This window comes from Metabacillus fastidiosus NBRC 101226 (assembly GCF_001591625.1).
Classification (GTDB): domain Bacteria; phylum Bacillota; class Bacilli; order Bacillales; family Bacillaceae; genus Metabacillus; species Metabacillus fastidiosus.
In genome coordinates, this window is record NZ_BCVG01000013.1 from 1 (window position 1) to 57,671 (window position 57,671).

Annotated in this window: 50 protein-coding genes (1 of these 50 running past the window's edge); 37 read left to right on the forward strand and 13 right to left on the reverse strand. The window is 34.7% G+C overall.

The genetic code is table 11. The features are described from left to right. The first annotated feature begins 307 nt into the window (after nt 1–307). The 3 genes from BFA01S_RS05470 (at nt 308) to rsiV (ending at nt 3,138) form a co-directional block, all read left to right on the forward strand. A complete protein-coding gene (locus BFA01S_RS05470; protein WP_066226701.1) occupies nt 308–1,612 on the forward strand; it encodes a globin-coupled sensor protein in 1,305 nt (434 codons plus the stop codon). A gap of 158 nt (nt 1,613–1,770) precedes the next feature. Continuing rightward, on the forward strand, nt 1,771–2,247 hold the full coding sequence (sigV, locus tag BFA01S_RS05475) for an RNA polymerase sigma factor SigV (RefSeq protein ID WP_066226702.1): 477 nt from the start codon (nt 1,771–1,773) through the stop codon (nt 2,245–2,247). A 12-nt stretch (nt 2,248–2,259) separates the two neighbouring features. After that, the gene (rsiV, locus tag BFA01S_RS05480; RefSeq protein WP_066226704.1) at nt 2,260–3,138 is read left to right on the forward strand and encodes an anti-sigma-V factor RsiV; all 879 of its coding nucleotides are present in this window, start codon (nt 2,260–2,262) and stop codon (nt 3,136–3,138) included. A 47-nt stretch (nt 3,139–3,185) separates the two neighbouring features. Here the strand turns inward: rsiV and BFA01S_RS05485 are convergent, their stop codons facing one another. Then, nucleotides 3,186–4,085 (reverse strand): aldo/keto reductase, encoded by a 900-nt coding sequence (locus BFA01S_RS05485; protein ID WP_066226706.1) that lies wholly within the window; start codon nt 4,083–4,085, stop codon nt 3,186–3,188. Nucleotides 4,086–4,153: 68 nt separating this feature from the next. Continuing rightward, the gene (locus tag BFA01S_RS05490) at nt 4,154–5,647 is read right to left on the reverse strand and encodes an NlpC/P60 family protein (protein ID WP_082799869.1); all 1,494 of its coding nucleotides are present in this window, start codon (nt 5,645–5,647) and stop codon (nt 4,154–4,156) included. A 505-nt stretch (nt 5,648–6,152) separates the two neighbouring features. Here BFA01S_RS05490 and BFA01S_RS05495 point away from each other — a divergent pair. From BFA01S_RS05495 to BFA01S_RS05510, 4 genes are all read left to right on the forward strand, one after another. Then, nucleotides 6,153–8,084, forward strand: a complete 1,932-nt coding sequence (locus BFA01S_RS05495) for an endonuclease MutS2 (RefSeq protein WP_066226707.1) — start codon at nt 6,153–6,155, stop codon at nt 8,082–8,084. Nucleotides 8,085–8,365: 281 nt separating this feature from the next. Further along, nucleotides 8,366–9,247 (forward strand): LysR family transcriptional regulator, encoded by an 882-nt coding sequence (locus tag BFA01S_RS05500; RefSeq protein ID WP_066226709.1) that lies wholly within the window; start codon nt 8,366–8,368, stop codon nt 9,245–9,247. A gap of 126 nt (nt 9,248–9,373) precedes the next feature. Continuing rightward, nucleotides 9,374–10,444 carry a branched-chain amino acid aminotransferase gene (locus BFA01S_RS05505; RefSeq protein WP_066226711.1) on the forward strand — a complete coding sequence of 357 codons (1,071 nt, stop codon included), beginning with the start codon at nt 9,374–9,376 and terminating at the stop codon, nt 10,442–10,444. Between the two features lie 156 nt (nt 10,445–10,600). Beyond that, entirely contained in the window at nt 10,601–10,834 is a 234-nt protein-coding gene (locus BFA01S_RS05510; protein ID WP_066226713.1) for an excisionase family DNA-binding protein, read from the forward strand. A gap of 83 nt (nt 10,835–10,917) precedes the next feature. On the opposite strand, the gene BFA01S_RS05515 is transcribed toward BFA01S_RS05510, so the two are convergent. Next, nucleotides 10,918–12,591 (reverse strand): choice-of-anchor I family protein, encoded by a 1,674-nt coding sequence (locus tag BFA01S_RS05515; RefSeq protein ID WP_066226715.1) that lies wholly within the window; start codon nt 12,589–12,591, stop codon nt 10,918–10,920. Between the two features lie 298 nt (nt 12,592–12,889). Beyond that, nucleotides 12,890–14,539 carry a glutamine--tRNA ligase/YqeY domain fusion protein gene (locus tag BFA01S_RS05520; protein ID WP_066226717.1) on the reverse strand — a complete coding sequence of 550 codons (1,650 nt, stop codon included), beginning with the start codon at nt 14,537–14,539 and terminating at the stop codon, nt 12,890–12,892. Between the two features lie 485 nt (nt 14,540–15,024). Between BFA01S_RS05520 and BFA01S_RS05525 the strand changes: the two genes are divergently transcribed. Both BFA01S_RS05525 and BFA01S_RS05530 read left to right on the forward strand, forming a co-directional pair. Then, on the forward strand, nt 15,025–17,766 hold the full coding sequence (locus BFA01S_RS05525) for a hypothetical protein (RefSeq protein WP_066226719.1): 2,742 nt from the start codon (nt 15,025–15,027) through the stop codon (nt 17,764–17,766). Nucleotides 17,767–17,901: 135 nt separating this feature from the next. Beyond that, nucleotides 17,902–19,263: an aspartate kinase gene (locus BFA01S_RS05530; protein ID WP_066226720.1), complete on the forward strand. Its 1,362-nt coding sequence runs from the start codon at nt 17,902–17,904 to the stop codon at nt 19,261–19,263. Between the two features lie 15 nt (nt 19,264–19,278). Here BFA01S_RS05530 and BFA01S_RS22275 read toward each other — a convergent pair whose 3' ends face one another. Both BFA01S_RS22275 and BFA01S_RS05535 read right to left on the reverse strand, forming a co-directional pair. Then, the gene (locus BFA01S_RS22275; RefSeq protein WP_156483540.1) at nt 19,279–19,425 is read right to left on the reverse strand and encodes a hypothetical protein; all 147 of its coding nucleotides are present in this window, start codon (nt 19,423–19,425) and stop codon (nt 19,279–19,281) included. Further along, nucleotides 19,409–19,639, reverse strand: a complete 231-nt coding sequence (locus tag BFA01S_RS05535; RefSeq protein WP_066226722.1) for a hypothetical protein — start codon at nt 19,637–19,639, stop codon at nt 19,409–19,411. Before BFA01S_RS05535 ends, BFA01S_RS22275 begins: the two co-directional genes overlap by 17 nt. A 221-nt stretch (nt 19,640–19,860) precedes the next feature. Between BFA01S_RS05535 and BFA01S_RS05540 the strand changes: the two genes are divergently transcribed. From BFA01S_RS05540 to BFA01S_RS05555, 4 genes are read left to right on the forward strand one after another with little or no spacing between them, the layout of a single operon-like run. After that, nucleotides 19,861–20,166 carry an antibiotic biosynthesis monooxygenase family protein gene (locus tag BFA01S_RS05540; protein ID WP_066226723.1) on the forward strand — a complete coding sequence of 102 codons (306 nt, stop codon included), beginning with the start codon at nt 19,861–19,863 and terminating at the stop codon, nt 20,164–20,166. Beyond that, the gene (locus BFA01S_RS05545) at nt 20,163–20,531 is read left to right on the forward strand and encodes a hypothetical protein (RefSeq protein WP_066226725.1); all 369 of its coding nucleotides are present in this window, start codon (nt 20,163–20,165) and stop codon (nt 20,529–20,531) included. Before BFA01S_RS05540 ends, BFA01S_RS05545 begins: the two co-directional genes overlap by 4 nt. A 1-nt stretch (nt 20,532) precedes the next feature. Next, nucleotides 20,533–21,177: a cobalamin B12-binding domain-containing protein gene (locus BFA01S_RS05550; protein WP_066226727.1), complete on the forward strand. Its 645-nt coding sequence runs from the start codon at nt 20,533–20,535 to the stop codon at nt 21,175–21,177. Then, on the forward strand, nt 21,164–21,946 hold the full coding sequence (locus BFA01S_RS05555; protein ID WP_066226728.1) for an STAS domain-containing protein: 783 nt from the start codon (nt 21,164–21,166) through the stop codon (nt 21,944–21,946). Before BFA01S_RS05550 ends, BFA01S_RS05555 begins: the two co-directional genes overlap by 14 nt. Before the next feature lie 72 nt (nt 21,947–22,018). Here BFA01S_RS05555 and BFA01S_RS23575 read toward each other — a convergent pair whose 3' ends face one another. Continuing rightward, nucleotides 22,019–23,266: a 3D domain-containing protein gene (locus tag BFA01S_RS23575; RefSeq protein ID WP_066226730.1), complete on the reverse strand. Its 1,248-nt coding sequence runs from the start codon at nt 23,264–23,266 to the stop codon at nt 22,019–22,021. A 330-nt stretch (nt 23,267–23,596) separates the two neighbouring features. Here BFA01S_RS23575 and BFA01S_RS05565 point away from each other — a divergent pair, with 330 nt between their 5' ends. Then, nucleotides 23,597–24,349, forward strand: coding sequence for a MerR family transcriptional regulator (locus BFA01S_RS05565; RefSeq protein ID WP_066226731.1), 753 nt, complete (start codon nt 23,597–23,599; stop codon nt 24,347–24,349). Then, complete coding sequence (locus tag BFA01S_RS05570) at nt 24,346–26,106, forward strand: ABC transporter ATP-binding protein (protein ID WP_066226733.1); 1,761 nt, start codon at nt 24,346–24,348, stop codon at nt 26,104–26,106. The genes BFA01S_RS05565 and BFA01S_RS05570 overlap by 4 nt, the downstream gene beginning before the upstream one ends. A gap of 156 nt (nt 26,107–26,262) precedes the next feature. Here the strand turns inward: BFA01S_RS05570 and BFA01S_RS05575 are convergent, their stop codons facing one another. From BFA01S_RS05575 to BFA01S_RS05585, 3 genes are all read right to left on the reverse strand, one after another. Beyond that, nucleotides 26,263–27,399, reverse strand: a complete 1,137-nt coding sequence (locus tag BFA01S_RS05575; protein WP_066226735.1) for a glycerate kinase — start codon at nt 27,397–27,399, stop codon at nt 26,263–26,265. Nucleotides 27,400–27,495: 96 nt separating this feature from the next. After that, on the reverse strand, nt 27,496–28,155 hold the full coding sequence (locus BFA01S_RS05580) for a hypothetical protein (RefSeq protein ID WP_066226737.1): 660 nt from the start codon (nt 28,153–28,155) through the stop codon (nt 27,496–27,498). A gap of 102 nt (nt 28,156–28,257) precedes the next feature. Continuing rightward, nucleotides 28,258–29,679 carry an alkaline phosphatase gene (locus BFA01S_RS05585; protein ID WP_066226739.1) on the reverse strand — a complete coding sequence of 474 codons (1,422 nt, stop codon included), beginning with the start codon at nt 29,677–29,679 and terminating at the stop codon, nt 28,258–28,260. Between the two features lie 176 nt (nt 29,680–29,855). Here BFA01S_RS05585 and BFA01S_RS05590 point away from each other — a divergent pair, with 176 nt between their 5' ends. From BFA01S_RS05590 to BFA01S_RS05680, 19 genes are all read left to right on the forward strand, one after another. Beyond that, nucleotides 29,856–31,055 (forward strand): class I SAM-dependent rRNA methyltransferase, encoded by a 1,200-nt coding sequence (locus BFA01S_RS05590; RefSeq protein WP_169800436.1) that lies wholly within the window; start codon nt 29,856–29,858, stop codon nt 31,053–31,055. 281 nt (nt 31,056–31,336) lie between these two features. Continuing rightward, nucleotides 31,337–31,615: a DUF4176 domain-containing protein gene (locus BFA01S_RS05595; protein WP_066226740.1), complete on the forward strand. Its 279-nt coding sequence runs from the start codon at nt 31,337–31,339 to the stop codon at nt 31,613–31,615. A 16-nt stretch (nt 31,616–31,631) separates the two neighbouring features. Further along, the gene (locus BFA01S_RS05600) at nt 31,632–32,267 is read left to right on the forward strand and encodes a hypothetical protein (protein ID WP_066226742.1); all 636 of its coding nucleotides are present in this window, start codon (nt 31,632–31,634) and stop codon (nt 32,265–32,267) included. A gap of 13 nt (nt 32,268–32,280) precedes the next feature. Further along, nucleotides 32,281–32,490, forward strand: a complete 210-nt coding sequence (locus BFA01S_RS23175) for a hypothetical protein (RefSeq protein ID WP_066226744.1) — start codon at nt 32,281–32,283, stop codon at nt 32,488–32,490. A 93-nt stretch (nt 32,491–32,583) separates the two neighbouring features. Next, a complete protein-coding gene (locus BFA01S_RS05610) occupies nt 32,584–33,702 on the forward strand; it encodes an alpha/beta fold hydrolase (RefSeq protein WP_066226746.1) in 1,119 nt (372 codons plus the stop codon). Further along, nucleotides 33,702–34,886, forward strand: a complete 1,185-nt coding sequence (locus BFA01S_RS05615) for a hypothetical protein (RefSeq protein ID WP_066226754.1) — start codon at nt 33,702–33,704, stop codon at nt 34,884–34,886. The genes BFA01S_RS05610 and BFA01S_RS05615 overlap by 1 nt, the downstream gene beginning before the upstream one ends. Nucleotides 34,887–35,011: 125 nt before the next feature. Continuing rightward, complete coding sequence (locus BFA01S_RS05620) at nt 35,012–36,208, forward strand: hypothetical protein (protein WP_066226756.1); 1,197 nt, start codon at nt 35,012–35,014, stop codon at nt 36,206–36,208. A gap of 42 nt (nt 36,209–36,250) precedes the next feature. Then, a complete protein-coding gene (locus BFA01S_RS05625) occupies nt 36,251–37,447 on the forward strand; it encodes a hypothetical protein (RefSeq protein ID WP_066226759.1) in 1,197 nt (398 codons plus the stop codon). A 56-nt stretch (nt 37,448–37,503) separates the two neighbouring features. Then, nucleotides 37,504–38,694 carry a hypothetical protein gene (locus tag BFA01S_RS05630; protein WP_066226764.1) on the forward strand — a complete coding sequence of 397 codons (1,191 nt, stop codon included), beginning with the start codon at nt 37,504–37,506 and terminating at the stop codon, nt 38,692–38,694. Between the two features lie 233 nt (nt 38,695–38,927). Then, nucleotides 38,928–39,206, forward strand: a complete 279-nt coding sequence (locus tag BFA01S_RS05635) for a DUF4176 domain-containing protein (RefSeq protein ID WP_066226767.1) — start codon at nt 38,928–38,930, stop codon at nt 39,204–39,206. 15 nt (nt 39,207–39,221) lie between these two features. After that, nucleotides 39,222–40,646, forward strand: coding sequence for an alpha/beta fold hydrolase (locus BFA01S_RS05640; RefSeq protein ID WP_066226769.1), 1,425 nt, complete (start codon nt 39,222–39,224; stop codon nt 40,644–40,646). Nucleotides 40,647–40,648: 2 nt separating this feature from the next. Continuing rightward, nucleotides 40,649–41,839, forward strand: coding sequence for a hypothetical protein (locus tag BFA01S_RS05645; protein WP_066226772.1), 1,191 nt, complete (start codon nt 40,649–40,651; stop codon nt 41,837–41,839). A 342-nt stretch (nt 41,840–42,181) separates the two neighbouring features. After that, nucleotides 42,182–43,924: an ABC transporter ATP-binding protein gene (locus BFA01S_RS05650; protein WP_066226775.1), complete on the forward strand. Its 1,743-nt coding sequence runs from the start codon at nt 42,182–42,184 to the stop codon at nt 43,922–43,924. Next, on the forward strand, nt 43,905–45,704 hold the full coding sequence (locus BFA01S_RS05655) for an ABC transporter ATP-binding protein (protein ID WP_066226778.1): 1,800 nt from the start codon (nt 43,905–43,907) through the stop codon (nt 45,702–45,704). The genes BFA01S_RS05650 and BFA01S_RS05655 overlap by 20 nt, the downstream gene beginning before the upstream one ends. Before the next feature lie 165 nt (nt 45,705–45,869). Then, nucleotides 45,870–46,946, forward strand: coding sequence for an ABC transporter ATP-binding protein (locus tag BFA01S_RS05660; protein WP_066226781.1), 1,077 nt, complete (start codon nt 45,870–45,872; stop codon nt 46,944–46,946). Further along, on the forward strand, nt 46,943–47,875 hold the full coding sequence (locus tag BFA01S_RS05665) for a carbohydrate ABC transporter permease (protein ID WP_066226784.1): 933 nt from the start codon (nt 46,943–46,945) through the stop codon (nt 47,873–47,875). Before BFA01S_RS05660 ends, BFA01S_RS05665 begins: the two co-directional genes overlap by 4 nt. Further along, entirely contained in the window at nt 47,872–48,684 is an 813-nt protein-coding gene (locus BFA01S_RS05670) for a carbohydrate ABC transporter permease (RefSeq protein WP_066226787.1), read from the forward strand. The genes BFA01S_RS05665 and BFA01S_RS05670 overlap by 4 nt, the downstream gene beginning before the upstream one ends. 17 nt (nt 48,685–48,701) lie before the next feature. Beyond that, nucleotides 48,702–50,060, forward strand: coding sequence for an ABC transporter substrate-binding protein (locus BFA01S_RS05675; RefSeq protein ID WP_066226789.1), 1,359 nt, complete (start codon nt 48,702–48,704; stop codon nt 50,058–50,060). A gap of 218 nt (nt 50,061–50,278) precedes the next feature. Then, complete coding sequence (locus BFA01S_RS05680; RefSeq protein WP_066226792.1) at nt 50,279–51,007, forward strand: glycerophosphodiester phosphodiesterase; 729 nt, start codon at nt 50,279–50,281, stop codon at nt 51,005–51,007. A 45-nt stretch (nt 51,008–51,052) separates the two neighbouring features. On the opposite strand, the gene BFA01S_RS05685 is transcribed toward BFA01S_RS05680, so the two are convergent. The 3 genes from BFA01S_RS05685 to BFA01S_RS05695 are packed head-to-tail and all read right to left on the reverse strand — an operon-like array spanning nt 51,053 to nt 54,303. After that, the gene (locus BFA01S_RS05685; protein ID WP_066226795.1) at nt 51,053–53,044 is read right to left on the reverse strand and encodes a hypothetical protein; all 1,992 of its coding nucleotides are present in this window, start codon (nt 53,042–53,044) and stop codon (nt 51,053–51,055) included. Next, entirely contained in the window at nt 53,019–53,921 is a 903-nt protein-coding gene (locus BFA01S_RS05690; RefSeq protein ID WP_066226798.1) for an ABC transporter ATP-binding protein, read from the reverse strand. The genes BFA01S_RS05685 and BFA01S_RS05690 overlap by 26 nt, the downstream gene beginning before the upstream one ends. After that, nucleotides 53,887–54,303, reverse strand: a complete 417-nt coding sequence (locus BFA01S_RS05695; protein ID WP_066226804.1) for a GntR family transcriptional regulator — start codon at nt 54,301–54,303, stop codon at nt 53,887–53,889. Before BFA01S_RS05695 ends, BFA01S_RS05690 begins: the two co-directional genes overlap by 35 nt. A gap of 242 nt (nt 54,304–54,545) precedes the next feature. Between BFA01S_RS05695 and BFA01S_RS05700 the strand changes: the two genes are divergently transcribed. The 3 genes from BFA01S_RS05700 to BFA01S_RS05710 form a co-directional block, all read left to right on the forward strand. Then, nucleotides 54,546–56,441 carry an ABC-F family ATP-binding cassette domain-containing protein gene (locus tag BFA01S_RS05700; protein ID WP_066226807.1) on the forward strand — a complete coding sequence of 632 codons (1,896 nt, stop codon included), beginning with the start codon at nt 54,546–54,548 and terminating at the stop codon, nt 56,439–56,441. Between the two features lie 8 nt (nt 56,442–56,449). Beyond that, on the forward strand, nt 56,450–57,166 hold the full coding sequence (locus tag BFA01S_RS05705; protein ID WP_326174665.1) for a 5-formyltetrahydrofolate cyclo-ligase: 717 nt from the start codon (nt 56,450–56,452) through the stop codon (nt 57,164–57,166). An 89-nt stretch (nt 57,167–57,255) separates the two neighbouring features. Further along, nucleotides 57,256–57,671, forward strand: partial view of an alkaline phosphatase gene (locus tag BFA01S_RS05710; RefSeq protein ID WP_066226810.1) — the beginning only. 1,264 nt of this gene lie beyond the right edge of the window; the window shows 416 of its 1,680 coding nt (coding positions 1–416); the start codon lies at nt 57,256–57,258; its stop codon lies off the right edge, out of view.

Consider the following 57,671-nt stretch of genomic DNA (forward strand, 5'->3'; position numbering starts at 1 on the left):
CTGATAGAAGTTTCACTTTATTATAGTTAATTATTTTTTTTCTATCAATTAATGTCCTTTCTCTGTTGGTGATTTTTTACATGATTTTAGAAGCTGAGCATGGAGTTTCTCTGCCTTGTAAGTATGTAATAAAAGAGAATTATTTTCCAGTTAGGTAAATAGACTTAAATTTCAGAAAAATATAGTTAATATGAACTAAATTATATTATAATTAATATGGTAAATTATTTAAAAAGTGTGATCGTTTAACTATTAATGGAAAAAAGATACTATTCATAAGCTCAGCTAAATTGGAGGAAAAAATAAAATGAGTTTATTTCAGTTAATAAGAGGAAGCAAGGAAGAGAAAAAATGGCTACAGTATGCAGGTGAAATGGATGTAATAATAGATATTGAAGATGATTCTATTCAAACAAAAATGGATATGATGAATTTTACCGAAAATGATTTAAAAGTAATTAAAAGCATCCAGCCGATCGTTCGAGAGCATATTGATCAGCTCGTGGAAGAATTTTATTCTACTATTTTACGTGTCGAGCATTTAAAAGAGATGATTGAGAAATATAGTACTGTAGATCGTCTGCGTGAAACGCTTAAAGTTCATTTTATAGAATTGTTTAGCGGGAAGATCGATCAATCATTTGTTGGAAAGCGCTTTCGTGTAGCGAAAACACATTATCGAATTGGACTGGAGCCTGCTTGGTATATGGGTGCCTTTCAAAATGTGCAAAATTCTCTTCTTTCCATTGTATGTAACAAAGTAAGTAATAAAGAAGAAATACAAACAATCTTATCAGTAGTTAATAAAATACTAAGTTTCGAGCAGCAAATTGTACTAGAGGCATATGAACAGGAAAATATGGAGAAATTACAGTTGGAATTTGAAAAGGGAAAAGCAGATCTGAAAAATAAAATGACATCTGTGAGCATTGGGCTGGTAGCGCTTACGGAACAGACTCAAGCAGCTGTTGAAGCGCTTAGTATGAATATTAGAGAGGCGAATAAGACGACAACGGAAAGCAATGAACAGGCTACAATGGCAAAAATGTATGCAGATGAAGGAAAGAATAAGCTGAATGAACTTTTTACGAAAGTAAATTTAATTGAAACATTTACTAGAGATATGATTGATATTATTAATAAATTAGGGGAATCGTCAAATGAGATTTCAAATGTTATTCATATCGTGCAAGAGATTGCTGACCAGACGAATTTGCTTTCTTTAAATTCTGCAATTGAGGCGGCAAGAGCAGGGGAGCATGGAAAAGGCTTTGCGGTCGTTTCTCAGGAAGTAAGGAAACTAGCAGAACAAACGAAAAATTCTATTTCTCAAATAAATGAATTAATTTCCACATCAAATAAATATAAAATACAAGTGGAACAATCTCTAAATCAAGTAAGAAATACGGTACAGCTAGGAATGTCCGCTTCAGAGCATACGAATAACTCATTCCAAAATATTGTTCAATCTATCCAGCAAAGCGGCAGTACGGTTCTTCGGGTACAAGAGCATATGGAAGAATTGATCCACGTTGTCACTGAAATTGAAAAAGCAACTGCAGATGTCGCTTTATCTGCCGAACAGTTAAATGAAGCGGCATTAATAGGATAAGATAAATGATGAAAACCTTCTTAAATATGTGGAAGGTTTTTTTAGTTATGTGAAAAAACTTTGGGCTTTCTATATAGTGAAAACTTTTTATTTCATATTGACGTCTTATTATTGAAAGATAAAATGGTTGCGCGTACCAGATAGGAGACGGAGATGTTATGTTTCGAAATAAAGCAAAGGAAATCTTTTCCGAGTTTGTAATAGAGCATAAAGAAAATGTTTACAGACTGGCATATAGCTATGTCAAAAATGAACAGGATGCATTAGACATTGTTCAAGATTCCATTGTAAAAGGATTAAAATCCTTGCATTCACTTAAAGACGACAAAGTAGTAAAAAGCTGGTTTTATCGAATTGTCGTTAATACTGCTTTGGATTTTCTTAGAAAGCATAAAAGAGTGCAGATTGTTGATGATATAGAGATTCATGCGTCAATTGAAGAAACAAAGTACCATGATATTGATTTAGAACGGGCATTAGAAATATTGCCGCTTCCCTACTATGAAATCATTACTTTAAGATTTTTTGAAGACTTAAAACTTGAAGATATTGCATTCATTTTAAAATTACCTGTTAATACAGTAAAAACGAGATTATATCGTGCTTTAAAACTATTACGTATGAATATGGAATAAGGAGAAATCAATATGGATAATAAATTAGATGAATTAAAAGAAGAATATATGAATATACCGATTCCTAAGGAATTAGATGATGTTGTGAACAAAGCATTATTAAGGAAGGAAAAGCGAAAGGTTAGGAAGAGCTGGATTATAGTAATTGCAGCAGCAGTAATATTGTTTATTTCAAGTATTAATGCAAATCCATCCTTTGCTCAAACGATGGAAAAGATACCGATAGTTGGAGATTTAATTAAGCTTCTAACATTCGTTGAGTATAAAGTAGAAGAAGAGAACTTTCATGCTGATATCAAAGTTCCTGAGATCAAAAACTTAGAAAATAAATCATTACAATCAGCACTTAATGAGAAATATTTAAAAGAAAATGAACAGCTTTATAAAAGTTTTATGGATGAAATGGATAAAATCAAGGAAAAAAATGGCGGAAATATTGGAGTAGATAGCGATTATGAAGTAATAGAAGAAAATGAACAGATTCTTACTATTCGCAGAACTGTTGTGAAAACAGCAGCATCTGCTGAACAAACAGTACAATATGATACAGTCGATAAAAAGCATGAAGTATTAATAACCCTTCCAAGTTTGTTTAAAAATAATGATTATGTAAAAGTGATCAGTGAAAATATTCAAGAGCAAATGAGAAATCAAATGAAAAAAGATCAAAATAAAATATATTGGGTGGAAGGTACAGAATTAGAAATAATAGCTGATGAAGCATTTAAAACAATCTCAAAAGATCAGAATTTCTATATTAATAAAAACGGAAAACTCGTGATTTCATTTAATGAATATGATGTTGCACCAGGTTATATGGGTGTAGTTGAGTTTGAAATACCGACAAAAGTAATGGAAGATCAATTAGTAAGTAATGAATATGTAAAATAGATTTAGAGAAAAAGAAGCAGACACTGATCTGCTTCTTTTTCTTAGTATTAAACAATATCCAAATATGTTTTTCTCGTTGGCGGTGGAAATGCCTGATCGAGTCTTTTTAAATCTTCTGATGTCAATTCAATTGCAGCAACACTTGCATTTTGAATAACATGTTCTTCTTGAGACGCTTTTGGAATCGCAATTACATCGTTAGAACGAATGCACCAAGCAAGAACAATTTGTAATGGCTGTACGCCGTGTTTCTCTGCAATATCCTGAATGATCGGGTTATTTAATAACTGTCTTCTTAATGAACCGCCTTGTGCAATCGGACAGTAAGCCATAATCGGCATACGGCGTTCACGCTGCCATGGCAGAAGATCAAAGTCAATTCCTCTTGAACCTAAATGGTAAAGGACTTGGTTTGTCATACAATTTTGTCCATTAGGAGCATTGTACAGCTCATCCATATCCTCTGTATCTAAGTTAGAAACACCCCATCTTAGGATTTTGCCTTCTTTTTTAAGCTTTTCCAGTCCTTCAATTGTTTCTTCAAAAGGAACACTGCCTCTCCAGTGTAGAAGATATAAATCTAAATGATCCGTACCTAATCTTTTTAAGCTGTTTTCGCAAGCTGCAGCAACTTTACTGATACTTGCATTGCTTGGATAAAATTTCGATACGAGGAAAACATCATCTCTGCGTCCTTTAATTGCCTCACCGACTACACGTTCAGAGCCGCCGCCGCCGTACATTTCAGCAGTATCAATTAATGTCATACCAAGCTCAATACCAAGCTGTAATGCTTTTACTTCCTGGTCTTTTGTACGTGCATTTTCTCCCATATACCAAGTACCTTGTCCTAAAACTGGTACAGTTGTACCATCAGGCAATGTAATAACACGCTTTTCAAGAGAACTTCTAATGTCTGCTATTTTTGCATCATTTAATAAACTCATTTATTCATAACCTCCGTTTAGAAAGTATGTATTTTATTTTAATTTTATCATATTTTCAGAAGAAAACGTTAATTGATACCGTCTATTGCGGGAAGTTTTATTAGTTTCAGGTCAGCTATTAAATCGCGCAATTGAGCCTCTATTTGAGGAGGGAGGGGTTCGTATCCTCCATCTTTCTTTATTTGAACAGCTCTCTTTTGCAAACGTTCCAATTTAGCCATCTCTTTTTTCATGTTCTCCATGTCGTCTGTCGCAATGAAATCATTAATTATCTTTAATAGGCGGTATTGAGAGATTTCGTATATTACTCTTTCTCTTGCAATCTTTGCCGGTCTTACATATTTATTATTTAAATTGTCCCGATTCGCTTTTCCGGACACTTTTCCGATAGCTTTTTCAACAGCTTTTATTTTGTTAGAGAAAGAATCATACTGTTCATTTATTTCAGCAAGATTTCCAGAATTAATTTTTCTTTCAAAACTGGATAATGAATTTAATAGAGATTCTCCCAGTTTTTTTGCATCATTTACTTTTTGATTTACGTCAACATATCTGCGCCCGCCTGCATATTCCTCTTTATAAGGGGATGTATTAATGGAAATAATCTCAACATTTTTACCTGCTTGAGGGGAGTGAATCATTTTTCCATTTCCTGCATACATAGCGACGTGATGGACTTTACCTTTGCTCTTCCCGGATTTATAAGCGAAGAACATTAAGTCACCAGGCTCTAATTGATCTTTTGAAACAGCTTTCCCTTTTGTGAATTGTTCAGAAGCATCCCGCGGTATTAATATTCCATAATATTTATAGACAGAATACGTAAATCCAGAACAGTCAAAGCCATACGCAGAAACCCCTCCCCATAAATAAGACAACCCTAGAAATTGCTTCCCAGTATTTAATAGATCGGTCCCGCTAGGTTCTGTTATATCAGATAAAGAAGAGTATATATGAATATCACTTCTTTTAATCCACTTTGCTTCATTTGAAGGAGTCATTACCTGTACCCAGTCATTTTCTACAGCTAAAACAGGTAATCTCGTATTGAAGCTGACTTCTAAAAACTTTTTCTTTTTATCGTCATACAGAGAGGCTGTTTTCGCTTTTACACTAGCTATCTCACATTGACCATATGCTGCTTCCTGAGTAGTAAGCTGTGATTTTGGCATCCAGCCAGGGTAGCCATCTTTATTTTTTGATGTAGCCTGATCAACTATAGCGACTTGTACCCAGTTTCCATTTGTCTTCAATACTTTTACTTCCTGACCGTATAAACCTTGTGTTTCAGTTTTTCCAGTTAACCATCTCCGGGAATCGGCAGTCCCCATTTTAGCTGTCCAAGTCTTCATATCAACAGGATTTGATAAAGAATACTGATCGATATTCCGCTTTGTGCCAGGTTCTTTCCATAAAGTAGCCACTGATACGTTTATATAAGTTTTGTTTGGCTGATTCGGCGTATAACAGGTTGTACCTGCAGCATCCGATACTTTTGGAAAAAACGGTACTAACAGAGAGAGAAGAAGGGTGAAAATAAAAAACTTTTTCCAATAGTTCATTTTAAAAAACCTCCGATTATTTATATGGATATTATAGCAAAATTTGGTGTTCGGTTTATAAAATTCGGAAAAATTGTCGAAATAATTATATTAAATCGATTAGAAATTTTTGTAGGATAAAATTCCAGTTAGTCTTTACTCTTTATGGGAATTTTGTTAAGATGAAATTGTATTTTAAAATTAAGGAGTGTGTTTTATGGAGGTTGCAGTTCTTAACTAAACGTAATTTTATACGTGCGTGTCCAAAATCAGCATTTAAGTAATGCTTATTTGGTATACGAAATGTTAAGAACATAAGTTTGCGCCTGCTCCTAATGATAGTGTGAAGTGTCTATTCTTATTTAAGTACGCTTCATATATAACAACTACCATTCACCGCAAAAGAACTCATGTATGTTCTTTTGCGGTTTTTTATTTTAAATTAAATAGATTATTTTGCATTCTTTGTTCTTTCATTTCCTCGCACGTAAGTTGTGAAAAAACAATAACGAAGGAGGAAATAATGATGAATAAGCAAACAATTGAGGTATTGCAATTTACAGATGTTAAAGAGGAAATTGCTTCTTATACTGTTTCAGAAATGGCGAAAAAAGAAATTCTTTCTCTTCATCCGACAACGAATAAGAAACAAATAGAAGCTTGGATGAATGAAGTAGATGAGGCTGGGGAAATATTAGAAATCACTTCGAGTGTACCGATTCATGGGTTAAAAGGAATCGAGCGATTGTTAAAGAGCTTTAATAAAGGGGTTGTTTTAAACGCGGCTCAATTAATAGAGCTTTATGATTTATTAGTATGTATGGATAAGATAAAACGATTTATGAAGGATAAGGAATATGCTGCGCCAGTTATTACGACATATGCCGCATCTTTTCATAACTTGGATAAATTAGCTGAAGAAATCATCCGGTCTATTCGCAATGGGAAAATAGATGATTATGCGAGTAAAGAGTTACTAAAAATTCGTAAGCAAATAACGATTTTAGAAGAACGTATAAAAAGTAAAGTAGATCATCTTCTGAAATCATCAAAATACAGCAAGTATATTCAGGAAAATATCGTAAGTATGAGAAGTAACCGTTATGTCATTCCGGTGAAAAAGGAGTATCGAAAAAATGTAAAAGGAACTGTACTCGATACTTCGGCATCAGGTTCTACCGTTTATATAGAACCTGAAGAAATTGGAATGATTCAAGATGAAATTTATATATTAAAGATGCAGGAGGAAGCGGAAGAACAAATGATTCTTTCCGTACTGACTGGACTTGTAGAACAGCATGAATATGAAATTAAATTAGCGGCAGATATAATGATACGATATGATGTCATTTTTGCTAAAGCAAAGTACAGCAAGAAAATAAACGGAGTATCACCAAAAATCAATGAGCATCATACGATTAAATTAAAAAATGCGAGACATCCTTTCGTAGGAGAAAATGCTGTACCTTTGAATTTTACGATCGGTGAAAACTTCGATGCGCTTCTTATAACAGGACCGAATACGGGTGGGAAAACTGTAACAATTAAGACGGTTGGGCTGCTTACGATGATGGCTCAGACAGGATTTCATATTCCAGCAGAACAGGGAAGTGAGATTGCCATATTTCATAATATCCTTGTTGATATCGGTGACGGTCAAAGCATTCAACAGTCACTTAGTACCTTTTCCTCACGAATAAAAAATATTATCGGAATTTTAGGGGAAACAACACCGCAAACGCTCGTATTAATAGATGAATTAGGATCAGGTACAGATCCTGCTGAAGGAATGGGGTTAGCTATTTCGATTTTAGAAGAGCTTTTTAATAAAGGAGCAACACTTCTGGCAACAACTCATTATAGTGAGATTAAAACGTATGCAAATGAACGCGATGGGTTCGAAAATGGATCGATGGAATTTGATATAGCTACTTTACAGCCGACTTACCGTCTTCTCATTGGTAAAGGAGGAGAGAGTCAGGCTTTCGAAATTGCATTGAGACTTGGTATGAATCCAAAGTTAATTGAACGTGCACATGAAGTAACGTACAAAGAAAAGAAGAGCTATGAGCCGTCACCTTCATTTAGTAAATATGAGTTAGATCGGCAATTAGCGATGAATGAGAAGTATATTTACAAGCAAAAACACCATCAGAAAGAGGAAGTAGAAATAGCACAAATCAATTTTAAAAAGGGAGATAATGTGAAAATCCCATCTTTAAATGAATTTGGAATTGTGTATAAAGAAGCAAATGAAAAAGGAGAGATAGAAGTATTTGTAAAAGGAAAGAAAATGGTATTTAATCATAAACGTTTAACTTTATATATTAAAGCTGAAGAGCTTTATCCAGCTGAATATGATATGGATATTATTTTTCAGTCAAAGGAATATCGAAAAGCGAAAAATCTGATGACAAAGCGGCATGTAGAAGGAAATTCGATTGAAGAGTTAGATTAAAGTAAGCATAAGGGAAGCAGGGATCTCTACCGATTCCTGCTTTCTTTATATAGAAAATGGAATGAAAGTCACTTTGTATGTACTTACAATATAAAAGCTGTGGAGTATTAATCTTTCTAACAACTATTAAGTACATTGGTATTTATAGTTTTAGGGGGATCTTTTTTTGTCTTTTTAGCTGTAAAATATAAAATGTATTTTAAAGCTAAGTTGAGAACGTATTTCTCAGTATTCTCTACTGTCATGATAAATTCAATTAATTAATTGAAGGGGTTTATAAAATGGATCTTCAGCAGCTCAAATATTTTGTAGAAGTGGCTAAACAAGAGAGTTTTACAAAAGCATCTCAAGTTCTGCTTGTCTCCCAGCCATCCATCAGTAAGATGATTAAAAATCTTGAAGATGAATTGAAGGCAACTTTATTAGATCGTTCAGAGAGAAAAATAAAACTTACTGACGTAGGAGCCATCGTGTATGAACAGGCTTTGAAAATCTTACAGTCGGTAGAAGATGTCTATTCTTCTGTTAATGAACTTGTTCATATAGAAAAAGGAACGATCAAAATGGGATTAATGCCTACAATAGGTGTATTGCTTTTTCCTAATATACTTGCTGGATTTAAAGGGGAATATCCTCAAATTGATATAGATATGGTTCAATGTAGTGCAAAACAATTAACACTGAAGGTAAAGCAGGGAGATATTGATTTAGGGGTAACGGTAATGCCGGTTGACTATGATATTTTTGAAACGATCCCTTTATTATCTGAGGAATTAGTTGTCATCGTAGACAGTGAACATTGGCTTGTTGAAAAAGAATCAGTACACTTATCTGATTTAAAAAATGAATCATTTATTCTTTTAACAGAAGATTATGTCCTTCATGATGTAGTTACAAAATCGTGTGTGCAGTCGGGCTTTGAACCGAAAGTTGCTTATAAAAGTTCTCTATGGGATATCATGGGTGAGATGGTGGCAACACAGGTAGGGATTTCGATTATTCCGAGATCGATGGTGAGCCGGTTTAATAATGAGAAAGTACATGCCATTTCAATCTCTTATCCTATTATTGATTGGGAATTAGTGCTTATTTACAAGAAAAATAAATATCTTTCTTTTGCAGCAAGAGAGTTTATTAAATACATTCAATCGAATAAACTTTAAGTTTTATAACTTTTTCGCATAGTTTTGATAGTTTATATATATTTTACGAATTGAAAAACTCTGAGTAGAATGATGTATAATTCTTTATTTTCGGAATATTTATTTAGCTATTATGGATTGGAGACTATGACGATGACAGAAATAAAAATAGAATTAACAACAAATAAAAAAGATAAACCTGATATTAATAATCTCGGTTTTGGCCGATTTTTTACAGACCATATGTTTGTCGTAGATTATACAGAAGGCAAGGGCTGGCATGAGCCGCGTATTATACCGTATCAGCCGATTTCTCTAGATCCGGCATCAAAAGTTTTTCACTACGCTCAAACGGTATTTGAGGGATTGAAAGCATATTTAACAGTAGATAACAAAGTCTTACTATTTCGCCCGGAAAGCAACTTTAAGCGATTAAATGCATCTAATGAACGTTTATGTATCCCTGTTATTGATGAGGAGCTTGCATTAGAAGCATTAAAGCAATTGGTAGAAGTGGATCGTGAGTGGATTCCAAATGCGCCAGGTACATCTCTATATATCCGTCCATTTATTATTGCAACAGAACCTTGTTTAGGTGTAGCTTCTTCACAAAATTTCCAATTTATTATTATTCTGTCTCCAGTAGGCTCTTACTACAAAGAAGGCATTAAACCGGTAAAAATTCTAGTCGAACAGCAATATGTGCGTGCTGTTGCCGGAGGAACAGGTGAGGCGAAAACAGGCGGTAATTATGCAAGCAGCTTAAAAGGGCAGGAACTCGCGAACAAAGATGGTTATTCTCAGACACTGTGGTTAGATGGAAGAGAAAAACAATATATAGAAGAAGTAGGAAGTATGAATATCTTCTTCAAAATTAACGGTACAGTTGTAACACCTGCGCTAAATGGCAGCATACTGCATGGGATTACACGTGATTCAATGATTCAGTTATTAAAAGCGAAAAACATTCCAGTCGAAGAGCGTCAAATTTCAATTCATGACATTACAGAAGCATATCATAATGGAACATTAGAAGAGGCTTTTGGTACGGGAACAGCGGCTGTTATTTCTCCGATCGGTGAATTGAAATGGCTGGACGAAAGAATCATTATTAACAATGGTGAGATTGGGGAAGTAACACAAATGCTTTATGATACATTAACGGGCATCCAAAACGGCTCAATTCCAGATCAGTTTAACTGGACAATCAAATTGTAATAAAGTATAGATCAATTGTGCATAAGATTCGCTATGTTAATAAGTAGGTGTTCTTGCTTGTCTAAGATAGAGAATGGGGAAGAAAGAAACCGAGTAACTCTTGCTGAAATACGTTATAATAGAACCTATAAATATAGTAGTGGAGTGACGGAATAAGTGTATTTAACAGTAGAGGAAACGGCTGAGTATTTATCGGTATCTGTACCGTATGTGGAGAATTTAATTTTACAAGGGAAAATAAGAGCTTTGCATGATAGTGATGGTGCAGTATTGATCTATAAAGATCAGTTCAAGACGCATTTTGAACAGCTTGAAAAATATAAAAAGTTAGTAGAAGAAGTATTAAATGAACCAATTCCGGAAGATTTAGATGTGAAGGATGAGGATTGAATTTCTTAGATAAGAAGGCTGTTCCGTAGCGGTTGTACGGGACAGCCTTTTGTATAAATGCAGTATAGATAATCAAACTTAAATTATTTGTCAGTCTTTCCACCTAGTGAATAAACAGCGATTGTTCCTGTTACTTCATGGGCAGCAAGGAGGAGATCTTGTCCTGTTGGACTGTCACTTGCCGGGATAAATGTTAATCCTTCAGGTGCAACATCATTACTTGAAGCTGTTACCTTTCCCCCATTAAAAGTACGGCTTGAAATATACGTATTAAATCTAGGTTTCTCAGGGTTAGTTACATCATATACCATAATGCCGCCTGTTCTTTCTAAACCGATAAATGCATAGTTTTTCCCTTTAACATTGCCTACAATAACGGATTCTGGCTCTGGACCTTTATCGTCACTGCGTGAATCAAGTTCATCTTCTGTATTATTGGCATTGAAGTGATTTGGAACAGCCTCTGCAGTAATTTTTTCGAAATCTGAACCGCTGTCATATGTCAGCTTTAATGAATTAGCATCCCAGATTGAGAATGAACGAGCGCCGTATCCGTAAATTGCTTCATATTTGCCATCTTTGTTTTTTGGTGCAGCTGTTGTTGTTTTCAATCTTCCGAGCTGTTCTTTTTTGAAAAGTCCATCTTTCACCATTTTATCAAGTTGTTCTTGTGAAAATCCTTTGTAGAGCTTCGCATTTAATTTATACGAATTAACTAAGTCTTCCACACGAGCTTCTTCTGAAAAACCTTTGTAATCCTGGGCATCTCCTTCATTAGCAGTTAGAATATATGTTTTTCCCTTTACTTCATATGAAGCCATTCCATCTGGCATGTACATGGAAAGAATAGGCCAGTTCTGAATGTTAATTTTCCCGTCTTTATCCGAAGCATCTAATTGATTGTCATTTACCGAAAAATCTTTATAGCCAAGACTCTTCACTGTTGTAAATTTCTTTTTCTCAATATCTAATTTAGCTATAGCATTATTTTCTTGTAAAGCTACATATGCGTACTTCCCGCCTTTATCTGTCACGATATACTCGGGCTCCAATTCAACTGCGTAAGAGTTTTTCGGCTGAATCTTTCTTACATCTTTATCGACAGCTTTCTCATCAAAACGAACTGTTGTAACCGAGTTGTTTTTAATGTTTTTTACTCCTTTTGATATATCAATAATACTCACTGATCCTTCGGGATTTACTTTATAATCATCAGATGGCTCACCTTCATTTGCAACTAGAACTTTTTTGCCGTCAGGTGTGAATGTAAGCATATCAGGGAGAGCACCTGCTTTTACATGGGCAATATATTCCCCGCCTGTTGTCATAAATACGACATGGCCATCATTTGTTTTATTTTTTGCCGGTGCGGCAATAGCAATATAGCCGCCATCAGGATGAATAGCTACACTTGTTACATCTGATGCTTCTACACCAAATGATGATAATGGAATTTGTTTTACCTTAGGAACAACTTTTTCACCCTTTTTTAATACAGAAAGATCGATAATATCAATTGATTTCTGGTCTCCATTCACAGAAAACGCATGCTTTGTTTTTTTGTCATAAGCAACAATTTCTGTTCCGCCAGCACTAATAGGAGCACCGCTTGTATAGCGTCCAACTAATTCGATTGGAAGGCTTGCATCATATTTTAATAGTGATTCTGAGGCAGAGGTCTTCATTGGCGTCATTAATAAACTGACGGAAGCTGCTGTGATGAGACTTTTTGAGATGATGTTTTTCATTGATTTCATAGTTTCCTCCATTGATAAATGTTATTAGTAACGTATCAAGTCTATTGGAGGAATTTTAAAGGAAGGTATCATATGTGTAAAAATATTGTAAATTTTCGGTTAATTTTGTCGAATGAAGATGTTAATGATAGAGGGATTCATATTAAAATTTCACTAGAGACTATCCAATAGTCCCTAATAAGTTTTAAAAACTGAAAGACCCCGTCACGAAATCCTTGATTTTATTGGATTCTCATAAAGGGGTCTTTGAGGAAGCTGTCTAAAAAGGGTTGTTTTGCCCTTTTTAGACAGCTTCAGCTTATAATTTAAATGAACTTTTTAAAGAAACGATTCGGTTAAATACAGCTTTTTCGCTCGTTGAATGTTTCGGATCGACGTTAAAATATCCATGGCGGAAAAATTGGAACTTATCATGTGCTTGGACATCTTTCATATTCGGTTCGATGAAACCTTGGACAATTTCCAATGAATTTTCATTTACATTATCAAGGAATGTTTTATTTGTATTTTCATCTTCAGAATCTAAAATAAGCGGTTCATATAAACGGAATTCAGCTGGGACCGCATGCTTTGCATCAACCCAGTGAATAGTTCCTTTTACTTTTCGTCCTGTAAAACCTGAGCCGCTCTTCGTTTCTTTATCATACGTACAGTGCAGCTCAATAACATTGCCTTCTGCATCTTTAATTACTTCCTCACATTTAATGAAGTAAGCATGTTTTAAACGAACCTCATTGCCAGGAAAGAGACGGAAATATTTCTTTGGCGGGTCTTCCATGAAATCATCTTGTTCCACATAAATTTCTCTTGAAAATGGAATTTGGCGCATTCCCATTTCAGGATTTTCAGGATTGATTTCAGCATCCAGCATTTCTACTTCATTTTCAGGATAATTTGTAATGATCACTTTCAAAGGCTTTAATACACCCATTGTACGTGGAGCTTTTAGTTTTAAATCTTCTCTGACAAAGTGCTCAAGCATAGCAGAATCAACTATTCCGGAGCCTTTTGATACACCCGTTTCCTTAACGAATTGACGAATAGATTCCGGTGTATAGCCTCTCCTTCTTAAACCGGAAACTGTCGGCATACGAGGGTCGTCCCAGCCATCAACAAATTGTTCATCTACTAATTGCTTCAGCTTTCTTTTACTCATAACAGCATTCGTAATGTTTAGACGGCCAAACTCAATTTGCTGAGGTTTTTCTGCCATTTCACATTCTTCAAGAACCCATTCATAAAGAGGACGGTGATCTTCGAATTCTACCGTACATAAAGAATGTGTAATTCCTTCAAGTGCATCTTCGATTGGATGAGCAAAATCATACATCGGGTAAATACACCATTTATCACCAGTATTATGATGTGTTACATGAGAAACACGGTAAATAATAGGATCACGCAAGTTAATATTTGGAGAAGACATATCGATTTTTGCACGTAATACTTTACTGCCGTTTTCGAATTCTCCATTCTTCATTCTTTCAAATAAATCTAAATTTTCATCAACTGGACGGTCACGATACGGGCTGTCTTTACCAGGCTCTGTTAATGTTCCCCGGTATTCGCGAATTTCTTCCGGAGTTAAATCACACACGTATGCTTTTCCCTTTTTAATAAGGAGAACGGCACGATTATACATTTCATCAAAATAATCAGAGGCAAAAAATAACCCATCCCAATCATATCCGAGCCATTTTACATCTTCTTTAATTGCTTCAACATATTCTGTATCTTCTTTTAATGGATTTGTGTCATCAAAACGCAGATTCGTTTTTCCGTTAAATTCATCTGCTGTTTCAAAGTTTATAACGATTGATTTTGCATGTCCGATATGAAGATAGCCATTTGGCTCCGGAGGAAATCGAGTGACGACTTTATCACGTTTTCCAGTTTCAAGATCCTCTTTAATAATACTTTTAATAAAGTTTGAGGAATTATGTTCCAATTTATATCAACCTTTCTTTTTGAAAATATAAGGATAAATGTACTTCGGAAAATATCTAAGCATATCCCATTGTTGTTTAACTATGTAATATTGTTCTTTATACTGTCTCAACATACTATTATAACCAATCTGCCGCGTATTTTCATCGTTAAATGAATGAATAATTCGATTAGTTCCACTTTTTTAGGAAGGGAAACAGGGCTGGGATAAAGAAAATTGTATTAATGGGAGTTTTATACTACATAGTGTAAAATGAATAGTAAGTACATTTTAACATTCTGCATAGATATTAAAAAATATTTCACAAAATGGGCTAGAAAATAGCAAGAGATGACGAATTATTTAAGTGGAAGCTTTAATGTGCGTTATAGAGAAATGATTTAGTGATAAAAATATTACGTTATGCTTTTGGGAAAAAGGCATATAAATAACTTGGAAGTGCCGCATTTTTGATTGAATAAACATTTTATAAAGTGGAGGAAAAAATGACGGAAGAAAAACAATTAATTAATAAAACATACTTTGAAGCGTTTCTCGAACATAGTGAAGAGCATCCTATTCAAGTGCTCGGCGAGGCATATTTAGCAGAACAGAAAAAAGAAATATATGACTTGTCTTATATACGCTTTGCTCAAGGGGAAGTTTATTTCCATAACAAAGACTATGAAACAGCGATATTTAAATGGGAAAATATAAATAATGAGCTTGAGCCCTGGGCGAAGAAAAATATAGGGGATGCTTATTATGAGCTTGGGCTATTATCAGCAGCAGAAGATGTTTATATATTAATAGATTCGGAAAGCATTATGCTTACAGCTGAGGTAGCATTGAAGCTGTTTTCTCTCTACGTTTTAGATGGAAATATAGAACGAGCGTATGAAATGATTAATAAAGCAATTTCAGTAAATCCTGATTATCCGAATGTCACAACGATAGCAAGGGAGTTCTATGAAGAGCAAAAAGATTTTGACCGTGCGCTCGAGCTTGCCGTCTATGAGGCAATTAGAACAGAGGAACTTAGCTGGTTTAAAGTAATAAAAAATTATATTGAACAAGGTTGCACGAAGACGATTGCACCGAATTATTTCACTAAAACTCTATCTTCCTTATATCGTGTTGATAATTTCGAATTCAAGCAATTAATGAAAGCACTTTGGCATGAATATAAGCAGACATCTTATTTACAATGGATTAAAACAGTAAATGAAGTCTTTTTAAATATTGAAGCAACTTCACATATGTCCTGGGAACCTATCGGTGCTTTATTTAAAGAGACATATTTAGATTTATTAAGTGGGAAATTTCTCGTTAAGGAACTGCATGAAGTCGTTCCTGACCTGCTCGCAAACTGGCTGAAAGTGACACCGGTGTCGCAATCTACATTCGTATCTGCCGCAATATTATCTTGGAATGAAGTATTCCCTTCAACGATTGGTACAGCGGTAAAAGAAGCAGAAAATCGTATTTTTAATTCAGTACCTAATGATACTGGAAGCATTGAATACAGTCTCGACTTATTACATTCGATTGCTACATGGTCCGATTCTAAAAATTTAGAAGTGAGCTATAAGCTAAACTGGTTTATAAGCAGTCTTACTAATCTTGAAATTAATCAATATTTAGTTGCAAGTTCTGTAAAAAGCGGAAAATCATCCTTCATTAATACAATTGTCGGTGAAAATATAGTTAGGGCTGATCAATCTTCTACAATCATTCTTTCACATGATGATCAGTTGGGCAGAAAAGAAATATTGGATGAAGGTGAAAGAGAAGTCCTTAATATATATAACGAGCAGAAACTGATTAATACAGAATCATTCTTTGATGTAAAACTGCCATCTCATTTCTTATATGAAAATAAATGCAGATTCATCGTTACTCCGGATATAGGAAATAGAAATGATGAAAGACAGCAGCTTTTTGATTTCCTGCCGTTAGCGGATGGTTTACTATTCATATTAGATGCAAATGAAGGTTTTACAGAAAAGGAACGTGAATTATTAGCACAGCTTAAAAAGCAGGCAGCTGATATGAAAATTCACTTTATTTTAAATAATATCGATTTATCTGCAGGCGAGGAAGAGCTTGAGCGTGTAATGGAAGAAATAGAAGCTAAAATAAAAGAATTTTCTCCAAGAGCGGAGTTGTTCCCATATCTATCATCCCTTCCAATCAGCCAGCAATTAGATAGTTTATCAGCATTCGTTAATGGTAATTTCCAGTCTGTTCATACGAATAAAGAGGAGACCCGAAATGCGAAAATATTATATTTCGTGCGTCAAACATTAAATTCGCTATTGAAAAAGAAAGTGGAAAATGAAAATAATATGATCGACTCTATCAACTGGAATGAGGATATTTTAGACCGTCTTAATGGATTCTCTAATCATCTGTATGATATGGAAAAAGAGAAGGCAGGGGAAATAAAGAAAGCCTTTCAGCGCATAAAAACAGAAATGCGAACAGCTGCTGAAAGCAGAATACCGCTTATACTCAGGGAATGCGCAGGTCTTATTAACGATAATAGTGATTTTAAAAACATTCATATTGAACTAAATGAAAAAATGAATGAAAAAGTGCAAATTTATTTGGAGGAAGAACTTTTACCAAAATATATGAATGAACTCCAGCAATGGATTAGAACATCAGATGAGACATTACATGACAGTCAAACAAATATAGATGAGATGTGTGTCACGTTTAGCGGGCTATATGAGGAAAAAGAGAAATTGAAACTGGAATGTAATTTTTCTATTATATCTGACTGGACACGTGATATCGAACGGATGGAAAGCAGATCACAAATTGAGAATGAAAATATTTTACTTCGTCACACACCGGCACAAATTCTTTTAAAAGGTGCGGGGAAATTATTTGGAGCTATTTCACAAAATAAATCGATTTTAGCTAATCAGTATAAAAGATATTTAGAAAATGAAAGTTTTGCTGATCCAACTGCTTCGATTATTAATAAATTCTTTTTGCAATTCGATTTATTTGAAAAAGGATTGACACAAGATGTAAATCGCTTCTTTAAAGAGCCTTTTGCAAGCCTAAAGGAAATTATTAATGAAACAGAGATTGAAATAAGCAGAGCACAGGAATATATCGAAACGATGAAATCAAATCCGGAAGTTTATTATGATCCATTAACATTGTTTGAAGTAAGGCTTCTACAGTATGAGTTTATGATAAAAGCAAATAAAGAGATTTCCTATAGTAATTAAGGGGAATATAGGGTAACGTCCACTATAAAAAAACAACTGTTCACCTGAAGAAGAAAACACTTGATTCTTTTTAAAAAAAGGGTGATAATAAACATTAAATTTGCCTGAAAATTAAAATCAATAGGGGTTGTAAAAATGAAAGTCGTAAAATTTGGCGGTTCATCTTTAGCATCAGGTGAACAAGTTGAAAAAGTATATAATATTGTAGTGTCTGACCCAAAAAGAAAAGTTGTTGTCGTTTCTGCTCCAGGTAAACGCCACGGAGATGATATAAAAGTAACTGACTTATTAATTTCATGTGCTGAGGGCTATTTGAAAAATGGTGAAGCACCTGAACTTGTTGCTACTGTTGTTGAAAGATATGCAAGTATTGCAAGAGAGTTAAGCTTATCAAATGAAATCATCGAGAGAATTGAAGCAGATCTTCTTGAATTATTAGCTGGTGATAAAAGCAAGCCGGAGAGATATTTAGATGCAGTAAAAGCGAGCGGAGAAGATAATAATGCGAAGCTTGTTGCTGCGTATTTTAACCATCAAGGTGTCGAAGCTCATTATGTTAATCCGAAAGATGCAGGATTATTAGTAAGTAATGAGCCAGGGAATGCACAAGTATTGCCTGAATCTTATGATAAGTTATATGAACTGCGTAACAGACCGGGTATTGTTATTTTCCCAGGCTTCTTTGGTTATACAAAAGACGGGGAAGTTTTAACATTTTCACGAAGCGGTTCTGATATTACTGGTTCGATTTTAGCTAACGGAATTAAAGCGGAACTTTATGAGAACTTTACAGATGTGGATGCAGTATATTCTGTTAATCCGACAATTGTAGAAGATCCGAAAGAAATCAGCGAGCTAACATATCGTGAAATGCGTGAATTATCATATGCAGGATTTTCAGTGTTCCACGATGAAGCACTTATCCCGGCATTCCGTGCAGGTATCCCTGTAAACATTAAAAATACAAATAATCCGTCTGCTCCAGGTACAAGAATCGTAAATGAACGCGATAATAATAATGGTCCAGTAGTTGGGATTGCAAGTGACGGAGGATTCTGCAGTATTTATGTAAGTAAATACTTAATGAATAGAGAGATTGGTTTTGGAAGAAAGATTTTACAAATTTTAGAAGATGATAATATCACATATGAGCATATTCCATCTGGTATTGATGATGTAACAATTATTTTAAGACAAGGCCAAATGAGTGCTGATGTAGAAGAAAAAATTATTTCTCGCATTAAAGCGGAGCTGAATGCAGATGAAGTAATCGTGGAACATGATCTTGCACTTATTATGGTCGTTGGAGAAGGAATGCGTCATAATGTTGGCACGACTGCAAAGGCAGCTAAGTCATTAGCAGATGCAGGGGTTAATATTGAAATGATTAACCAAGGTTCATCAGAAGTAAGCATGATGTTCGGTGTGAAAGAAGTAGATGAGAAACGAGCTGTAAAAGCATTATATGAAGAGTTTTTTGCTCGTGTAATGGTTTAATAAGGAGAGGATGACTCAAACTGAGTCATCCTTTTTCTGTTTATTAGATATTTTCTTTTTGTCGTTCATTTTTTCTTCTTTGTTCGTTATAAGATTTGAAGAGCGGATTACAGATGCATTTAAATTATTATTCGGTGCTGCTTGTTCATTCCAATCCCCCATGTTTATCACCTCTCATTAACTTTTCGAATTGCTTCAGTTCTTCATCTTGCTTTGGGGTAAAATTAAATGCTTTCTGCCCTTGCTCAAATTCCTTTTTCGTATTGACCTGAACTCCCATTTGAGGGCTGGCTGATGCTGTAGGATCATTTATAATGCTTTCTTTCTCTCCGTCAAAATGAGGTGTTGCTCTACTATGCTGATCTCGATCTGGCATTGTATCATCTCCTTATTCATTAAGATGACTCTATAAGGAGAAACTATTCTACAAAAGAAAGATGAATTTTTCTTTGTATTTAATAAAGGATAGAGACTTATGTCCTAACAATTGGGACTATTGTCATTTTAAACAATTTTGCCTATGTTATAAAAGAACAGACCCATTCATTATGTTATACTTAAATAGTCTAAAAACTCCCAATAATAGGAGGAAAGTCTATGTATACAGTTTTTTCTACCTTTGATGTTCCCGATGAAAAATCGGATGAAGTGATTAACATATATAAGAATCGTTCAAGGTCAGTCGATAATGCTCCAGGGTTTATAGATTTTTTGCTGTTGCAAAATGATAAGCGTTCAGGAGAACTGACTGTGCAGCTGATTTTTGAAACAAAGGAAGATTATTTAAATTGGGTAAGAAGCAAAGATTTTAAAAGAATTCATGATTTAGAGAAAAAATATCCAGATCAGGAACTTGCTGCAGTGATTCCAAAGGTAACGCAATATAAGGTGGTAGCTAAATGAATTATCATCTAATTGTAAATAAAGTGACAGAAATGATTTATGAACGTGAACCTTCGTTGTTAGAGCGGTTTGGTGATAAGGGAAAAGAAAAATGCCGTGAAGATAACCACCATCATATGAAACAGCTTGAATCGGCCTGTGAACTAAATCAGTCTGTTTTTTTCACAGACTATGCGGTTTGGCTTAATGGTATTTTAACAAAGCATGGAATGAAAACAGAGCATTTAATTGATAACTTTAAAATTATTCAACACGTGCTGCTAGAGGCAGAAGATATGGACAAAGAAAAAACTGAAACATATAGACTTTATTTATCAGAAGCAATTGCTGTTCTGGAAGGTGGACAAGTGAAAGGAGCGGTATGAAATGTATGATATTAAACAGCTCGCTTCTTTTCTGTTGGACGGTGATTCTTTAAAAGTATGGGAATATATTCAAAAAAATAAGAGGCTCTCTCTTCATGAAATCTATGAAAATATGATTACGCCGGCAATGCGTTACATCGGATTTTTATGGGAAAATAATGAGATAACAGTTGCTGATGAGCATTTGGCAACAGCTACTTGTGATTTTGTATTATCAAAGCTGGGATATAATGCTGAAAAGATAAAATTGGACCAGAAAGCGATGTTTCTTTGTTTAGAGGGTGAACAACATTACATAGGTTTAAAAATGGTGAATAATTTATTTGAAGAGCATGGATGGGAAACGAAATATTTCGGACCGAATCTGCCACTGGAGTACGCACTGACAGCGGCGCTGGAATGGAAACCGAATGTCATTGGTTTATCAGTCAGCATTGTGTATCATCTGCCTAAGTTAAAAGAATATATAGCCGAATTGGTGAATTTACCTCATAAACCGCAGGTGCTTATTGGCGGACGGTTAGCAGCTAAATATGACCTCGTTCCTTACTGTACGGATAATACGATAATTCTCACTGATTTGCTGTCAACAAAGGAATGGTTAAAAAACTATCATATGGGAGGAAAGCAAAATGCAGCACTTTGATGAACAGCTTCCACTCCCATTTTTAAAAACAGATAGGGACGGTAAAATACTGAGTTATTCAAATCTAGCTTTGGAAAATTTCGATCTTAGCAGTGGACGTTTAAATGATCTTGTTGATGGAGAAAATATTGGAAAACTGATCAGTTACGGCAAGGGTCCTAATTTCATTCCTATTACAATAGAATTGAATATGAAGACAAAGAGAAATCCACTCGCCTTATTTGATGTTCACATTGTTTGGGATCGTAATGACCATGCGAATATGATTTTTTTGCCTAAGGATAGCGCAAATGAGGATTTAATGGAAAAATTGATGGAATTACAGGAACGCCTCGCATCTACAGACTTTGAACTTTTTGAGAAAAAAGAAGAGCTTGAAAAGGCCTTTATCCGTCTAAATCAATTGTCAGGCCCCTTTATCCCACTGTCAGATTCTATGTGCTTAATTCCGCTATTTGGAGATCTTACAGCAGAGAAGATAAATATTATTTCTGAAGGCTGCCTAAAGTCTATATTTGCAGGTGAATACGATGAAATTTTATTCGATTTAACTGCGGTTGGAGAAGTAGAAGGAAAGGGTGTTGAAAAGTTTATACAGCTTATAAAAACATTAAATTTCATGACAGGCAGTATTATAAAATTGATCGGTATTAAACCAGATCTTGCGAAAGTTTTAAATAATTATTCATTTGATGAATGGAGCCAGATTAATAAATCTCTTAAACAAGTATTAAGCATTTATTTAAATGAAAAAACTTCTAATATGTAGATTTCAACAATTGCTATATATAAAAAGACTGTTGAGAAAATTTTTCTCAACAGTCTAAAGAGCGGTAAAGGATCAATTTAAAATAATAACTTTAACTGTTTTACGGCCCCATTGTTTTGCTGCCTGCCCTGAAGGCATTAAAACATCAATCTTATGTCCAACAATCGCCCCGCCAGTATCACCGGCAATCGCTTCACCATAGCCTTCTACCCATACTTTCTTCCCTAATGGAATAACGGATGGATCTACAGCGATTAGCTTCATATTCGGATTCTTCTTAATATTATAGCCTAAGCTTGTAATACCATGTGTCGACTCTTCGTGGCTGTAAGCTGTAGCTGTGACATAAAAACCTTTCTGATCGCCTTTATCAATATTATCATTATCGTTATTTGTATTAGTATTAGCAGCAGTATTACTAGAAGCTGTTTTAGCAGGAGCTTTAGTAGCAGTATTAGTATTATTGCTGATTTTTTCGTTTCGCTTTGCATTTTCATAAGCAAGAGCGGCTCTTTTTTCTTCCTTTTGTTTTGCAATTTGCTCTGCTCTAGCTTTTATTCTTTCCTGCTCACGTTTAATATCGTTTTGAGCTTTATGTATTTGGGATTGAATAGATGCTTTTTCTTTTTCTGCAATTGCAATATCTTGAGAGATTGAATTATATTTTGTTTGAACAGCTGTTAAGGCTGTCTGTCTTTTTTGTAAGTTTTGTTCCAGATTAGCTTGATTGGAAGATAATGATTCCTGATGCTTTTCTAACAATTGTTCTTGTGCATCAATTTCTTTCTTATCATCTTCAATCTTTTTTAAGTCTCTTTGCTGTTCTTCCAGTATATTTTTATCAGCGTTTATAATTGTTGTAACAGCAGTAGCACGCTGAACGAAATCTGTGAAATTATCTGAATTGACAAGTGTTTTGATAACTAAGCTTGTACGGTCATTATGCTGTAAAGAAACAAGGCGCTTTTTCATAATTCCTTCACGAGCCAACACTCTGTCTTGCAGAACGACAATTTCTTCTTTCTTTTTCTCAATCAGCTTATTTGTTTCAGTAATTTTTTGTTCAATGCTGTCTAACTCTTCTTTATTTTTTGTAATATCTATCTCTAGTAATTGTAATTCTTTTTGAACTTTTCCCATTTCATTACTTACAGACTGTTTTTCAGCCTCTTTTTGTTTTACAATATTGGCATTTTGCTGCAGTTTTGTTTCAGCTTTCTTTAATCTTTCTTCATTTGTTTCAGCATTTACTGCCACTGCTGTTGAAAGAAATAATACAAATACAAGCAATGTGGCAATCATTCGCTTAAAAGAACGCATATCAAAACTCCCTTCTCCTATACTGTTATAACATAAGAACGACAACGTTTAGATTACAATTCTATTAAATTAGTAATACAAATCAATAAAAAAGGTCGAAAACTATTGACTAATTGGATTTTAATGATCTTTTATAGAGGTTATTTTGGGTAAAAATGTATAAATAACAACTATAATATTCCAAATTTTAAAGATTTAAATAAAGATTAGTAGGGGAGGCTAACCAAGACTATATTATTGGGCTGTTAGATTTTTAAAATCAAAAAGCTGATTTTGCTTGCTTTTAACGTAACGTTAAATAGTAAGATGAAGACGAGGGAGGAGATGTTATTGAAAAAAGATTATTATTCCATCGGTGATTTTTCTAAGCTTACTAAAATAACTCAGAGGACACTCAGGTATTATGATGAGAAAAATCTATTAAAGCCAAGTTATGTAAGCGAATCGGGCAGAAGGTATTACACGGAAGAAGATATGATTCCGCTTCAGCAGATTATTGCTTTTAAATATTTAGGGTTCAATTTAGAAGAAATATATTCCTTACTGAATCAATCTAATAAAACAATGAAAGGTTCATTAGAATTTCAAAAGAAGTTATTAATTGAGAAGCAAGAGCATCTATCCAGAATGATAAAGGCAACAGAACATGCGATTGATGTGCTGGAAGAAGAAAAAATAATTAATACAGAGGTTTTGGCATTTTTAATTCACAGTATAAAGAATGAGCAGGAACATTTAGATTGGGTCGGTCAATATTTGCCGGATAAAATAAGTAATCATATTTTTAAGCTGTATGAAGAAAAGGAAAGTGAAATCAATCGGAAAACAACAATTCTTTTTCAAAAATTAAAGGGGAAAATAAACGAACATCATTATAGAGATGATGTCGTACAGCAGCTGATCGCGGAAATGCTCCAGCTGCTAAAGGAAGTACTAGGGGAGGAAGTCAATATGGATCTGCTTTCTTCTTTGAATATTGAAGACGACAGTGCTATATTTTATTCTCCTTTTACAAAAGAGGAAGAGGAGATGATTGGGAAAGCATTTGAATATTATTTTGATAAGAAAGGTGAAAATATATGAAAAGTGAAAACGGCAGCTCTAATTGGACTGGGTTTCTATCTCTTATTAAACTTGGAAAACCTTCTACTTTATTAATTATCATTGCTATTGCCTTGAGTCTGTTTGAGACGATTGCAGGTCTTCTCATTCCGCTGTTTACAAGAGATATCGTTGATCAAATCTCTTCTGCGGGGATTGAACTGAGCATTATTTTTCTTTTACTCGGTGTTTTTATTATACAAACTGTCTCGGGCGGATTTTCTTATTATTTAATGACAAGAATAGGAGAAACATTTGTAGCGAATATTCGTGAACGATTGTGGAGTAAAGTGTTGCATCTTCCAATCCCTTATTTTGATAAACATCAGTCAGGAGAAACGATGAGCCGTGTTACTCAAGACACGAATACAATTAAAACACTCGTAACAAATCATCTTGTCACATTTCTTTCGGGAATTATTTCAATCATCGGCTCTATTATATTATTAATTGTTATTGATTGGAAAATGACGATTATTATGTTTATTGCCATTCCAGTTGCAATGATTATTCTTATTCCTTTAGGAAAGAAAATACATACCATTTCTAAGCTTACTCAGGATGAGATGGCAAATTTCAGCGGTGATCTTGGCAGAGTGCTTACTGATATTAGGCTTGTAAAATCTTATAACGGCCAAACAGCTGAATTAGCTAAAGGGAAAAGAGGAATTAAACAATTATTTCAGTTTGGATTGAGAGAAGCGAAAATTCAAGCGATCGTTTCTCCATCAATGACGACGGTCATGATGGTAATTTTAGTTGTTCTTATCGGCTATGGAGGTGCAAGAGTTGCTGCGAACGATCTTTCAGCAGGCTCCTTAGTAGCAATTATTATTTATATGTTTCAAATTATCGTTCCTTTCAGCCAATTAGCAATGTTTTTCACTGCTTTTCAGAAGGCAATGGGAGCAACAGAAAGAATTCAAGAATTACTTATGCTAGCTGAGGAGAAGGATAGCGGTTCGGTAAAAGGAAATTACAGTGAGTCTTTCTCTTTTGAAAATATTACATTTCAATATGGGGAAAACCGAATCATTTTGAAAAATATTAGCTTCCATGCAAAAGCGGGTCAGACAGTTGCTTTTGTCGGACCGAGTGGAAGTGGTAAAACGACTATCTTTTCCTTAATTGAACGATTTTATGAGCCAGCAGAAGGGAAAATTAAATTAGGGGACAACAATATTATAGATATTCCGCTTCATGACTGGCGTGGGAATATTGGCTATGTCTCACAGGAAAGTCCGATTATGTCAGGGACAATAAAAGATAATATTTGTTACGGGATCGAACGTGAGGTAACGGATGAAGAAATTGTAAGAGCGGCAGATTTAGCCAATGCGACGAAATTTATTGAGCAATTACCGGATACATTCGAGACAGAGGTTGGAGAAAGAGGTGTGAAACTATCAGGCGGTCAAAGGCAGAGAATTGCAGTTGCTAGAGCCTTAATCCGCAATCCGAAAATTTTATTGCTGGATGAGGCAACATCCAACCTCGACAGTGAATCAGAGGCGCTCGTTCAGGACGCTCTCAAAAATCTTATGACAGGCAGAACGACATTTATTATCGCGCACCGTCTTTCAACCGTTATTGATGCTGATTTAATTATTGTTATTGAAAATGGAGAAGTTACCGGCCAAGGTACACATATGGAGCTGATGGAAAGGCATGAACTTTATCAGAAGCTTGTGACGCAGCAGATGAAGGGAGATATGGTGTCGGGGAAAAGCCTACTATAAATAGGAGAAAAAGCGTGTTCTGATATAGCATTAGATCAAAACACGCTTTTCTAATAGGTAGCTGGTGATAATTCGCCAATATAATGGAAAGATCGCTGATATAACCGAGAAATCGCTGATATAATCAGAATTTCGCTGATATATTTCTATTTCTGGTCACATACTGAACTGCTTCAAAAACGCTGCAACATTTTCAGCAGTAAGCACTGTATATTCATATGCGTTTTCTAAAGCATTTTCTAATGAAACAGCACTGGGGACGATACTGAATAATGCGTCTATTCCATATTCCCGCACAATACTGCTGTCAGTTGAGATGGAGCCGGCTATCGCGATTACAGGAAGATTGTACTTTTTGGCAGTTTTAGCAACTCCGATTGGTGTTTTACCATGAATAGTCTGGCTGTCTATTCTGCCCTCGCCGGTAATGACAAGTGCTGCTTCAGTCAAATATTTCTCGAATTGAACAGCTTTTAAGACGATTTCAACACCTCTTGTTAACTGGGCGTTAAAGATGGCTATTAAACCAAAACCGAGTCCGCCCGCTGCACCGGCGCCTGGTATGTCCCGAAAATTTTTATGTAAGGAAGCTTCAATAATATTCGCATAGTGAGCTAAATTTTGGTCCAGAATATTCACTATTTCACGTGTTGCTCCTTTTTGCGGTCCAAAAACGGCGGCAGCCCCCTTATTGCCAGTGAGCGGGTTATCAACATCACAGGCAACTTCAATGGTTACTTTTTTCAGTCGTTCATCGATCATCGAAAAATCTACACTTGCAAGTTGCTGCAATTGTTCTCCGCCAAAGCCGATTTGCTCTCCGTTCTTATTAAGAAGCTTTCCGCCAAGTGCCTGAATCATACCGGCACCGCCGTCGTTTGTTGCACTTCCACCAATTCCGATAATAATATGCTCTATTTCATAATCAAGAGCAGCTAAAATTAATTCGCCGGTTCCAAAAGTAGTCGTAATGAGTGGGTTTCGTTTTTCTAAAGGAACATGATGCAATCCAGATGCAGCAGCCATTTCAATAACTGCTGTTTTTTTATCACCTAATAGTCCGAAAAATGCGGAAACCGATGTTCCGAGGGGACCGGTTACAGTTTTCTCAATTATTTGTCCATCTGTGGCGTCAACTAATGATTGAACTGTGCCTTCTCCGCCATCAGCCATTGGGATTTTTACATATATGGCTTTCGGAAAAATCTTTTTAAACCCTTCTTCTATTGCATTTGCTGCATCTAAAGCTGTTAAACTTTCTTTAAAAGAATCAGGTGCAATAATGATTTTCATATATACGTATCTCCAGTCGCGAATTTTAATATAACGATACAATGGCCACTATTTAAATACAAGAAAAAGCAGTTTAACAGCTGCTTTTTCTTGTATTTAAAACGAAATATTGATCATCTCTGCACTATCCAATTTTTGATCATCTTTATTAAAGACATCACTTGTTGTAATCTCTATAGAATTAATATTTGCTTTTTCAATAATAAAGCCTAGATTTCCTGATTTCGCACTGTTTGCTTCAATTTCACCATTTAATTCTTCAAGATAAATATCATCTTCCCATGTTTTTAATTCATTTGCACTCGTATTTAGTGTGGCTACTGGGGCAAATTTTATTGTTTCATTCGATGTGTTTTTTATTTCTACAAATAGTTTTACGAAAGTGAATTCCTCATCATGTGTATATGTATGGTAAAAATCGATAAGACTGTGAGCTGGTCTAAAATCAAGTATTTTTGCTTCTCTGATCGTTAATTCAATTGCTCCTATTTTTTTCGTTTGATTTTTAGCTGTAATCGCTTTTAATGTCGCTTCCCCTTTTTCATCATGGAAGGTTTGACCAGTATTTTGGATGTTTTGATCATTAATTACTTGGGGATTAGGAACATAGTTTTTATAATACTCAGGAGTGTTATTAGCGGTTTCTATCTTTTCTTCCTGTTTATTGTTAGCGGCGGCTTCTTTCTCTGCAGCATTGTTTGAGCAGCCAATTAATAAGAAAAGGGATAAAATAAAAAGAAATATTGATTGTTTCATCGTAATCCTCCATCCATCTAATTAAAAGAGGGCTATCTCCTAAGGAACTGACCTAAGTTAGAACGGTCTGCCACCTTGCTTGAGATAGCCTTCTATTGTTTATTATTTTTTCTCTTTCTTCTCTTCTACTACAATATCTTTATCTTTAATATCGATTTTATAGTTTAATAGGTCAAAGATAATTTTTGCGTGGTCTGTATTATCAACTTGTCCAGCGAATTTATCTTTTTGAGGTCCGAATGCATAGACTGGTACATCTTCACCAGTATGTCCGCCAGTTGTCCAGCCAGTATGTGAACGCTCATCAAAGATTTTCTCAATCGCATTGTCGATATCAGTAAGTTTTTTCTTTTCTGCAGCATCTTTCACAGATTGAATTTCTTTTTCAGTCAGTTCAAGATCAATATATCTTTTTAGAGTTTTTTCAATGTCAGCGCCATTTACAATTTGTTCAGCCATAAAATCCGGTGTCTTTTTAGCTGCTTTGATTGGTTCACCAAACCAGTTATAAATTCCATTTGCTCCAATTGAGAATCCGCCTGTAGAGTGGTCAGCTGTCGCAACAACTAATGTATGCTTGTCCTTTTTAGCAAATTCAATCGCCGCATTGAAAGCTTTCTCGAAATCTTCCATTTCACTCATTGCGCCAACGATATCATTATCATGGCCAGCCCAGTCGACTTGACTTCCTTCTACCATTAAGAAAAAGCCGTTTTTATTTTCTTGCAAACGGTCGATCGCCGCTTTTGTCATATCCTCTAATGAAGGTGTCTGCTCTTCACGGTCAATCATTTTAGGAAGACCGCCATCAGCAAATAGACCAAGAACTTGTTCATTCTTATTCTTTTTTAATTCATCAAGAGTTGTAACATAGTTATAGCCGTCTTTTTTAAACGCGTCTACAAGATTGCGGTCCTTACGTACGAAAAGATCTTTACCGCCGCCCAAGAGGACATCTACTTTATGCTTGCCATTAATCAGCTCATCATAATAATCATCAGCAATAGCATTCATATTTTTACGGCTAATATCATGTGAACCGAATGATGCAGGCGTTGCATGTGTAATTTCAGATGTTGCGACGAGTCCAGTTGATTTACCTTTTTCTTTTGCTGCCTCTAAAACAGTCTTTACTTCAGACTCATCGTTATCAACAGCGATTGCGTTATTATATGTTTTAATACCAGCTGACATAGCTGTTGCAGCAGAAGCTGAATCTGTTACATTTTGATGAGGATCTTCAGGATAAGTCATTTGCTGACCTACTAAATAAGGATCGAAGCCAGTTTGATCTACAAATTTTGTCTTAGGATCATCTTTGAAATAGCGGTATGCAGATGTATAAGATACACCCATTCCATCCCCGATAAGGAAAATAACATTTTTCACTTCAGCATTATTTTCCTGCTTAGCTTCCTTTTCTTTAGCCTGAGCAGTTGAAAAGTTTCCGGCAAAACTAGAAAGAACAGCTGTAGAAACAACGGCAAAAGGCAATAGTTTCTTTTTTAATTTTTTATTAAACATTCTTTCTCCTCCTTAATTATTCTGTATATTAATGATAGTTTAGTAGTTTTAAGCTTGTATTAAGCTATAGTTAATATAGTGTAAACGTGAATTTACATTGTTTCTTCTATTTGAGAAATTTTCGTTTTCTTTTCTTTTGAGTTAAGATGGAAAGTAAATTGATTGTATGAGGTGTTATCGTGAAAGAAACGATTATAAAAATAAAAGCAAAGTATGTAAATAAGATGAGAAGCGGAAATCCTATTGTTTTAAAAGAAGCGGTTATGAATGTAAATGATCTTCAAAAGGAAGGGGCTATTATTAAACTTGTCGATGAGAAAAATCAATTTATCGGTAAGGGGTATTATGGAAGACAAAATAAAGGCGTCGGCTGGATTTTAACATATAAAGAAGCAGAGACAATAGATAAACAATTTTTTAAGGGAAAAATAGATGCTGCTGTAAAGAAAAGAGAACATTTTTATAAGAGCGAAGAAACGACCGCATTCCGTGTTTTTAATGGGGAAGGTGATGGAATCGGCGGTTTAACGATTGAATATTTTAACGGCTATTATGTAATTAACTGGTACAGTGAAGGGATTTACGAGTTTAAAGAATATGTTATAGAAGCAATTACCGAAAGCATGAATTTCAAAGGAGTTTATCAGAAAAAAAGATTCGCTGCAGACGGAAAATATATGGAAGAAGATGATTTCGTTGCAGGAGAAAGAGGAGAATTTCCGCTCATTGTAAAAGAAAATGGTGTGAATTTCGCGATTTATTTAAATGATGGAGCGATGGTTGGTGTGTTTTTAGACCAGCGTGACGTAAGGAAAACGATCCGCGATAAATATGCAAAAGGGAAGACAGTATTAAATACTTTTTCATATACAGGTGCTTTTTCTGTTTTTGCTGCAGCAGGTGGTGCTGCAAAAACGACGAGTGTAGACCTTGCGAACCGAAGTAAAAGCAAAACGATTGAACAATTCAGTGTAAATGGGATCGACCATGAGGTACAGAATATTATTGTAGAGGATGTATTTAACTATTTTAAATATGCAGTAAGAAAAGAATTGAAATTTGATCTCGTTATTCTCGATCCTCCGAGCTTTGCAAGATCAAAGAAGATGACATTCAGTGCTGCAAAAGATTATCCGAAATTATTAAAAGAAGCAATTGCTATTACAGAAGATAATGGTGTAGTTGTCGCTTCCACAAATTCCGCTGCATTTGATATGAAGAAATTCAAAAGCTTTATCCGTGTTGCTTTTCAGGAAATGAATGAAAGCTATAAAATAATAGAAGAGTTTTCCTTACCAGAAGATTTCCGCACGTTAAAAGAGTTCGAGGAAGGAAATTATTTAAAGGTATTGTTTATTAAGAAAACAGGGAAATGAAAATATTAATAATTTGAGTCATCAGGACATCTTTCCAGAGTTTACTTTACTCTCCGGGAAAGATGTTTTTTTGTTAAAAAGACCTCATTTTTTAAAAACACATCTTTTTACCTCCATATAATTTAATTCATAAATCCCAGTAATGATATTGTCGAATTCGATTTGATACATAACACCTATTTAACCCAAATCTTTATATAAAGTATGATGGTGATGGAATTATTTTGTAAATATTATGGGATTATGTCTGATTTTCAATTTTAATGTCGAGGAGAGATACTATGCTGTTTTCAAAAAACTATCTTCCAGTTGGAAGTGTCGTCGGTTTAAAAAATGATTCAAGAAGATTATTAGTTGTCGGCCGTCAATTATATTCAGAAACAAATCATGTTATTAGAGATTATGCAGCAGTGAATTATCCGAATGGATTTACCGATGCGAAAGAGCCTTTCATTCTATTTAACAATGAAGATATTGAACTCGTTTATCACTATGGATATATCGATGAGAAGGAAATGCAATTGGACGAACTGCTGACAGAAGCGGAAAAGAAAGAATAAACAGGAGGAAAAAATGATGGGAACGATCCGTTTTAATAAAAATTTACCTTCACAAACAAATAGTACAATAGGACATTTAGAAGAAAATTTAAGTGCCTTATTCGAAAGCTTAGTTATTTTTGAAGAAGAGCTGAGTAAGCATACAGGAAAAGCAGCAGCTGCTCTTCATGAAAAAATGAAAGACAATATGGAATTTTTCAGCAAGGCAGGAAGCGGTCTATTATATTTTGCTAACACTGTTCTAAACTTTGTGAAAGCGGTAGAGGCCGCAGACGAATCAACTAGCGGACCTGGTGAAGGAAGAAGCAGGGCAGAATTTAAATATACCTTTTCAGAAAACAGAGTCGAAGGTGAAATTAAGCTGACAGCAAAATCATTGGAAAATGCTACTAAAAACTTTGGAAATACAATTAATGCTTTGGAAGATTTACTCACAAAGTTCAATGAACTGCTCGATAATGTCATTTTCGATACAGAATTCCCTTGGGAAGACGTTGATTCTGTCTGGAATGATGGAAAAAATCAAATAAAAAATATTATTGCCCATGCTGAAGAACGTCTGAAAGATTTAACAGCAAGCTCAGAAACGTTAGTTACAGAGCTCGAGCGTGTGGATAATTTGATTTCAGTACAAATGCAGAGAGTGAAATAAGGAGGAGCTTTACTTGAGTTATTATGAAGGATGCCCAGAACTTGATGCCGTTTTAAATAAACATAAAGCAAGTGCCAACAGCATGTTAAGCACTGCTCAATCCCAACTTCTGTGTGATACTTTTTCTAAAGTCTTAGCTTATCTTTTCAGCACTAATGAATCTGCTGAGGGAGATGTGCTTAATTTAAATGTAGAAAAGGTAAAAACGAAAATCAGTAAATGAAAAAAGGACATAGATGATTGCTTAGAAAGCTTTAAAGAGTCACTACAGGGAAAAGACGAATTAACTGATGAGGATCGATATAAACAGAGATTGATGGAAGAGAATGTAAAAGAGATTAAGAAAATATACGATAAATTAAGAGAAGAAATGGATGGAGTAGAACTGGACTTCCAAAATGCTGTTCGTACATATCGTTCCCCGATCCGTCAAGCTTTGAATGATATTAGTATGCTTTATGATTCTGAGAATAATGTAAAAGGGGATTTTTCTGGGTTTGAGAATGTGTCGGTGTATGTGCATGGGATTGAGGATAGAGGTAAAGGTTTTAAAGATAGTGTACGAAAAATAGCAGAGGAGGGAGACCTTATTATTCATATAATGGATGATTCTGAGGAGTATCAATATGTAGATGTGAAAACAAAAGAGATTAAAGTGTATAACAATTTGAGTGAACTGCAGAAGGAAACTTCTTTAGAAGATATAAAAGGTCGTCTCCATATTATTTATGATACAGAAAATAGAAATGAGCATCGGCAAGAAACAAGTGATGATTTAGCCCAAAGGTTAAATAAAATGGGATTAATGAATGATAGAACTCAAATTGATATGTTCGCTCACAGCTATGGAGGGCGCAGATCATTACAATTTGCAATTGATTATCCAGATAATGTTCGAAGTATTACAACAATTGGAACTCCGTATGAGACAAACACGCTAGCTCAGGGTGCTAATAACATTCGATGGTTTGCAGAAAAGTTTGTAAAAAAAGACCCTAAAGATGACAGCGGTCATTTAGATTTTAATAAGAAGAACCGAAATGATATAAAAGGAATGGAATATAGTAATGCTTATACTGATATGTCCAATGAGCCGTTATCAGAAGATATTCATAAACTGAAGGCAGCTAATCCAGAAGTATATGAAAAACTGCAAAAGATGGAGATTACAGCTGCAGCAGGATACAGAAAAGTAGATTATTATGATCCATTTACCGGTGAGAAAACGGAAATGAAGACACATAGTGATGATACAGTTTCAGTAAAAAGTCAGAACGCTGAAATATTAGGAAACTTGATAGATAAACGACCTAGGATTGAAGTTAAAGGACGTGGCTTGACTGACCCTGGTCATGTTTATGAAGTGAAGGATAAAGAATTCGTTGAGCTAATGAAAGAAGTTAATAAACAACAGAAGAATAGGAGTATAAGATAATGAAAATAAGATTATTAGTATCGAGCCTCATTCTCCTAATATTGTTTATTCTACAAGGGTGTGAAACAGATAGTATGTTTAGACAAGGAAAAAAAACAACTTATATACATCACTTTCCAGAAAAACACAGCCCTGCGTTAACAGAGTTTATAAATGACTATATTTTAGTAAGTCTATTAAAAGAAATGTCTAAAGAAAATAATAGATTTATATTTGCAAGGGAAAACAGGAATGAAGAGGACAAGAACATATTGTACTATGACTATACAGAAGAACAGGTGGAAAATTATTATGAACCAATACTGAATGCAGATGAACAGTCTTATAAAATTTTAAAAGGCTTAGGATCGACGGATAAAGTGGAAAAGGAACTACTTAAACCAATAAAAGATCCACTTATTTATTCTCTTCCGATATTCATAATGGAAGGAAATAACCAATTAAGAATAAAGACAACATTAAATGAAACAGTTCTAAACCTTCCAATATTAATGAAAGAGTATGGCATGAAGGAAACAGACAGAATTGTATTTGACTTATTAGAAAGCAATAAGAATCATTTTATCTTAGAAATCGCAGATTATGATGTGAAAAATTCTACAGGAAAACCCTTATTTTTAACTCTTTTTGTGAAAAAGGATTTCTCAGAAATAGTGATTAGTGAATGGTTTGATGAAGCTATTCAAAAAAAGTTAGACAAAGGTGACTTAGATTCTTTTCTAGGAGACTTTAGAAAGGTCGGGGAATCAGGAAGGTATGCTTTTCTATATGGTAGAACTATTGTTGATACAAAAACAAAAAAGATTGTGAAAATTAACGAAGAAGATTACTTAAGTAATGATGGGAAATATGTCTATATTAACGGAGGAAAAGATGATTTACCAGATGGTGTTCAAAAAATTCAGATGATTGATAACTATATGGCTGGGAATAAAGTGTATGAAATAGAATATCAGCTTGATTATAAGGAAATTGCAAAAGAATTAAATTTTGTCACAAGTGGTATTGGCCTAGCAGATATTAATTATTTTAGTGAAAATTATGTAATTTTAGGTCTTACTTATAATGGGAAAATGGTAGGAGAAGCAGGATTTACAAACGTGATTATCGATTTTCAAAAGAATAAGGAGGATCCAGTTTTTTATCTTAATGATTTACACCTGTCAGGTATTCAAATAAAGTAATCTGAAAACATTCAACTGAAGGGCATGGCAGTATGATCATGAATCTTTAAAAAGAGGAAGCAACAAAATGCTTTTGATTAACATGAATATAAAGGGTAAGTATTTTGGGAAGCAGGAACATATAAATGAAAAAACATTATCTGATATTTTTTTGTATCATTGTAATTTTAATAATAGGAATAGTCTTTGGAACGAATTATTCACTAAATCTGAGTTCTCCAAAAACAACTTATGTACATCACTTTCCAGAAAACAAAAGTCCTGCCTTAACGGAATTTATGAGCAGTTTTTTAAGAGGCCATTTAGAAAACAGACCTTTAGAAACAGATAATAGATATGTTTTTTCTATAGGAAACTTACAGCAAGGCAGTGAATCAATTAATTACTATGAATATACAGAGGCTCAAATAGAAAAATATTATGAGCCTTTGCTTGGCTTACAAAAGCCAGATAAGCAGTTTAGACAGCTTAAAGAATCGGAAGAATTAGAAACCTCTGTTTATAAACCAGTAAAAGATATATTTTCATTCAATTTGCCTAAGGTAGCTTTAGAAAGAGGTAACAGATTAAAGATTCAAACAGAATCAGCCGAGGAAATATTAGATCTCCCGCAATTAATGGAGAAATATAATATTAAAGAAACGGATGAAATTGCCTTTGATGTGGTGCAAAGTAACAAAGGTTATTTTACTTTACTAATCTTGGATGAGGATGCAATGAATTCAAAAGGACAAAAATTATATTTAACTTTCTTTATAAAACAAGATTTATCAAAAATGGTTATGAGTGAGTCATTTGATGAGGCTGTTCAAGAAAAATTAGATAAAGGTGATTTGAATTCATTTTTTAGTGATTTTCAGAAGATAGATGATGCAGAAAGATATGGGTTTTTATATGATCAAACAATTGTTGATATGAAAATAAAGAAAATAGTAGAAATAAAGAAAGAAGATTATTTAAGTAACGATGGAAGATATGTTTATATTAATGGGAGACAAGATAAGTTAGAAGACGGTATTCAAAAAATCCAGAGGATTGAAAATTATGCAGCTGGAAATGAGATATATGAAACAGAGTTTAAACTAGATTATAAGGAGATTGCAAAAGAGTTAGATTTAGTGATAAGTGGGATAGGGATAGCAGAAATTAATTATTTTAATAAGGACTATGTGGTTCTTAATTTAGAGTATAATGGCAAATTTGTAGGAACTGGAGGAGGAACGAATGTCATTATTGATTTACAAGAAAATAAAAAGACACCTGCTTTTTATTTAGTTAATTTAGAGTTGAATATTGAAATACGCGATTGGTTAACTCTTTAGGTTTAAATTATTTCGAAAAGTTGAGCTATTGGGAGGGGAAATATGGTGAACAGGCAGATTCACATTTTGCTTCCCCTTTTACTTGTCCTATTTTTAGTTGGATGCGAAGAACGGGAATTGACCGGTAAAAGTGTTAAGCAGGGGGAGATTTCTTATCAACAGTATTTTCCGAAAGAAGGTAGTCCGGCACTAAACGAATTTATGAACTATTACTTTAAGGACAGTAGAGATAATAAAATAATAGATAAGAATGACCAATTTGTTTTTTCATCAAGTGATGTTAATAGTGATCAAGATAAAATTCATTACTATGAGTATTCAGAGAGGGAACTGGAAAAATTTTATGAGCCTTTACTTGCTTCAGTAGATACATATTCTGTGGTAAATGATTTAGATATGAGAGAGAAGTTTGAGACGTCGGTACGTATTCCGGTAAAGGATAATCTATCTTATCATTTGCCATCTGTTCAATTAGAAAAAAAGAATCAGTTAAAAATAAGAACGAGTTCCAATGAAATGAGATTAAATCTGCCGAAAATAATGGGGGAATATGGGCTAAAGGAAACAGACAGGGTGAATCTTAAGTTATTACAAAGTAATGAAGATCATTTTGTTCTGCTAATTGAAGATCAAGATGCAAAAGGTTCAAAAGGATGGAACCTGTTTATTACGCTTTTTATAAAGCAAGATTTATCGAAAATGGTTATTAGTGAATCATTTTATGAGGCGATTCAGAAAAAGTTGAATGAAGGAGCTTTAGATAAATTTTTAAATGATCTTAAAAGGATAGGCTCGACTGGGAAATATGCATTTTTAACAGATAAAACAATTATTGATACGAAGAAGAAGAAAATTATAAATATTAAGAAAGAAGATTATTTAAGTAGTGACGGACAATATGTGTATATTAATGGTAAGGAAGATGATTTATCAGATGGAATCCAAAAAATTCAAACTCTTGATAATTATTTAGCTGGTAATGAAGTATATGAAATAGAATATCAGCTTGATTATAAAGAGATTGCGAAAGAGCTTGATTTTGTAACAAGCGGGATAGGCTCAGCTTATATTAGTTATTTTAATGAAAATTATGTCGTATTAAGTCTTCAATATAATGGGAAATTTGTTGGGGAAGCAGGAGAAACAAATGTCATAATTGATTTTCAGGAGGATAGGGAAAAACCGACTTTTTATCTTGTTGACTTGCGTATCATGAATATTATTGGCAGTACATACTAAATAGATATTTACAAGAACAAGTATAGAGAGCATCTTTTAAAAGAGGAGTATATTCAATGAAAACAAAGCATTTAGGCATTTGTTTCGTTATATTGCTTTTAGTAATCTTATCATGGTGTACAGTAAATAATTTTTCCTCTAACGAAGTATCGACAGTTAACTATGTATTTGGTTTTCCAAAAGAACCAAGTCCAGCGTTAACAGAATATATTAGTGACTATTTATTAGAGGAGTCGCACAGAAAACTTTTTAAAGAAAATGATGCTTTTGTATTCGCTGATGGAAAGAGAGATGAGAATGATAGAATCATGTCTTATTACTATTATACAGAAGCTCGTATAGAAAAGTACTATGAACGAGTATTTAATGCCTGGCGACCCTACTCAGATTTAGGAATTTTAAAAGCACCTTCTTATATTAATGAGTCATTACTTCTCTCAATAGAAAATCCATTAATATATTCACTACCCGTATTAGAAATGCAAGAGGGCAATCAGCTGAAAATAAAAACAGCATTGAATGAAACAGTTTTGGATCTTCCGAAGTTACTTAAAGAATACGGTATTAAGGAAAATGATCAGCTTGTATTTAATTTGCTGGAGAGCAGTGAAAATCATTTTATTTTAGAGATAGAGGAAGGCAATATAAAAAATTCCAGAGGGTATAGCGGGTTATTTTTAAATCTCTTTATTAAGAAGGATTTATCAGAAATTGCGGTTAGTGAACAGTTTGATGAGGCTATTCAAAAAAAGTTAGATAAAGGGGATTTGAATTCTTTTTTAAATGATTTCAAAAAGATAGATAGTAAAGGAAGATATGTATTTTTATACAATTGGAAAATTATTGATATAGAAACAAAGAAAATAGTAAAAATTAGGAATGAAGATTATTTAAGCGAAGATGGAAAATATGTCTATATCAATGGCAGACAAGATCATTTAGCAGATGGTATCCAAAGAATTCAAACAATTGATAATTATGAAGCTGAAAATGATATATATGAAATAGAATTTGAACTGAATTATGAAGAAATTGCAAAAGTGCTTAAATATCTTACAAATGGAGAAAGGATAGCGGATCTTAGTTATTTTAATGAAGACTACGTTATAGTTAATATCGATTATCGACATCCTATGGTAGGAAGTGCGGGATATTTAGATATAATTGTTGATTTACAAGGAAATAGAGAGGACCCTACCTTATATTTAGTTGATTTGGATAAGGATTATGAAACCAATGATTACTAAACTTTTTTAAGAAATTTAAACAGAAAGATTTCAGTTATTTAACCACCAAAATTTGGTGGTTTTTAATTTTGGAATTAAAACAAAATAGCCGAAAACTTATTTTAAATTACCACATCTTTTTACACTAATTTAATTTAGTTCATAACACCTATTAATACCAAAGTTTATATAAAGTATGATAATAATGGAATTATTTTGTGAGATTTTGAAGTTAAACAAAGAGGAGAGATAGTATGCTGTTTTCGAAAAACTACCTTTCGGTTGGAAGTGTTGTTGGTTTGCATAATGATTCAAGACGCTTGTTAATTATCGGACGTCAATTATATTCAGAAACGAATCATGTTATTAGAGATTACGCAGCGGTTGACTTTCCGAACGGATTTACTGATGCAAAAGAGCCTTTTATTCTATTTAATAATGAAGATATTGAACTTGTTTATCACTATGGTTATATCGATGAGAAGGAAATGCAATTGGACGAGCTGCTGACAGAAGCAGAACGAAAAGAATAAAGGGGGGAGTTTTGTTTGAGTTATTATGAAGGATGCCCAGAGCTTAATACTGTTTTAGATAAACATAAGGCGAGTGCAAATAATATACTAAGCGATGCACAATCTCAGCTTCTCTGTGATACTTTTTCAGAAAATCTCGCTTATCTTTTCAGCACGAGCAAATCTGCTGGAGGGGATATGCTCAGTGTAAATATAGAAGATATCAAAGCAGCAATCAATACATGGAAAAGCGAGATAGATGACTGCTATGAGAGCTTTCTGGAGAAACTGAGGGGAAAAGATAAGCTAACTGATGAAGAACAATACAAAATGATAATAATGGGCAATGCAGTTATGGAGATTAAGCAAATATATGGAAGATTAAGTGAGGAGTTAGACGAAGTAGAGTTAAAGTTTCAAAATACTGTTCGTTTGTACCGGTCTCCTATCCGCTCAGCATTAGCAGACATTAGTATGCTTTATAATTCTGAAAATAAAGTAAAAGGAGATTTTTCAGGGTTTGAAAATGTATCAGTGTATGTGCATGGGATTGAGGATACAGGAAAAAAGTTTTTGGATAGTGCTGTAGAAGCGGCGGAAAGCGGAGATGTGCTTATTTATGTGATGCGTAACGGAGAAATAGAGTATCGTACGGTCAGCGTATTAAATGGAAAGAAAATTGTAAAAAAAATTGATGATATTGAAAAATTAAAACAGGAAAGACAGTATGAGATGAAAAAAGGCCGTCTTCATATTATTTATGATACAGAGCATAAAAATGAACATCGTCAGGAAACTAGTGATGATTTGGCTCAAAAGCTGAATAAAATGGGATTGATAAATAATAGTACAAAAATTGATATGTTTGCTCATAGCTATGGCGGACGCAGGTCCCTGCAATTCGCGGTTGATTATCCAGATAATGTCCGAAGCATTACAACAGTAGGAACTCCATATGATACGAATCTGCTGGCTAAGTCTGCTAATGGTGCCCGCTGGATCGCAGAAAAAATAGGACAAGATCCTAAAAATACGAGTGATTATATAGATTTTAATAAAGATAATCGCAATGACATAGAAGGATTAGAATATAGTAATGCCTACACTGATATGTCCAGTGAGCCTTTATCAGAAGATATTCATAAATTAAAATCAGCTAATCCTGAAGTATATGATAAGCTTCAAAAGATGGAAATCACAGCTGTGGCAGGGTATAGAAAGGTAGTTCAATATAATCCGTATGCTCGTACGACAATCGAAACAAAAACGAGCAGTGATGATACTGTATCTATCAAAAGCCAACATGCTGAAATATTAGGGGATTTGATAGATAAAAGGCCTCAAATTGAAGTTAAAGGAAACGGTGTAACTGATCCTGGCCATATTTATGAAGTAGAGGATAAAGATTTTATTAATATAATCGAAGAAGTTAATGAAAAACAAAAGAATAGGAGCAGTTAATAATGAAAAAGTTTTTAGTCAGCTGTCATTTAATCGTTTTGCTCTTACTCTTTTTAGTCGGATGTGAGGAAAAGAAGATGAGCATGGAACCTAAACAAAATACAGTAACATATAAGGAAAATTTCCCTGAGGAAAGCAGTCCGGCATTAACGAAATTTATGAGCACATATTTTAATCAGAATAATAATCTGCTAATTCATCATAATAATCAATTCGTCTATTCGAAGGACAATGTAAATGCAGAGAAACGAGAAATAGCTTATTACGAATTTAATGAGTCAGTATTAGAAAGATCATACGAGCCGTTATTAGGTAAAAAAGTTTCTGAAAAGGAACTGGATAAAATCGCTCAAAGCAAAAAGAAAGAACTGGAGCAAAATGAATTATTAGCAGATACAAAACAATACAAGCTTCCTTCAATTGTATTAAAAGAGAATAATCAATTAGAAGTGAAGACAGCACAAGGAGAAAAAACAATAGATTTGCCGGAGCTGTTAAAGGAATATGGTGTAAAAGAAGCAGATGAGCTTGTTATTAATATGAAACAAGTGAATGATCAGATGTTCACTTTAGATATTCAAGATTTAGATATAGAAGATCCAGAAGAAGGAATTTTATATATTGGGCTTTTTATAAAGCAGGATTTATCCGATTTTACAGCTAGTAAACTAATGAATAAAGATTTACAGGCAGCTATTGATAGTTCCGAATTAGACGTTTATAAGGACAGCTTTAACAAAGTTGGAGATTCAAAGAGATATGCACTCGTATTTGAAGATGCCATTCTAGATTTAGAAGAGAATCAAATAATCGAAATAAAAGAGAGTGACTATTTAAGCAATGATGGTAAATATGTTTATATAAATGGAGCTAAAGATAAGCTTGAAGATGGCATCCAAAAAATCCAAACAATCGAAAATTATGCGGCCGGAAATGATGTGTATGAACCAGAGTTTATGCTTGATTATGAAAAAATTGCAAAAGAACTTGAGTTTGTAACGAGCGGAATTGGACTAGCTGATATTAATTATTTTAATGAAAAATATGTTGTTCTAAGTCTTACTTACAATGGAAAAGTAGTTGGAGAAGCAGGATTTACAAATGTCATAATTGATTTGCAGAATGATAAGACAAGCCCAATTTTTTATTTAGTTGACTTAGGACTATTAAGTGTTGATCAGATGCAAGATTAAAGGATATTTAGATGTCTCACCTATTTGTTTGCTATTAAAGAGGCATCCAATGAAGAAATCGTTTCAGCATGTTATTTTGTAAATAAAATATGGATCGTACGAGCAATGCTGTTTAGTAAATGGTAAAAAGTATTAAGAGTGGATATATTAAAAGCAATGGAATATAGGAAAACGACCTGTTTCAATTTATTTTTGAAGCAGGTTATTTTTTATTTTAAAAATACATATGTATATTCGGTTTAGTAAACAAGTGTTTATAGTTTCCATCACCAACAGAAAGAGCTATCATATACAATAAGATTATTTTGCTTGCTGCCTATTTTTCATAGAAAGGATTATTGTATGAAAAAAATATTAGCATTTACAAAGCCGTACCGGTTTCTTATTATATTTGCCCTTTTCTTAATGTTTGTCGAGTTAGCGGTGGAGCTTGTACAGCCTCTGCTAATGGCAAAAATTATTGATGATGGGATTGTAGCAAAAGATTTCAATATGGTGCTTAAGTGGGGAGGAATTATGCTTGGCATATCCTTACTTGCTTTTATTTCGGGAATTATTAACTCCTTTTATGCTTCCCATATAAGCCAGAACTTCGGTTATGATATTCGTAAAAAACTGTTTGAGAAAGTCCAGTCTTTTTCATTTACGAATCTTGGACGTTTTGAAACATCTTCTTTAATTACGAGAATGACAAATGATGTGACACAAATCCAGACAACATTGTTTATGAGTTTGCGGATTATGCTTCGTGCTCCACTCACTGTCATTTTCGGAATTGCTTTAGCATTAGTCGTTAATTTTCAATTAGGAATTTTCCTTGCGGTTGCTTTGCCGCTTCTTCTCGTATGTATGAAATGGATTATGAAAAAAGGCGGTCTTTTATTTAGAACGGTTCAAGGTAAATTAGACCGTGTGAATGGAGTAATGCAGGAAAATTTAACGAGCATGAGGCTTATTAAAGCATTCTTGAGAAAAGATTATGAAGTAAACCGTTTCACAAAGGCGGCGAACGAGCTGACGAAAGGGACTGCCTCTGCCTTTAGAACGATTGAAATGACGATGCCGATTATGCTTCTCGTCATGAATTTAACAATCATAGTGATTTTATGGAAAGGAAGCTTACAGGTGAGCAATAGTGAAGTGAAGATCGGGGAAGTTGTGGCCGTCGTTAACTACGCACTTCGAATCACTTCTTCTTTATCTATGTTTTCCTTTATTATTATGTTTTTCTCTCGGGCGAAAGCATCGTCACAAAGGGTGACAGAAGTGCTTGAAACAGATGTTGATTTAATTGATTCTGCTGATGCAGAGGAAGAGAAGTCAACGCTAGAGGGGAAAATCGAATTTCAAGAGGCTTCTTTTAAATATCCAAACAGTGAGGCAGAAGTGCTGAAAAATGTATCTTTCACTGTGCATTCAGGAGAAACGATTGCGATCTTAGGTGCAACCGGTTCAGGGAAGTCATCTTTATTCCAGCTCATTCCGCGTTTATATGAAACAAACAATGGAAGCATTTTTATCGATGATCAGGAGATTAAAAAGTATAAGCTTGAACATTTGAGAAAACAAATTGGACTTGTTCCTCAGGAAGCAATGCTTTTCTCCGGTTCCGTACAAAGTAATATTATGTGGGGAAAAGAAGATGCAACAATAGATGAAGTAATATTTGCGGCAAAAAATGCCCAAATTCATGAGACGATTATGTCATTGCCACAGCAGTATGATTCGATTCTTGGTCAAAAAGGGATTAATCTTTCAGGCGGGCAAAAACAGCGTCTTTCTATCGCAAGGGCATTAGTACGGAATCCGAAAATATTATTATTGGATGATAGTACGAGTGCACTTGATTTGAAAACAGAAGCAAATCTTCTTGAAGCAATTAAAAAATATAATTGTACGACCCTTATTATTACACAGAAAATCAGTACTGCGATGCAGGCCGATAAAACTTTATTGCTTGAAGACGGCATGATTATTGCTGAAGGTACACATGAAGAGCTAATGAAAAATTCTAAATTATATAGAAAGATTACAGAATCACAGTTTGGAAAGGAGATGTTTACACATGATCAAACAGTTAACTAGTCCTTTCCGCTATAAGAAAATCGAAATAAATAAAGACGAGACGCAAAAGAAAAAGAAAGCAAAAAATAGTGCTGCGACATTAAAGAGAGTATGGAATTATCTTGCTGAGAAACGTCTGCATTTATTAGCTGTTATTGCAATGGTTGTAATCAGTACTGCTCTGGGTTTATTAGGACCCTACCTGATCGGACGGGCAATTGATGAATATATTGTTACAAGAGATAACACAGGTATTTTAACATTATTAGTTTTCTTGTTATTTGTATTTATTTTTAATTCACTATCGGTGTTTTTACAGAACTACTGGATGATTGGAATTGCTCAAAGTACTGTAAATAAAATGAGGACGCAATTGTTTCAGCATTTGCATAAGCTGCCAATATCCTTTTTTGATAAACGCCAGCATGGTGAATTAATGAGCCGGATGACGAATGATATTGAGAATGTCAGTTCCACATTGAACAGCTCCTTTATTCAAATTTTCTCAAGTGCCCTTACTTTAGTTGGAACAGTAACTGTCATGCTTATGTTAAGCCCACTGCTTACATTAGTAACGATGATTGTTATTCCGCTCATGGTCTTCGGAATGAAATGGATTACGAGCAGGACAAGCCGTTTATACAAAGTCCAGCAGCAAAACATCGGTAATTTAAACGGTTTTATTCAGGAGACTATTTCAGGACAGAAGATTATTAAGGCTTACTCTCAAGAGGAAAAAGTAATTGCAGAATTTTTGGAGAAGGCGGATAACCTTAAAAGATCAGGATTTTGGGCACAGACTATTTCAGGTTTCATTCCTAAATTAATGAATGTGCTTAATAATTTGAACTTTACGATTATCGCGGCAATCGGCGGGATTTTTGCTTTGAATGGAATGATAACAATCGGTGTCATTATCATTTTCACAGAATATGCACGCCAGTTTACACGTCCGCTTAACGATCTTGCCAATCAGTTTAATACATTGCTTTCTGCCGTAGCTGGCGCTGAAAGAGTGTTCGAAGTCCTTGATGAGAAAGAGGAACGTACGGATGAAATGGACGCAATAACACTGACAGATGTAAAAGGGAATGTAGAATTTCGAAATGTTGCATTCTCTTATGAAGATGAGGGAGATACAGTGAGGAATCTGTCATTCAAAGCAAATCAAGGTGAAATGATTGCGCTCGTTGGTCCTACAGGTGCAGGGAAATCAACTGTTATTAATTTATTATCACGTTTTTATGATCCGGACAGCGGAGAAATTTTGATTGATGGCTATGATAATAAAAAGATAACAAGAGAGAGTTTAAGAATGAGCATGGCATTCGTTTTACAGGACTCTTATTTATTTAAAGGAACGATAAGAGAAAATATCCGTTACGGAAGGCTTGATGCGACGGACGAGGAAATTGAAGAAGCAGCAAAAAAGGCAAATGCCCATTCATTCATTGAGAAGCTTCCATTAAAATATGATACGGTTTTAGAACAGGACGGAAGCGGAATAAGCCATGGACAAAAACAGCTTCTTTCAATAGCGAGAGCCATTTTAGCTGATCCGAAAATACTTATATTAGATGAAGCAACGAGCAGCATCGACACAATTACAGAGCTTGCGATACAGGAAGCACTCGATCAACTCATGGAAGGAAGAACGAGTTTTGTTATTGCACATCGTCTTAATACGATCCAAAAAGCGGATCAGATTTTAGTTTTAAAAGACGGAGAAATTATTGAAAGAGGAACACATCAGTCATTGATGGATGATAAAGGATTTTATTATAAACTTTATAATCATTAGAAGATCTGCCTGGAATTTCAGGCAGATCTTTTTTACTTTCCAAATCTGCTACGGTATTAGCTTTACGAAATTTTTACAATAATCAACAATTATTTCATACTCGCTTTATATTCGACATGTACGATAGTTAGTAGTGCAGATGAATGATGGAAAGGAGCAATAGAGTTGAAGCGTGTGGAATTAATAGACGTCAGTAAATCTTATGACGGAAAAACAAATATCATTAAAGAGATAAATGTATCAATCGAACCCGGGGAGTTTTTCGTACTTGTCGGACCGTCTGGATGTGGAAAAAGTACGATACTCCGTATGATTGCAGGGCTTGAGCATGTAACGAGCGGCAATCTGTTAATAGGTGAAATGTATGCGAATCAATTGCCTCCGAGTGAACGGGAATTATCGATGGTTTTTCAAAACTATGCTCTCTATCCGCATTTGACGGTTGAACAGAATATTATGTTCGGTTTACATACAAGGAAAATTTCTAAAGCAGAACAGCAGAAACGATGTACGGAAGCGGCAGAAATGCTTGGTTTATCGCCGTATTTAAGAAGAAGACCCCGTGAGCTTTCTGGTGGACAAAGGCAGAGAGTGGCATTAGCACGGGCAATTGTGACACAATCTCCAATTTGTTTAATGGATGAACCGTTGTCAAATCTTGATGCAAAATTGCGTGCTAAAATGCGTTCTGAAATTAGGCAGCTGCAGAGAAAGCTTGGAATCACAATGATTTATGTGACACATGATCAGGTGGAAGCGATGACGATGGCAGACCGTATGATGATTTTAAATGAAGGGATAGTCCAGCAGATTGGCCGTCCGCTTGAAATTTATAATGATCCGGCAAATACATTTGTCTCTTCTTTTATTGGTTCTCCGCCAATGAATCTGATAGAAGGCGATATTGGAAAGCAGCTGTTCCGTATAAATGAACAACTGTTAAATGAAGATGTCATTATAGGTGTCCGTCCGGAACATATTCAGCCCGTACAAGAGGGACAAATTGGTTTTAATGTGGAAGTGGCGAACGTTGAAATTTTAGGAACAGAAACATTATTAACATTTGGAATAGGTGACAGCGAGCAGTGGATTGCCAGATGGAACGGACAGTGGGATATAAATGTTGGTGAATATTTACCGGTCTATATTGATGAGAAAAACATTTATTTTTTCCGTAAAAAAGATGGAGAGCGTATTAAGGTGGGGTCTGCTTCAATGCCTGTAGAAGAGGTGTTAGGATGAGTGGATTACAGCAGGAGCTCTTAGCAGCTTCCGTTAATTCATCTTTTAAAAAGAAAAAACATATCCCAAATGTTATTGTCGGCCTGCTTTATTTACTGCCGTCTATTATTCTATTTGCCGTTTTTTTATTTTATCCGCTTATTCGCACGTTTATTTTAAGTTTTTACTTAACGGATGGACAAGGTGTGCCGATTACATTTGTCGGTTTAGAAAACTTTACATATTTATTAAGTTCAGCTTCCTTTCAAACAAGCATAAAGGCAACGCTTCTATTTGTTATATATACAGTACCAGCTGGTGTTATTCTTGCACTTTTTTTAGCTTTAATAGCAAATGAAAAAGTAAGAGGGATGGGCTTCTTTCGTACAATGTTCTCCTCGACAATGGGGATGAGTGTTGCTGCATCGTCTGTTATTTGGATGTTTATGTATAATCCTGCAATCGGAGCTTTGAATAAAATAGTTACTTTTTTTGGGTTTTCTGAGCTTCAGTGGCTGTTAGACCCTAAGTATGCTCTTATATCTGTATCAATTGCAACAATTTGGATGAATACAGGCTTTGCTTTCCTTATTTTATTAGGAGGGCTGCAAAATATTGATGACAAACTATATGAAAATGCAGAAATAGCAGGAGTAAGTTATTTTTACAAACTTAGAAAAATTACTATTCCAATGCTTTCACCGACATTATTTTTTATTATAACTGTTTCTTTAATCAATGCATTTCAAACGTTTGGCCAGATAGATATTTTAACAAAGGGTGGACCGATGGAATCAACGAATGTTATCGTTTACTCCATTTATAAAGATGCTTTTATTAACTATAATATCGGCCCGGCAAGCGCCCAGGCGACAATTCTATTTTTCTTTATTTTATTCGTTACGATTCTTCAATTTAAACTTGGAGAAAGGAAGGTGCATTATCAATGAGTCTAATAAAAAGAACCTTTCTCTATTTTCTATTAATCAGTTTTACAATTATTATGATGTTTCCTATCATTTATGCATTTATGATCAGCTTCATGCAGGGTGGGGAAGTGCTTCAAGGCAAGCTCATTCCTGAAAATTTCACTTTGCAAAATTATGAATCAGCATTTTCAAAAGTACCTCTATTACATTATTTATGGAACAGCTTTTTTGTTTCGATTATTGTCATGATTGGGCAATTGATAGTTTCAAGTCTTGCAGCCTTTGCCTTTGTTTTTATCCCTTTTAAAGGAAGAGATATTCTATTTTTTATTTTTATTTCAACGATGATGATTCCGTGGGAAGCAACGATGGTACCTAACTTCTTAACGGTGCAAAAGCTTGGCTGGATTAATAATTATATGAGCTTAACAATCCCGTTTTTCGCGCTCGCTTTTGGAACATTTTTGCTTAGACAGCAATTTAAAACGATTCCAAATGAGCTTTTTGAAGCATCCCAGGTTGCGGGTATCAGCAGGTTTCGTTTTTTTCTTCATATTATCTTACCTGTCTCGAAAACTAGTTTAATTACGTTAGGAATTTACAGTTTTCTTACGACGTGGAATATGTATTTATGGCCTTTATTAGTAACAAATAATGAGAAGGTAAGAACTGTGCAAATCGGCTTAAAGCAAATGCAGTCACAGGAACTCTCGTCCGAATGGGGGGTGATTATGGCAGCGGTTATCGTCGTAATTCTTCCTACATTAATACTTTTATTTTTAGGACAAAAGCATTTGCAAAAAGGGTTAACAGAAGGAGCAATAAAATAAAAAGGAGTGTTCATTTAATGAAAAAATTACTAGTTATTTTATCCGCTTTATTTTTATTATTAATGGCAGCATGTTCTAACACGAGTACTAATACGAGTAATAATGAGTCAGAGGGAAATGATGATAAACAGAAAGAGGAAAAGTCCGGTGAGAAAACAGAGGTTGTCTTCTGGCATGCTATGAGCGGTCCCCTTGAAGAAGCTTTAAAGAGACTTGCTGATGATTTTAATAAATCACAAGACAAAATTGAAGTAAAACCTGAATTCCAAGGTACATATGAAGAAGCATTAACAAAATTTAATGCGGTCGCAGGAACAGATGATGCACCGACAATTATGCAAACATTTGAAGTAGGAACGAAATATATGATTGATACAGGAAAAATTGAGCCTGTTCAAAAATTTATTGATGAAGATAATTATGATATTTCCCAATGGGAGAAAAATATTTCTAGTTATTATACAGTAGATGGAAAACAGTACTCTATGCCGTTTAACTCTTCTACACCTGTCGTTATTTATAATAAGGACGCATTTAAAGAAGCGGGCTTAGATCCTGAGAAAGCACCAGAAACTTATAGCGAATTAAAAGAAGCTGCAAAAAAATTAACAAAAGAAGATAAATCACAGTACGGATTTTCGATTCTTAACTATGGCTGGTTCTTTGAGCAGATGTTAGCGGTTCAAGGCGGTTTATATGTTGATCAGGAGAATGGACGTAAAGGTGATGCAACAAAGGCAACATTCAATGATGAAAAAGGTTTAAAAGTATTTCAATTAATTAGTGATATGCATAAAGAAGGCACATATTATAATGTTGGGCAGAACTGGGATGATATGCGAGCTGCATTCCAATCGAAAAAAATTGCAATGTATTTAGATTCATCTGCTGGTGTGAAAAATATTGTTGATAATGCACCGTTTGAAGTAGGGGTGGCATATTTACCGATTCCTGATGATGTAGAGCGCGAAGGTGTTATTATCGGTGGTGCTTCTGTTTGGATGTCTAATGGAATTAGTGAAGAAAGACAAAAAGCTGCATGGGAGTTTATGAAGTATTTAACAACTCCTGAAGTCCAAGCAAAATGGCATATTGAAACAGGATATTTTGCGATTAATCCCAAAGCGTATGAAGAAGATATTGTAAGAAAAGAATGGGAGAAATACCCGCAATTAAAAGTAACAGTTGATCAGCTTCATGATACAAAGACGAGTACTGCAACACAGGGTGCATTAATCTCTGTTTTCCCTGAATCAAGACAAAAAGTCGTAGCCGGAATGGAAAGTTTATATCAAGGTGCAGATCCTAAAAAAGCTCTTGATCAAGCGGCAGAAGAAACGAATCGCGCACTTGAAGTAGCGAATAAGAAAAAATAATTTTATATTAAGGCAGTTTGCCCCTTTGAACTATATAAGTATAAATAAAGAATTCAGCATGTATCGGTTTAAGCGATACATGCTGAATTCGCTGATAAAATCAGAAATTCGCTGATAAAATCAGAAATTCGCTGATAAAATCAGAAATTCGCTGATAAAATGAAATTCCACTTATATTGCTTAAAGAAGTCAGACTGCTTTATTTTGGGGTGATTCTATTGACTAAGAAAGTCGAAATTTACGGACATCGAGGATTTAGCGGCTGTTATCCCGAAAATACAATGATTTCATTTAGTGAGGCAGAAGCAGTTGGCGTAGATGGAATTGAGCTTGACGTGCAGATGACAAAAGACGGTGAAGTTGTTGTTATTCATGATGAAACACTTGAACGTACTACAAATGGTATTGGATTTGTAAAAGATATGACATATAGAGAACTGCGTTCACTTGATGCAGGCAGCTGGTTTGATCTGAAATTTTCAGGTGAAAAGATCCCTGCTCTTTCCGAGGTTCTTCAATGGATAAAGAATTTGAAGAGAAAATTATTCGTTAATATTGAGCTGAAAACATATAAGATAGAGTATCCGAATATAGAAGAGAAGGTATTAGCAATCATTGATGAACATGGTTTAAAGGATCAGGTTATTATTTCTTCCTTTAATTTAAAAAGCCTGGAAAAGGTCAGACAGCTTGATACAAATATAAACACAGCATTATTATTTATAGGTGTACCGACGATTGTCCTTGAAGAAGCGAGAAGATTAAAAGTCAATGGTATTCATTGTGAAGCAGTGTTTGCTGTATCGGAGGAAGGAAGAACGGCAAGAGAATATGGCTATCCGATTCGTGTTTATACAATTAATGATAGCAACTATTTCAAAACATTAAAGGATGCAGAAGTATGTACAATTATGACAGATTTTCCGAATGAGTTTATTGTTAATTGAAAAGATAGAAACACCGTTCATGCATACTGAACGGTGTTTCTATCTTTATTTTAAAGCTTGTAGAAGCTCGGCTGGTACATTTTTCTCTCTTAATACTACGTACCATTCGTTTCCATTTACAAATCTCATTTTTACATAATAATTAGCTTCTTCATCATAATCACTGAATTTATTAAGAACTTCATTGATAAGCTTTTTATCTGTTACTTCTACCTTTTTATTCGTTAACTCACGGTAATAAGCTTCAATATCGATTTCTTGTTGTGAAAAATCATTATTACCTTTTATAACCTCTAATGTAACAATGTCTTCCGGCAGAAGTTTTACACGAGTGAGATAGTTCTTGTCAGCCAGCCATTTCTCTGTTTCTTTATAGGAAGGCTTTAATTGTAAATGAGTATAGTAACTTTCTTCACCATAAACGGATGGGTTCCTGTGCGAAAACTCCAGACTTCCCCAAGGTGTCCCCGGTGATGTAATATCTTCATATGATTGAGCTAAATAATCTTTTTCGATTGCTGTCTTCAGTTCTGCAATTTCTTTCTGATCTGTCAGCTTTAAATTTTTATTAATTGGTGCATTTGAAGATATTTCTGCTACATTTGCTTTTTTCGCCGCATTGTTTAATGGAAAGTGAGTTTTCTTATATTCAATTGATCCAATAACAGGTTTTAATTCTATAGCAAATAATTTATTAGGAAATACGTATTCCCTCGCTACTTTTCCCCCATTCTTTAATTTATAGACGAGTAAAGTAGGAGGATGATAGATTGTATTATCTCTTTCTATTATTTGGCTTTTTTGTTGAATAATAGCTTCATGGAATTCTCTTACGTCCTGAATATAGGTCTGGTCAGAGCTGAATCTAACCTCCTGCCCATAGTATCCATCGTTTAAATAATCCCCATTTTCTAAATAGACAGCTTCAATATTATCTAAAGATGGAAGCTTTTTCTCATAGCCGAATACATCTGTTGAAAGAGAGAAGTAGATCAGCACAATAATGATAGAGTAGCTTCCAAAACTAATTGCCATACTCGGTTTCAAAATTCTCCAAGATTTTTGAAGAATGATTTCTGCAATGATATAACCGATAATGGAGCCGCTAATATATCCGAAAATAAGCCATCCTGTACTTCCATCCTGGATAGTGGAAAAATAGGCTCCAGATAATAGCATTGTACAAAATGTCATACCGTATTTAAAAACTGGCTTTAAATATGGAAAAACGATGGCGTCTCCTGCCCGCTCTAAATGGCGGCGGTCATAAATAATTTTTCCTGCTATTAAGAAAATAATAGTCAATATACAATAAATAATTAACTCTACCGATGAGAATGGTTTAGAGGCAATCTCCATAAATCGCATGAAAGGAGATAATACTTCTAGATTTTCATATAAATAGTAAGAACTGGAAAATCCGAATAACATTTGACCTAAGTTAAGATTTAGTAAAGATAATATTCCTATCGGCAGGAAAAGAAAGACATACGTTAAGATACCTTGAACAACTGATATTCCTGTAATCATTCCAACTAGCACTGTTAAAAGAAAGAGGAACACAGTTAGCAGCGATGCAATTCCTATCCAGCTTAGCAGTTCTGGAAATGTAAAGATTTTATTAAAACCAGCATCCCATTTTGTAATAATGAATGCAAAAGCAGCTGTTATAACGATAGGGAGAACAAGCATGAAAACCCCACTTATAATATGGCTGAAATAATGCACATTTCTTTTCACTGGAAAACTGTGAGTCATATCTACAGATGCTTCTGTTTGCAAGTAGCGAAACAGGAAAATCCCAGCAATGACCGGCAGTGTGAACAGGAACATTAACTGCCCTCCCGCAGCAACTTGAAAGTAATTAGTTAATTCCTTTATATAGTATGGATAATTCTCCTCATTTGAAATAATAAGCAGCATTTGCAATGGTAGTACAAATAATAAACAAAGTAAGTAAATAACACCTATCCAGCCATGCTGTCTTAAATCTTGTTTAAAAATTCCTGGATTAAAGAAGGATATTTTCAATTTCATAACCGACATCCCCCATTTCATAAATAAAGATTTCTTCTAGAGTAAGAGGTAATAAATCAAATAATAGCAGTTCAGTAGACTTTATTGCTTTTCTAATAGAATCTTCGTTTCCTTTTACAATTAGTAATAAAACACTGCCTCTTTTTTCTTTATGTAGTACATCAAGCTTGTTTAACAGATGTTCTTCATGGCTCGGATCTTTTAAAGCGAGCTGAACTTTATGTGTGTCAGACTTCAAATCATCAAGGTCTTTTTGGATAATCATTGTTCCCTTATGCATAATGCCTACATGATCACATATATCCTCGATTTCCCGTAAGTTATGGGAGGAGATAAGAACAGTTAAATTTCTTTCAGCGATCTCCTGGAATAAAAGATTTTTAATTTTTTGCCGCATAACAGGGTCAAGTCCATCAATCGGTTCATCGAGGATGAGGAAATCAGGCATTGTAGATAAGGCCAGCCAGAAGGCAACCTGTCTTTTCATTCCCTTTGATAAACGCTGTACTTTCCGGTTCAGATCAATTTTAAAAACCTTTTGTAATTCTTCAAAGCGATTTTCATTCCAGTCTTTATAAAAATATTGATAATGTGCAGCCATTTGTTTCACTGTTGCCTGTGGATAGAAAGAAAGCGCATCAGGTATAAAAAATACTTTTTCCCTTATATCAGGATTTTCATATGCAGCTTTATCATTAATCAAAATTTCTCCGCTATTTGGTCTATAAATACCGGCAATCATTTTTAAAAGTGTCGTTTTTCCGGCACCATTTGAGCCGAGCAATCCGTAAATTGATCCTTTTTTTACAGAAAGGGATAATGAACTTACTGCATCTTCCTTATCAAACTTCTTCGTTATCTGCTTTACTTGAAGCATCTACTGTCTCCCCCTTTTCTCTGTTAATAGCATCATAATAAATTTTAACGAGCTCCTCTTTTGTTAAGCCGAGGAAGATAGCCTCTGCAACTAATTTTTGAATTTCTGCAAGCAGATCATTTAACTGTTCTTTTACATTTGATTCATTAATAGCGGCAACAAAATTCCCTTTTCCTTTTACTGAATAAATATAGCCTTGCTGTTCCAATTCTCGGTACGCTCTCTGCACCGTGTTCGGATTAACGGTTAGTTCACTAGAAAGTACACGAACAGACGGCAATTGTTCATCTTGCTTTAATACGTTCGTAATAACCATTTCTTTTATGCGGTCGACAAGCTGTTCATATAATGGTTTTCTACTTCTAATGTCTAATTGAAACAATATATATCACCCCTTCATGACTCAGTTACATCTGTTCAACATTTTAGACAAGTGCAAATTGAAATTGAACATCATAAAACCGTATTAACTGTATTAATAGTATCGATACAGTTAATATACTAATGGAAAAGAGAATATATGTAAAGAATATTTTTTCAAAATATTGAAAGTGTGATTTTATAGCTTAAACTCCTTGTTTTGTATACAATAAGTAGTAATAAAACTTAAGGATTGGTATTAACATGAGCATACTTTCGGTAGAGAATTTAGTGAAAACATATGGAGAAAAGACGTTATTTGATCATATTTCTTTTACAATAGCTGAAAAGCAAAGAATCGGATTAATCGGCGTAAACGGTACAGGAAAATCCACTTTATTAAAAGTGATAGCAGGGATAGAATCTGTTGAAGAAGGAAAGCTCCTTCACAGCAATGATATGCATATTGAATATTTACCGCAGCAGCCGGAGTTTGCTGAAGATTTAACAGTACTTGAGCAAATCTACTACGGAGACTCTTTAATTATGAGAGTAATGAGAGACTATGAAGCGGCATTAAGTGAGCTTGAGAAAGACCCTATGGATGAAAAAAAGCAGGAATACTTATTAAAAATGCAACAGAAAATGGATGAAAATGATGCATGGGAAGCAAACACGGTTGCTAAAACGGTTCTTACTAAATTAGGAATAACAGATTTTACGAAATCGGTGAAGCTGTTATCAGGTGGACAGAAAAAACGTGTTGCTATTGCGAAAGCATTAATTCAGCCTGCACATTTATTAATACTTGATGAGCCGACAAACCATTTAGACAATGAGACAATCGAATGGCTTGAGAGCTTCCTGGCTCAGTATAAAGGCTCGATTTTATTAGTAACCCATGACCGTTACTTCTTAAACCGGGTGACAAATCGAATTTATGAATTAGACCGCGGCAATATTTACACTTATGAAGGTAATTATGAAACTTTTTTAGAAAAAAAAGCTGAAAGAGAATTCAATGAAGTACAGGCAGAAACGAAACGTCAAAATCTTCTGCGCCGCGAGCTTGCATGGCTAAGAAGAGGAGCAAAAGCGAGGACAACAAAGCAAAAAGCACGTATTGGAAGAGTAGAGGAACTTAAGGAACAAGAAGGGCTGGCAGTTAAGGGAGATTTAGATTTCTCTATAGGTTCAGTCAGACTTGGAAAAAAGGTAATCGAGATTGAAAACATTTCGAAATCATACAGTGGAACATCTCTTATTAAAGATTTTAGCTATCTTGTTGTTCCAGGAGACCGCTTAGGAATTATCGGTCCAAACGGTACAGGGAAATCAACTTTATTAAATATGATTGCCGGCCGTATTCAGCCTGATACAGGTTCCATTGAAGTTGGTCCGACAGTAAAAATAGGCTTTTATACGCAAGAACATGAAGATATGGATGAAGATTTACGTGTCGTTGAATATATAAAAGAAGTGGCAGAAATCGTTCATACTGCTGACGGTGATGTTATTACCGCAGAGCAGATGCTTGAAAGATTTTTATTCCCGCGCTCCATGCAGTGGACATACATTCGCAAGCTTTCAGGTGGGGAAAGAAGACGTCTATATTTATTAAAAGTACTTATGGAGGAACCGAATGTACTATTTCTTGATGAGCCGACAAATGATCTTGATACGGAGACATTAGGTGTATTAGAGGATTATGTAGATCAGTTCCCGGGTGTTGTTATTACGGTATCCCATGACCGTTACTTTTTAGACCGGGTAATCGACCATCTAATAGTTTTCTCAGGGAACGGGGAAATCAGCCGTTTTCAAGGCAGCTATTCTGATTTTATGGAGACGGCAAAGCAAAAAGAATCTGCTGCTAAAGTACAGCAGAAAGCACCGGAAAAACAAGTGTATAAAAAAGAATCGAAGAAAAAGTTATCATACAAAGAACAGTTGGAATGGAACGAAATCGAAGATAAAATAACAGAACTGGAAGAAAAGATCGCTGAACTTGAGCAGGGGATAATAGATGCTGGAAGTGATTCGATGAAAGTACAGGAGTTGTATAAAGAACAGCAGGAAACAGAAGAAAAGCTTGAAAAGACGATGGAAAGATGGGAAGAATTGTCCTTATTAGTGGAAGAAATTGAGCAAGGGAGATAAAGAGACATATGGTGAAAACGAAAGATGAAATCCGTCATAAAGTTTGGAATACGTTAACAGAGGAAAAAAACGGTCGTTTTCCTTTCCCTTTAACGAACCGGATTCCAAACTTCAAGGGAGCGGAGAAAGCAGCTAAATTAGTTGCTGCAATGGATGTATATAAAAATGCAAAAGTTGTTAAAGTGAATCCTGATTCCCCGCAGCTCCCGTTACGCCACCAAGTTATTTTAGATGGAAAAACATTGCTGGTACCGACACCGAGATTGAAAGCAGGTTTTATTATGGTGAAGCCGGAGTGGGTACCGCCGGGTGAGGAGCGGAAGGCAGTCAGTTTAACAAATATTAAATCGTACGGAAAACTAATTGCGCTTACGGATATTCCCCCAATTGATTTAATTGTTGTCGGTTCTGTTGCGATTCATAAAGACGGAAGGCGGCTTGGGAAAGGGGAAGGATATGCAGATAGAGAATATGGCATACTACGTGAAATGGGAAATCCCCCTGTTCCGATTATAACAACTATTCACAGCAGCCAGCTCGTTGATGACGATATTCCACGTGATCCTTTTGACTTAACTGTTGACTGGATCGCGACTGAACAAGAACTGATTGAAACGAACAGCCCGTATGAAAAGCCGAACGGAATAATGTGGGAGCATGTGACAGATGAAGAAAGAATAGAAATGCCGGTGCTCCAGGAACTATGGAATTTAAAATATAAATAGGAAAAAAGCCTCCTTAATTTTAACAATGTTGTAAAGGTAAGTTAATAGATTGCCTTAACTAAATTTACAAATGTTATCTATTATTTATTATGGATATCATAAATTTAGGAGGTATTTTCGTGACTATTTCAAAAAAAGTATTAGGAGTAACATTAGCTAGTGCGGTAATGCTTAGCTCATTAGGACAGTTTGGCCAAAAGGATGAAAAAGCGGAAGCTAAAAAAGATCCTGAAAAAGCAAAAAATGTCATTATGCTTGTGATGGATGGGACAAGCGTAGGTGCAACTAATTTAGCTAGATGGTATAAAGGAGAGCCGCTTGCTCTAGATAGTATTGTGACAGGTGGTGTGTTTACACATTCAGCAGAGTCTGCTATTACTGACTCAGCACCTGCTTCCACTGCCATGGCAACAGGAAATAAATCTAATGATAAATTAGTCGGTGTTTTACCTGAAGTTGTGAATACACCTGGTGTAGATCCGGCTTTAGCAGAAAAACCCTTTAA

Bases quoted from the DNA above. Each gene is read 5' to 3' on its own strand.
- BFA01S_RS05600 (WP_066226742.1), top strand. From the start codon at position 31,632: ATGGGAACGATCCGTTTTAATAAAAATTTACCTTCACAAACAAATAGT.
- BFA01S_RS05540 (WP_066226723.1), top strand. From the start codon at position 19,861: ATGTATACAGTTTTTTCTACCTTTGATGTTCCCGATGAAAAATCGGAT.
- BFA01S_RS05545 (WP_066226725.1), top strand. From the start codon at position 20,163: ATGAATTATCATCTAATTGTAAATAAAGTGACAGAAATGATTTATGAA.
- BFA01S_RS05620 (WP_066226756.1), top strand. From the start codon at position 35,012: ATGAAAAAACATTATCTGATATTTTTTTGTATCATTGTAATTTTAATA.
- BFA01S_RS05635 (WP_066226767.1), top strand. From the start codon at position 38,928: ATGCTGTTTTCGAAAAACTACCTTTCGGTTGGAAGTGTTGTTGGTTTG.
- BFA01S_RS23575 (WP_066226730.1), bottom strand. From the start codon at position 23,266: ATGCGTTCTTTTAAGCGAATGATTGCCACATTGCTTGTATTTGTATTA.
- BFA01S_RS05685 (WP_066226795.1), bottom strand. From the start codon at position 53,044: ATGAAATTGAAAATATCCTTCTTTAATCCAGGAATTTTTAAACAAGAT.
- BFA01S_RS05675 (WP_066226789.1), top strand. From the start codon at position 48,702: ATGAAAAAATTACTAGTTATTTTATCCGCTTTATTTTTATTATTAATG.
- BFA01S_RS05530 (WP_066226720.1), top strand. From the start codon at position 17,902: ATGAAAGTCGTAAAATTTGGCGGTTCATCTTTAGCATCAGGTGAACAA.
- BFA01S_RS05490 (WP_082799869.1), bottom strand. From the start codon at position 5,647: ATGAACTATTGGAAAAAGTTTTTTATTTTCACCCTTCTTCTCTCTCTG.
- BFA01S_RS05630 (WP_066226764.1), top strand. From the start codon at position 37,504: ATGAAAACAAAGCATTTAGGCATTTGTTTCGTTATATTGCTTTTAGTA.
- BFA01S_RS05585 (WP_066226739.1), bottom strand. From the start codon at position 29,679: ATGTTTAATAAAAAATTAAAAAAGAAACTATTGCCTTTTGCCGTTGTT.
- rsiV (WP_066226704.1), top strand. From the start codon at position 2,260: ATGGATAATAAATTAGATGAATTAAAAGAAGAATATATGAATATACCG.
- BFA01S_RS05665 (WP_066226784.1), top strand. From the start codon at position 46,943: ATGAGTGGATTACAGCAGGAGCTCTTAGCAGCTTCCGTTAATTCATCT.
- BFA01S_RS05650 (WP_066226775.1), top strand. From the start codon at position 42,182: ATGAAAAAAATATTAGCATTTACAAAGCCGTACCGGTTTCTTATTATA.
- BFA01S_RS05535 (WP_066226722.1), bottom strand. From the start codon at position 19,639: ATGCCAGATCGAGATCAGCATAGTAGAGCAACACCTCATTTTGACGGA.
- BFA01S_RS05525 (WP_066226719.1), top strand. From the start codon at position 15,025: ATGACGGAAGAAAAACAATTAATTAATAAAACATACTTTGAAGCGTTT.
- BFA01S_RS05705 (WP_326174665.1), top strand. From the start codon at position 56,450: ATGGTGAAAACGAAAGATGAAATCCGTCATAAAGTTTGGAATACGTTA.
- BFA01S_RS05645 (WP_066226772.1), top strand. From the start codon at position 40,649: ATGAAAAAGTTTTTAGTCAGCTGTCATTTAATCGTTTTGCTCTTACTC.
- BFA01S_RS05615 (WP_066226754.1), top strand. From the start codon at position 33,702: ATGAAAATAAGATTATTAGTATCGAGCCTCATTCTCCTAATATTGTTT.
- BFA01S_RS05625 (WP_066226759.1), top strand. From the start codon at position 36,251: ATGGTGAACAGGCAGATTCACATTTTGCTTCCCCTTTTACTTGTCCTA.
- BFA01S_RS05575 (WP_066226735.1), bottom strand. From the start codon at position 27,399: ATGAAAATCATTATTGCACCTGATTCTTTTAAAGAAAGTTTAACAGCT.
- BFA01S_RS05505 (WP_066226711.1), top strand. From the start codon at position 9,374: ATGACGATGACAGAAATAAAAATAGAATTAACAACAAATAAAAAAGAT.
- BFA01S_RS05515 (WP_066226715.1), bottom strand. From the start codon at position 12,591: ATGAAATCAATGAAAAACATCATCTCAAAAAGTCTCATCACAGCAGCT.
- BFA01S_RS05670 (WP_066226787.1), top strand. From the start codon at position 47,872: ATGAGTCTAATAAAAAGAACCTTTCTCTATTTTCTATTAATCAGTTTT.
- BFA01S_RS05555 (WP_066226728.1), top strand. From the start codon at position 21,164: ATGCAGCACTTTGATGAACAGCTTCCACTCCCATTTTTAAAAACAGAT.
- BFA01S_RS22275 (WP_156483540.1), bottom strand. From the start codon at position 19,425: ATGGGGGATTGGAATGAACAAGCAGCACCGAATAATAATTTAAATGCA.
- BFA01S_RS05700 (WP_066226807.1), top strand. From the start codon at position 54,546: ATGAGCATACTTTCGGTAGAGAATTTAGTGAAAACATATGGAGAAAAG.
- BFA01S_RS05500 (WP_066226709.1), top strand. From the start codon at position 8,366: ATGGATCTTCAGCAGCTCAAATATTTTGTAGAAGTGGCTAAACAAGAG.
- BFA01S_RS05595 (WP_066226740.1), top strand. From the start codon at position 31,337: ATGCTGTTTTCAAAAAACTATCTTCCAGTTGGAAGTGTCGTCGGTTTA.
- BFA01S_RS05550 (WP_066226727.1), top strand. From the start codon at position 20,533: ATGTATGATATTAAACAGCTCGCTTCTTTTCTGTTGGACGGTGATTCT.
- BFA01S_RS05570 (WP_066226733.1), top strand. From the start codon at position 24,346: ATGAAAAGTGAAAACGGCAGCTCTAATTGGACTGGGTTTCTATCTCTT.
- BFA01S_RS05655 (WP_066226778.1), top strand. From the start codon at position 43,905: ATGATCAAACAGTTAACTAGTCCTTTCCGCTATAAGAAAATCGAAATA.
- BFA01S_RS05610 (WP_066226746.1), top strand. From the start codon at position 32,584: ATGGAAGAGAATGTAAAAGAGATTAAGAAAATATACGATAAATTAAGA.
- BFA01S_RS05470 (WP_066226701.1), top strand. From the start codon at position 308: ATGAGTTTATTTCAGTTAATAAGAGGAAGCAAGGAAGAGAAAAAATGG.
- BFA01S_RS05580 (WP_066226737.1), bottom strand. From the start codon at position 28,155: ATGAAACAATCAATATTTCTTTTTATTTTATCCCTTTTCTTATTAATT.
- BFA01S_RS05495 (WP_066226707.1), top strand. From the start codon at position 6,153: ATGAATAAGCAAACAATTGAGGTATTGCAATTTACAGATGTTAAAGAG.
- BFA01S_RS05485 (WP_066226706.1), bottom strand. From the start codon at position 4,085: ATGAGTTTATTAAATGATGCAAAAATAGCAGACATTAGAAGTTCTCTT.
- sigV (WP_066226702.1), top strand. From the start codon at position 1,771: ATGTTTCGAAATAAAGCAAAGGAAATCTTTTCCGAGTTTGTAATAGAG.
- BFA01S_RS05690 (WP_066226798.1), bottom strand. From the start codon at position 53,921: ATGCTTCAAGTAAAGCAGATAACGAAGAAGTTTGATAAGGAAGATGCA.